This is a genomic window from Salmonella sp. SAL04162, from assembly GCF_046551535.1.
Taxonomy (GTDB): domain Bacteria; phylum Pseudomonadota; class Gammaproteobacteria; order Enterobacterales; family Enterobacteriaceae; genus Salmonella; species Salmonella enterica.
The window spans coordinates 1-57,671 of the sequence record NZ_JBGDVX010000018.1 but is presented as its reverse complement, the minus strand read 5'-3'; the positions used below and the strand labels follow the sequence as shown (position 1 = coordinate 57,671).

Genomic DNA, 57,671 nt, shown 5'->3' with positions numbered 1-57,671 from the left:
TAAGCGAAAGCGCATCGGGCATTTGATTATTAACAGGTAATGACCGTGCTCAACAAACTCTCTCGTCTGCTGGCTGATGCCGGTATTTCTCTTACCGATCACCAGAAAACGCTGCTGGTCGCCTACGTTGATATGCTGCATAAATGGAACAAAGCATACAACCTGACGTCAGTGCGGGATCCCAACGAAATGTTGGTACGCCATATTCTCGACAGCATAGTCGTTGCGCCGTATCTTCAGGGACAGCGTTTTATCGATGTAGGAACAGGACCGGGGCTGCCGGGCATCCCGCTGGCTATTGTTCTCCCTGACGCGCATTTCACCTTACTCGACAGCCTGGGCAAGCGGGTACGTTTTCTGCGTCAGGTCCAGCACGAACTGAAACTGGAAAACCTCACGCCGGTTCAAAGCCGCGTTGAAGCCTATCCTTCCGAACCGCCGTTTGATGGCGTTATCAGCCGCGCTTTCGCATCGTTGAATGATATGGTGAGCTGGTGTCACCATCTGCCGGGAGAGAAAGGGCGTTTTTATGCCTTAAAAGGGCAATTGCCAGGAGATGAAATTGCCTCACTACCTGACAATTTTAGCGTCGAATCTGTTGAAAAATTACGCGTTCCGCAACTGGAAGGCGAGCGGCATCTGGTGATTATTAAGTCAAACAAAGTTTAATTTTTATCAAAAAAAATAGAAAAAAAACGACGCGGCTTGTGTTAAAAATCGACAGGTATAACGCATTTCAGCGTTGTTACATTTAACTCTGGATTTACGGTTTCGTTTCAACATGACAACGTCGCTTCTTTTGTTAAAACAGAGAGTAATCAACTTTGTAAATATCAGTCTGCTAAAAATCGAATCGAAAAATCACTTTTGCTTGTTAAATTTTTATTATAAATGTCAATGGGGCGTTTTTAAGGTGTAAGCTGGTATTTTTAAAACAGTACCTGGTTTTACGCTTAAATATCAAAAAGATGAAAAGGCATGAATTGACACGTAAATGAATTGCGTAAGCATGAATATGTTTAATGTGTGATCTGGTGCACGCTTTATCGCCAGTGTTTTCGCGCTATTTGCAGTTTTGTACGATCGTTCACACTTTGGTTAAAAGTTAAAAATGCGGGCCAGAGAAAAATATTTAAACATTTATTCACCTTTTGGCTACTTATTGTTTGAAATCACGGGGGCGCACCGTATAATTTGACCGCTTTTTGATGCTTGACTCTAAGTCTTAAAGAACGTTTTATACGACACGCGGCATACCTCGAAGTGAGCAGGAGTAAAAACGTGATGTCTGTGTCGCTCGTGAGTCGAAACGTTGCTCGTAAGCTTCTGTTCATTCAGTTTCTGGCGGTAATAGCAAGTGGATTGCTGTTTTGCCTCAAAGACCCCTTCTGGGGCATCTCCGCAGTATGTGGGGGATTGGCAGTGGCACTGCCTAATATGTTGTTTATGATATTTGCCTGGCGTCACCAGGCGCATACACCTGCTAAGGGCCGCGTGTCCTGGACTTTCGCCTTCGGTGAAGCCTTCAAGGTGTTAGCGATGCTGGTTTTACTGGTGGTGGCGTTGGCGGTTTTAAAGGCGGTGTTTTTGCCGCTGATCGTTACGTGGGTTTTGGTGCTGGTGGTTCAGATACTGGCGCCGGCTGTAATTAACAACAAAGGGTAAAAGGCATCATGGCTTCAGAAAATATGACGCCGCAGGAATACATAGGACACCATCTGAATAACCTTCAGCTGGACCTGCGTACTTTCTCGCTGGTGGATCCGCAGAACCCCCCAGCCACCTTCTGGACGCTCAATATTGACTCCATGTTCTTCTCGGTGGTGCTGGGTCTGTTGTTTCTGGTGATGTTCCGTAGCGTTGCTAAAAAAGCGACCAGCGGCGTGCCAGGCAAGTTTCAGACCGCGATTGAGCTGATAGTCGGCTTTGTGCATGGCAGCGTCAAAGACATGTACCATGGCAAAAGCAAGCTGATTGCGCCGCTGGCCCTGACGATTTTCGTCTGGGTATTCCTTATGAACCTGATGGACTTACTGCCTATCGACCTGCTGCCGTATATCGCTGAGCATTGGCTGGGTCTGCCGGCAACGCGCGTGGTGCCGTCTGCTGACGTCAACATCACCCTGTCGATGGCGCTGGGCGTATTCATCCTTATTCTGTTCTACAGCATCAAAATGAAAGGCATCGGCGGCTTCGCTAAAGAGTTGACGCTGCAGCCGTTCAATCACTGGGCGTTCATTCCTGTCAACTTAATCCTTGAAGGGGTAAGTCTGCTGTCCAAACCGGTTTCTCTCGGTCTGCGACTGTTCGGCAACATGTATGCCGGTGAGCTGATTTTCATTCTGATTGCTGGTCTGTTGCCGTGGTGGTCACAGTGGATTCTGAATGTGCCGTGGGCCATTTTCCACATCCTGATTATTACGCTGCAAGCCTTCATTTTCATGGTTCTGACGATTGTCTATCTGTCGATGGCGTCCGAAGAGCATTAATTTACCAACACTACTACGTTTTAACTGAAACAAACTGGAGACTGTCATGGAAAACCTGAATATGGATCTGCTGTACATGGCTGCCGCTGTGATGATGGGTCTGGCGGCAATCGGTGCTGCGATCGGTATCGGCATCCTCGGGGGTAAATTCCTGGAAGGCGCGGCGCGTCAACCTGATCTGATTCCTCTGCTGCGTACTCAGTTCTTTATCGTTATGGGTCTGGTGGATGCTATCCCGATGATCGCTGTAGGTCTGGGTCTGTACGTGATGTTCGCTGTCGCGTAGTAAGCGTTGCTTGAATTAAGAGCAATATCAGAAGGTTAACTAGATAGAGGCATTGTGCTGTGAATCTTAACGCAACAATCCTCGGCCAGGCCATCGCGTTTATTCTCTTTGTCTGGTTTTGCATGAAGTACGTATGGCCGCCGTTAATGGCAGCCATCGAGAAACGTCAGAAAGAAATTGCTGACGGTCTCGCTTCTGCTGAACGAGCACATAAGGATCTTGACCTTGCAAAGGCCAGCGCGACCGACCAGCTGAAAAAAGCGAAAGCGGAAGCTCAGGTAATCATCGAGCAGGCAAACAAACGCCGCGCTCAGATCCTGGACGAAGCCAAAACTGAAGCAGAGCAGGAACGTACTAAAATCGTGGCGCAGGCGCAGGCGGAAATTGAAGCCGAGCGTAAACGCGCCCGTGAAGAGCTGCGTAAGCAAGTTGCTATCCTGGCTGTTGCTGGCGCCGAGAAGATCATCGAACGTTCCGTGGATGAAGCTGCTAACAGCGACATCGTGGATAAACTTGTCGCTGAACTGTAAGGAGGGAGGGGCTGATGTCTGAATTTGTTACGGTAGCTCGCCCCTACGCCAAAGCAGCTTTTGACTTTGCCGTTGAACACCAAAGTGTAGAGCGCTGGCAGGATATGCTGGCGTTTGCCGCCGAGGTAACCAAGAACGAACAAATGGCAGAGCTTCTCTCTGGCGCGCTGGCGCCGGAAACGCTCGCTGAGTCGTTTATCGCAGTCTGCGGTGAGCAGTTAGACGAAAACGGTCAGAACCTGATTCGGGTGATGGCTGAAAATAATCGTCTGAACGCGCTCCCGGATGTTCTGGAGCAGTTTATTCATCTGCGTGCCGCCAGTGAAGCTACCTCCGAGGTAGAAGTTACGTCGGCAACCGCATTGAGTGAAGAGCAGCTTTCGAAAATCAGCGCCGCGATGGAAAAACGTCTGTCACGCAAAGTGAAGCTGAATTGCAAAATCGATAAGTCTGTAATGGCAGGCGTTATCATCCGGGCGGGTGATATGGTCATTGATGGCAGCGTACGCGGCCGTCTTGAGCGCCTTGCAGACGTCTTGCAGTCTTAAGGGGACTGGAGCATGCAACTGAATTCCACCGAAATCAGCGAACTGATCAAGCAGCGCATTGCTCAGTTCAATGTGGTGAGCGAAGCTCACAACGAAGGTACTATTGTTTCTGTCAGTGACGGTGTTATCCGCATTCACGGCCTGGCCGATTGTATGCAGGGTGAAATGATCTCCCTGCCGGGTAACCGTTACGCTATCGCACTGAACCTGGAGCGCGACTCCGTGGGTGCGGTAGTCATGGGTCCATACGCTGACCTTGCCGAAGGCATGAAGGTTAAATGTACGGGCCGTATCCTGGAAGTTCCGGTTGGCCGCGGCCTGCTGGGACGTGTGGTAAACACCCTGGGTGCGCCAATCGACGGTAAAGGTCCGGTTGATAATGACGGCTTCTCTGCCGTTGAAGCGATTGCGCCGGGCGTTATCGATCGTCAGTCTGTCGATCAGCCGGTGCAGACCGGTTATAAAGCCGTTGACTCCATGATCCCAATCGGTCGTGGTCAGCGTGAACTGATCATCGGTGACCGTCAGACCGGTAAAACCGCGCTGGCTATCGACGCCATCATCAACCAGCGCGACTCCGGCATCAAATGTATCTATGTCGCTATCGGCCAGAAAGCGTCTACCATCTCTAACGTGGTACGTAAACTGGAAGAGCACGGCGCGCTGGCTAACACCATTGTTGTGGTGGCAACCGCGTCCGAATCCGCTGCGCTGCAATATCTGGCGCCGTATGCCGGTTGCGCAATGGGCGAATACTTCCGCGACCGCGGCGAAGATGCGCTGATCATTTACGATGACCTGTCTAAACAGGCTGTTGCTTACCGTCAGATCTCCCTGCTGCTCCGTCGTCCGCCAGGACGTGAAGCATTCCCGGGCGACGTATTCTACCTCCACTCTCGTCTGCTGGAGCGTGCTGCGCGTGTTAACGCCGACTACGTCGAAGCCTTCACCAAAGGTGAAGTGAAAGGGAAAACCGGCTCTCTGACCGCGCTGCCGATTATCGAAACGCAGGCAGGTGACGTTTCCGCGTTCGTTCCGACCAACGTAATTTCCATTACCGATGGTCAGATCTTCCTGGAATCTAACCTGTTTAACGCCGGTATTCGTCCTGCGGTTAACCCGGGTATCTCGGTATCCCGTGTAGGTGGCGCAGCCCAGACCAAGATCATGAAAAAACTGTCCGGTGGTATTCGTACCGCGCTGGCGCAGTATCGTGAACTGGCGGCGTTCTCTCAGTTTGCATCCGACCTTGACGATGCCACCCGTAAACAGCTTGACCACGGTCAGAAAGTGACCGAACTGCTGAAACAGAAACAGTATGCGCCGATGTCCGTCGCGCAGCAGTCTCTGGTTCTGTTCGCAGCAGAACGTGGTTATCTGGCGGATGTCGAACTGGCGAAAATCGGTAGCTTCGAAGCCGCACTGCTGGCTTACGTCGACCGTGATCACGCTCCGCTGATGCAAGAGATCAACCAGTCCGGTGGCTATAACGACGAAATCGAAGGCAAGCTGAAAGGCATCCTCGATTCCTTCAAAGCAACCCAGTCCTGGTAACGTCTGGCGGCTTGCCTTAGGGCAGGCCGTAAGGCATTGAGGAGAAGCTCATGGCCGGCGCAAAAGAGATACGTAGTAAGATCGCAAGCGTCCAGAACACGCAGAAGATCACTAAAGCGATGGAGATGGTCGCCGCTTCCAAAATGCGTAAATCGCAGGATCGCATGGCGGCCAGCCGTCCTTATGCAGAGACCATGCGCAAAGTGATTGGTCACCTTGCGAACGGTAATCTGGAATATAAGCACCCCTACCTGGAAGAGCGCGACGTTAAACGCGTGGGCTACCTGGTAGTGTCGACCGACCGTGGTTTGTGCGGTGGCTTGAACATTAACCTGTTCAAAAAGCTGCTGGCGGATATGAAGGCATGGTCCGATAAAGGCGTTCAGTGCGAACTCGCAATGATCGGCTCTAAGGGCGTGTCATTCTTTAATTCCGTAGGCGGCAACGTTGTCGCTCAGGTGACAGGTATGGGGGATAACCCTTCTCTGTCCGAACTGATCGGTCCGGTTAAAGTGATGTTGCAGGCCTACGACGAAGGCCGTCTGGACAAGCTTTACATTGTCAGCAACAAATTTATTAACACCATGTCTCAGGTGCCGACGATCACTCAACTGCTGCCGCTGCCGGCGTCAGAAGATGATGATCTGAAGCGTAAAGCCTGGGATTACCTGTATGAACCAGACCCGAAAGCGCTGCTGGATACTCTCCTGCGTCGTTATGTGGAGTCTCAGGTTTATCAGGGCGTGGTAGAAAACCTGGCCAGCGAGCAGGCCGCGCGAATGGTGGCGATGAAAGCCGCAACCGATAATGGCGGCAGCCTGATTAAAGAGCTGCAGTTGGTATACAACAAAGCTCGTCAGGCCAGCATTACTCAGGAACTCACCGAGATCGTCTCGGGGGCCGCCGCGGTTTAACCAGGTTATTTCGTAGAGGATTTAAGATGGCTACTGGAAAGATTGTCCAGGTAATCGGCGCCGTGGTCGACGTCGAGTTCCCTCAGGATGCCGTACCACGCGTGTACGATGCCCTTGAGGTGCAGAATGGTAATGAGAAGCTGGTGCTGGAAGTTCAGCAGCAGCTTGGCGGCGGTATTGTGCGTACCATCGCGATGGGGTCTTCTGACGGTCTGCGTCGCGGTCTGGATGTAAAAGATCTCGAACACCCGATCGAAGTCCCGGTAGGTAAAGCCACGCTGGGTCGTATCATGAACGTCCTGGGCGAACCGGTCGACATGAAAGGCGAGATCGGCGAAGAAGAGCGTTGGGCGATTCACCGCGCAGCGCCTTCTTACGAAGAGTTGTCAAACTCTCAGGAACTGCTGGAAACCGGTATCAAAGTTATCGACCTGATGTGTCCGTTCGCGAAGGGCGGTAAAGTCGGTCTGTTCGGTGGTGCGGGTGTAGGTAAAACCGTAAACATGATGGAGCTTATCCGTAACATCGCGATCGAGCACTCCGGTTACTCTGTGTTTGCGGGCGTAGGTGAACGTACTCGTGAGGGTAACGACTTCTACCACGAAATGACCGACTCCAACGTTATCGATAAAGTATCCCTGGTGTATGGCCAGATGAACGAACCGCCGGGAAACCGTCTGCGCGTTGCACTGACCGGCCTGACCATGGCGGAGAAATTCCGTGACGAAGGTCGTGACGTACTGCTGTTCGTCGATAACATCTATCGTTACACCCTGGCCGGTACGGAAGTATCCGCACTGCTGGGCCGTATGCCTTCCGCAGTAGGTTATCAGCCGACTCTGGCGGAAGAGATGGGCGTTCTGCAGGAACGTATCACCTCCACCAAAACCGGTTCTATCACCTCCGTACAGGCGGTATACGTACCGGCGGATGACTTGACTGACCCGTCTCCAGCCACCACCTTTGCGCACTTAGATGCAACCGTGGTACTGAGCCGTCAGATCGCATCCCTGGGTATCTACCCGGCCGTTGACCCGCTGGACTCCACCAGCCGTCAGCTGGATCCGCTGGTTGTTGGTCAGGAACACTACGACACCGCGCGTGGCGTTCAGTCCATCCTGCAGCGTTATCAGGAACTGAAAGACATCATCGCCATCCTCGGTATGGATGAACTGTCTGAAGAAGATAAACTGGTGGTAGCTCGCGCGCGTAAAATTCAGCGCTTCCTGTCCCAGCCGTTCTTCGTGGCGGAAGTATTTACCGGTTCTCCGGGCAAATACGTTTCCCTGAAAGACACCATCCGTGGCTTTAAAGGCATTATGGAAGGCGAATACGATCACCTGCCGGAGCAGGCGTTCTACATGGTCGGTTCCATCGACGAAGCCGTGGAAAAAGCCAAAAAACTTTAACGCCTTAATCGGAGGGTGATATGGCAATGACTTACCACCTGGATGTCGTCAGCGCGGAGCAACAAATGTTCTCCGGTCTGGTCGAGAAAATCCAGGTTACGGGTAGCGAAGGCGAACTGGGGATTTACCCGGGGCACGCGCCGCTGCTCACCGCCATTAAGCCTGGTATGATTCGCATCGTTAAGCAGCACGGTCATGAAGAGTTTATCTATCTGTCCGGCGGCATTCTGGAAGTGCAGCCTGGCAGCGTGACCGTTCTGGCGGATACCGCGATTCGCGGTCAGGATCTCGACGAAGCGCGAGCCCTGGAAGCGAAGCGTAAAGCCGAAGAGCACATTAAGAGCTCGCACGGTGACGTGGATTACGCTCAGGCGTCTGCGGAACTGGCCAAAGCGATCGCTAAACTGCGCGTTATCGAGTTGACCAAAAAAGCGATGTAACACCGGCTTGAAAGCATAAAACCAGTCTGATTGCGGACTGGTTTTTTTTTATCCTCTCAATTTTTATTCGATAAACTAGCAACGACAAAAACAAGCGGCTGAAGGCGACGCGTTTTCAGCGACAGCGCTGTTTTCATTAAATCCTTCTTTCTGGCATTGGCATCTGCACATTGTGCGAAGAAGGAAGGAATGGATGCGTTTTTATTGCATAAAATGAGGGATTATTACTATGTCATTTCAGCCATCCTTTGCGGGTCCACAACCCGACTCAAGGATTGATCGTACTACCTTTATTCGTCGCGCTTATCTTCATCTCGCCGTCGCCATCGTCGGTTTTATCGTGTTGAGCGCGGCGTGGAGTTTTATAGGGGTCGGGGAGTATGCGCTTGATGTGCTGCTGGCTGGTGGAAGATATAGCTGGTTGGTTGTTCTCGGCGCTTTTATGCTGGTGGGAATGCTGGCGACCCGTCTGGCGGATAATGCGGGGACTAATCAAACGCAACTTATCGGGCTGGGGATTTATGTGTTAGCAGAATCCCTGATTTTTGCCCCCCTGTTAACGGTGGCGGCGTATATTAACCCGTCGAGCATTGGCGCGGCGGCAATAACGACCCTGTTGCTGGTTGGCGGTCTGACGTTTACCGCTTTTTCCATAAAAAAAGACTTTTCTTTTCTGCGCTCGTTTCTGACTATGGCTGGGTTCATTGCTTTTGGCGCGATTATTGCCAGCGTCATCTGCGGCTTCTCGCTGGGCGTCTGGTTTTCTGCGCTAATGGTACTGCTGTGCGCCGGGTTTATACTTTACGACACTTCTAACATTATTCACCATTACCCTACCGATCGCCCTGCTGGCGCGGCATTACATCTGTTCGCTTCTATCGCGACCATGTTCTGGTATATTTTGCGGATTTTTATGTCGCGTAATTAAGTAAAAAAATACGCGCAACGGAAAACCAGCGGCCTCTGTCGCTGGTTTTTGCTTTTCTGACTCCCCTACGCTTTATTACGTTATCTTCTTTATTTATGGAGTAAAAAAACAGCAAAAACATCGGACTACGTTGCCAATACGCGGGTGTTTTTACTTTTCAGGAGACAAGAGGCGCGGTAATGAACGAAAATGATTCATTAGCAGGCGGGGATGTTATCCCGGTGAGCGTTTTATCCTTCTTCCATTTTACGATGAAAAAAATGTAGTATTTTCAACGTGAAACAGTATAAATTCGTTCTCAAATTACAGTCAGGACGCGTATGTTAAATAGTGCTATGAGCGTAGTGATCCTTGCCGCAGGTAAAGGCACGCGCATGTATTCCGATATTCCTAAAGTGCTGCACACGCTGGCGGGTAAACCCATGGTGCAGCATGTCATTGATGCAGCAACTAAATTAGGGGCCGCACAGGTTCATCTGGTCTATGGCCACGGTGGCGAGTTGTTAAAAAAGACCCTGAAAGATGACAAGCTGAACTGGGTGCTTCAGGCGGAACAGTTGGGAACAGGTCACGCAATGCAGCAGGCCGCGCCCTTCTTTAGCGACGATGAAGATATTTTAATGCTTTACGGCGACGTGCCGCTGATTTCGGTTGAAACCTTACAGCGCCTGTGCGATGCCAAACCGCAGGGTGGTATTGGGTTATTAACCGTGAAGCTGGACGATCCGAGCGGCTATGGCCGTATTACGCGTGAAAACGGTAAAGTGACCGGCATCGTTGAACATAAAGACGCCACTGATGAACAGCGTCAGATCCAGGAAATTAATACCGGTATTCTGATCGCCAACGGCGCGGACCTGAAACGCTGGTTGTCTAAGCTGACTAACAATAATGCGCAGGGTGAATATTACATCACAGATATCATTGCGCTGGCTTATCAGGAAGGACGGGAAATCGCCGCGGTGCATCCGGCTCGCATCAGCGAAACGGACGGCGTGAATAACCGTCTACAGCTTTCTCGTCTGGAGCGTATTTACCAGGCCGAACAGGCGGAGAAACTGCTGTTATCCGGCGTTATGTTGCGCGATCCGGCTCGTTTTGATCTGCGCGGTAATCTGGCTCACGGACGTGATGTGGAAATTGACGCTAACGTTATCATCGAAGGTAACGTGACGTTCGGTCATCGTGTGAAGATCGGCGCGGGCTGCATTATTAAAAACAGCGTCATTGGCGATGACTGTGAAATTAGCCCATACAGCGTGGTGGAAGATGCGCATCTGGAAGCGGCCTGCACCATCGGCCCGTTTGCTCGCCTGCGTCCAGGCGCGGAGCTGTTAGCGGGCGCTCACGTCGGCAATTTTGTTGAGATGAAAAAAGCGCGTCTGGGTAAAGGTTCTAAAGCCGGTCATCTGACCTACCTGGGCGATGCGGAAATTGGCGACAACGTGAATATCGGCGCGGGGACCATCACCTGTAACTATGATGGCGCGAACAAATTCAAAACGGTTATTGGCGACGATGTGTTTGTCGGCTCCGATACCCAACTGGTGGCGCCGGTTACTGTTGGTAAAGGTGCCACCATCGCCGCAGGGACTACCGTCACCCGTAATGTAGCCGACAATGAACTGGTATTAAGCCGCGTGCCGCAGGTACATAAGCAAGGCTGGCAGCGTCCGGTGAAGAAAAAGTGATTTTGTAAGCCGGATAAGCGTCAGCGCCATCCGGCAGACCGGAGATGAGAGGATAAAATAATCCTCCGCTCCATGAGCAGTACTTATAAAAATAACCCCACTCTCTACAAGGCTCGGGGCGCCCGCAACAACGGGCATACAGGTCAGCGACAACGCATGGCGTAATGCCATAATCAGGAAATAAAACTATGTGTGGAATTGTTGGCGCTATCGCGCAGCGTGATGTAGCTGAAATCCTTCTTGAAGGTTTACGTCGTCTGGAATACCGCGGATATGACTCTGCCGGTCTGGCCGTGGTGGATGCAGAAGGTCATATGACCCGCCTGCGTCGCCTCGGTAAAGTCCAGATGCTGGCTCAGGCAGCGGAAGAACATCCTCTGCATGGCGGTACCGGTATTGCTCACACTCGCTGGGCGACGCACGGTGAACCTTCAGAAGCTAACGCGCATCCGCATGTTTCTGAACACATTGTGGTGGTGCATAACGGCATCATCGAAAACCATGAACCGCTGCGTGAAGCGTTAAAAGCGCGTGGCTATACCTTCGTTTCTGAAACCGACACCGAAGTGATTGCACACCTGGTAAACTGGGAACTGAAACAGGGCGGTACTCTGCGTGAGGCTGTTCTGCGTGCTATCCCGCAGCTGCGTGGTGCGTACGGTACAGTGATCATGGATACCCGTCACCCGGATACCCTACTGGCGGCACGTTCTGGTAGCCCGTTGGTGATTGGCTTGGGTATGGGCGAAAACTTTATCGCTTCTGACCAGCTGGCGCTGTTGCCAGTGACTCGTCGCTTTATCTTCCTTGAAGAGGGCGATATCGCTGAAATCACTCGCCGTTCGGTAAATATCTTCGATAACACCGGCGCGGAAGTAAAACGTCAGGATATCGAATCCAATCTGCAATATGACGCGGGCGATAAAGGTATTTACCGCCACTACATGCAGAAAGAGATCTACGAACAGCCGAACGCGATTAAAAACACCCTTACCGGGCGCATCAGCCACGGTCAGGTGGATTTAAGCGAGCTGGGGCCGAACGCCGACGAACTGCTGTCGAAGGTTGAGCATATTCAGATCCTCGCCTGCGGTACGTCTTACAACTCCGGTATGGTTTCCCGTTACTGGTTTGAATCGCTGGCAGGTATTCCGTGCGACGTTGAAATCGCCTCTGAATTCCGCTATCGCAAATCTGCCGTGCGCCGTAATAGCCTGATGATCACACTCTCCCAGTCTGGCGAAACGGCAGATACCTTAGCGGGCCTGCGTTTATCCAAAGAATTGGGCTACCTCGGATCGCTCGCCATTTGTAACGTGCCCGGCTCTTCGCTGGTACGTGAATCCGATCTGGCGCTGATGACCAACGCGGGTACGGAAATTGGCGTAGCATCTACCAAAGCCTTCACCACCCAGTTAACCGTGCTGTTGATGCTGGTGGCGAAACTGTCTCGCCTGAAAGGTCTGGATGCGTCCATTGAGCATGATATCGTGCATGGCCTACAGGCGCTGCCGAGCCGTATTGAGCAGATGCTGTCGCAGGACAAACGCATCGAGCTGCTTGCAGAAGATTTCTCCGACAAGCATCACGCGTTATTCCTCGGTCGTGGCGATCAATATCCGATTGCGCTGGAAGGCGCGCTGAAGCTGAAAGAGATCTCTTACATTCACGCGGAAGCCTATGCTGCAGGCGAGCTGAAACACGGGCCGTTGGCGCTGATTGACGCCGATATGCCGGTGATTGTGGTGGCGCCGAACAACGAACTGCTGGAGAAACTGAAATCCAACATCGAAGAAGTTCGCGCGCGTGGCGGTCAGTTGTACGTCTTCGCCGACCAGGATGCGGGTTTCGTCAGCAGCGACAACATGCACATCATTGAGATGCCGCATGTAGAAGAAGTGATCGCGCCTATCTTCTACACCGTTCCGCTGCAACTGCTGGCGTATCACGTGGCGCTGATTAAAGGCACCGACGTTGACCAGCCGCGTAACCTGGCGAAATCGGTTACCGTAGAGTAAGTCAAATGTAGTACCAGGCAGAAGGCCGTCGATAGACGGCCTTTTTTTGTGCACCGTGACAGGCGCTGTTCTTTCTCTATGGTGGCTGAAGAGCGACTAAGAGGTGCTACGCCGGCCTGCGCTACGGGCACCCGGTCACATTCTCTTCTTTAAGGCCCTGGCTCAATCCAGGTGGATCGGAAATCAAACCACCCCAGGTTATTCAGGTGGATCCCCCTGGCCCGGTCGGGGCCTTTGAGTCGCATCCAGTGGTGAAAAAGCGGTTGTAGCCAGCCTGAACGGGTGGTTTCCCTGACCAGTTGTTCCGCGCTGATTGTTTCGGCATGCCACTGGGTTTCCCATTGGGCCAGCAGCGCATCATCCCCACCGCTGATGGCGTGGCGCAGTAAAGGGGAGCCCAGCAGCCATGTACCGACGTTCCACTCTTCGGGAATGGGGAAATTAACTGTCCCCAGCCAGAGATCAACCTCGGCCTTGCCGCTTGCCCAGTCATCATAATTCAGTGCAACGCCCTCAAGTAAAATGCCCTGCTGGCGCATGATCTTTTGCATGATATCCAGAAGCATTGGAAATTCAGGGTGCTGATCGTGATAGGCCAGACGCAGTTTCGCGTAGGGCGACGACGAGATAAAAGGTGAACAGGCCGGGCCCGCCTCAATAGTATGAAACCAGGAGGACAGCAGGCTGCCGCCCGGTACCCAGAAGGGGCGAATTGCCTCACTCAGATGCTGGAGTATGGCGTAAGGGCTGAGTGTTTCCCGCAGCCAGCGGCGATGTTCGGCGGTATGCCAGTGCGGGGAGCGGCTGTCGCATAATAAAAAATAGCCTCCACGCTCAAGAAACATCTCGCGCAGGTTGTCAGAAGGTTTGCCCGCTACCTGGCTAAGCCGTCCGGAAACGTAATCCTCATCGCTCAGGCTGGAGCTGAGCCAGGCTGCCGTGTCGTTATCCGACAGCGATTCCGCCAGGTTGTCTGTCTCCGTTAAATTCGGCCAGATAAAGACCTCCACTTCATCCAGCAGCCCGCGCAGACCGAAATAGTGGTCAAAGGCCTTCATTTGCAGATGAAAGCCATTGTTTTCCACCACCTCATAAGGGCCAGTCCCCACAGGATGTGCCGGGAAATCAGCGCGTTGTGTATGGTTAGGCGGTAGGATCATGGCATCAATATGGCTGAGCAGCAGCGGCAGTCGGTTATCCGGGTGCGCCAGCGTAATTTCAAGGCTCAGCGGCCCGGTGGCCTGAATGGTCTGCAAGTGCGAGAACAACGGCAGCTTAGCGCTGCGGGTCAGTGAAGCGATAACCGCGTCGATCGTCAGCTCCTGACCATCATGCCAGAGGACGGCGGGGCGCAGATAAAAACGCCAGCGCAGTGGATCAATCTGCCGCCAGTGGTGGGCAAGATCGGCTTCGACTTCACCTTTTTCCTCATTTATGCGCGTCAGGCCGCTAAAAATCTGCCTGACCAGATGCTGTTCAGAGCGACGCAGCGGCGTGCCGGGGCACAGCGACGGCATTGTCCGGTAATAGGGGATGCACAGCCGCTGATAGTCTGCCCGCACGCTATAGCCCAGTTTTGAGCGCAGCAGTTGCGCCACCTGGTGCTTATTTTTACCCAGCAGTTGAATGGCCTGATCAACATGACCAGACTCCAGTAACTGCTCCGCCTTTTCGCTTAACAGCTGTTCTGGTTTATAGCGCAGGTGAAGCCGGGCGCGATGCCCACGTCCGGCCTGTGATTGCCAGATGAGCCACTTTGCCTCCTGCATCTGAAGCAACAGATTACGCATATGCCGCCGGGTGCAGAACAACACATCCGCCAGCTCCTGTAGCGTCACGCTAACGGGCTTGTCGCCATAGTGCTGGAGTAGCTTTAAGTATTTTTGTTCAGTGTGCCGGGTTGCCATAAAAGGTGAAATTTCCCGAACGGGAATGAGCAATTTTTAATATCCCCTTTTTAGCCGATGATTTTCTCTATCGCAACTTCTATGAGGATTCATCATGACAAAGCGCATTAATAAAGACACTCAGGTCTGCATGTCCCTGGCGGCACGCCCAAGTAACTTCGGTACACGCTTTCACAACTATCTGTACGAAGCGCTGGATCTCAATTATCTCTACAAAGCCTTTTCGCCGACCAATCTTACGCAGGCCATTAGCGGCGTGCGCGGTCTGGGGATCCGTGGGTGCGCGATCTCTATGCCGTTTAAAGAAGCCTGCATTCCGCTGGTGGATGAACTGGATGCTTCTGCTCAGGCCATTCACTCAGTTAATACCATTGTGAATACCAATGGCCATCTGAAGGCGTACAACACCGATTACATTGCAATAGCTCGCTTGCTGGCGAATTACAAGGTCTCTCCCGACCTGGTATTTGCTTTGCGTGGCAGCGGTGGTATGGCAAAGGCGGTGGCCTGCGCGCTGAAGGATGCGGGGTTTACCCGTGGTTATATTGTCGCGATTGATGAAGCGTCAGGTAAACAACTGGCCGAACTCTATGGCTATGAATGGCGCCCGGATACCGACGGTATTGAAGCCGATTTGTTAATTAACGCCACGCCTATCGGAATGGCTGGCGGTAATGATGCCGACAAACTCTCTTATTCCGAACAGGAAGTGGATAAGGCGAGCGTTATCTTTGATGTGGTGGCGCTACCGCCCGTCACGCCGCTAATCCGCTACGCCCGTGAACGCGGTAAAACCGTGATTACCGGTTCCGAAGTGTTTGCTATTCAGGCCGTGGAGCAATTTGTCCTTTATACCGGGATTCGCCCGGATGACGCGCTGTTCCAGAAAGCCGCGGCCTGGTCACGTCTGTAACATTTTTTCCCGCTTTTTCTTTAAATTAAAAGAACAGGGTACCCTACTATGACTAAAAAAATTGTTGCTGTGACGGCCTGTCCGACGGGCGTCGCCCATACCTTTATGGCGGCAGAAGCGTTGGAAATTGAAGCCCGCAAGCGTGGTGACTGGATCAAGGTTGAAACCCGCGGTTCCGTCGGGGCGAAGAACACGCTGACCGCGGAAGAGATAGCGCAGGCGGATGTGGTGATTATCGCGGCGGATATTGAACTGGATCTGTCAGGCTTTGTTGGCAAAAGACTCTATCGCACCAGTACCGGCGCGGCGTTAAAAAAGAGTGCGCAGGAAATGGATAATGCTTTCAATAGCGCCGAGGTCTATCAGGGGAGTGCCGGGCGCTCTTCTTCAGCTGGTAAAACAGAGCTACCCGGCGTTTATAAGCATTTAATGACCGGCGTATCCCATATGCTTCCTTTGGTGGTGGCGGGAGGGTTGTGTATCGCGCTCTCTTTTGTCTTCGGTATCCAGGCTTTCAATGAGCCGGGCACGCTGGCGGCTGCGTTATTTCAAATCGGCGGTAAGGCGGCCTTTGCGCTGATGGTGCCGGTACTGGCTGGGTTTATTGCCTTCTCAATTGCCGATCGTCCGGGTCTGGCCCCGGGGCTTATTGGCGGGATGTTGGCCAGCCTGTGCGGCGCTGGTTTCCTGGGTGGGATTGTGGCCGGTTTTCTGGCCGGTTACAGCGTACGGTTTCTTGCGCAAAATATTAAGCTGCCGGCGTCAATGGAAGCGCTTAAGCCTGTGCTGGTTTTGCCGCTACTGTCTACGCTGGTTACCGGCCTTATCATGATTTACGTGGTGGGTGGCCCCGTTTCTGCGGTGATGGAAGGGCTGACGACGTTCCTGGGGAGTATGACCTCTACGAATGCTATCTTGCTGGGAATGTTGCTGGGCGCAATGCAAGGTTTTGACCTTGGCGGGCCGGTGAATAAAGCTGCGTATACCTTCGGCGTTGGTTTACTGGCTTCTCATTCTTATATGCCAATGGCGGCTATTATGGCGGCAGGGATGGTACCGGCATTAGGAATGGGCGTCGCAACCTGGGCGGCCAGAGCGAAATTCAATGCCGCTGAGCATGAAGCGGGTAATGCATCTTTTATCCTGGGGCTGTGCTTTATCTCTGAAGGGGCGATTCCCTTCGCCGCGCGAGACCCGATGCGCGTCATCCCTTCCACGATGGTCGGTGGCGCAATCGCCGGGGGTCTGTCCATGTATTTCGGTTGTACACTGATGGCGCCACACGGCGGCCTCTTTGTCCTGGCGATCCCGCATGCGGTGGAACATGTGATGCAGTACCTGCTCTCGATTGCCCTGGGCACGATTGTCTGCGGCCTGATGTACGCGCTATTGAAACCGTCTGTGGTTGCGCAAACAGTTTAATTCATCTCCCCCTGCAGGCTGGTCTGGTGTCTCCCCGGGCCAGCTTTTTTATTTCCATTGTCATCAAACCGTCATAATCAAGACATATAACTGTCATCAATTTGTCCTATTTTGCTCATCGTAGCAACTCAAACAATGATTTACCGAAACCGTGCAGGAGACATTATGAAAGTTATGCGTACCACTGTCGCAACTGTTGTCGCCGCGACCTTATCGATGAGCGCGTTCTCTGCCTTTGCAGCAGCAAGCCTGACAGGTGCCGGTGCAACGTTTCCTGCACCGGTGTATGCCAAATGGGCGGATACCTACCAGAAAGAAACCGGTAACAAAGTCAATTACCAGGGGATAGGCTCTTCCGGCGGCGTGAAACAAATCACCGCGAATACCGTTGATTTTGGCGCTTCCGATGCGCCGCTGTCTGACGAAAAACTGAATCAGGAAGGCCTGTTCCAGTTTCCGACTGTGATCGGCGGCGTGGTGCTGGCGGTGAATATTCCAGGCCTCAAATCCGGCGAACTGGTGCTGGATGGTAAAACGCTGGGTGACATCTACCTCGGTAAAATCAAGAAGTGGGATGATGAAGCCATCACCAAATTGAACCCAGGCGTGAAGCTGCCTTCTCAGAATATCGCTGTGGTGCGTCGCGCTGACGGTTCCGGTACCTCCTTCGTGTTCACCAGTTACCTGGCGAAAGTCAACGAAGAGTGGAAATCCAAAATTGGTGCGGGCTCTACCGTAAACTGGCCGACTGGTCTGGGCGGTAAAGGTAACGACGGTATCGCGGCATTTGTACAGCGTCTGCCAGGCGCTATTGGCTACGTTGAGTATGCGTATGCCAAGCAGAACAACCTGGCCTACACCAAACTGGTTTCTGCCGACGGCAAACCGGTAAGCCCGACGGAAGAGAGCTTCTCTAATGCGGCGAAAGGCGCAGACTGGAGCAAAACCTTCGCGCAGGATCTGACCAACCAGAAAGGTGACGATGTGTGGCCAATCACCTCCACCACCTTTATCCTGGTCCACAAAGCGCAGAAGAAACCTGAGCAGGGTGCTGAAGTGTTGAAGTTCTTCGACTGGGCCTACAAAAATGGCGCTAAGCAGGCGAATGATCTGGACTACGCCAGCCTGCCGGATAACGTTGTTGAGCAGGTTCGTACCGCCTGGAAGACCAGTATAAAAGACAGCAACGGTAAGGCGCTGTATTAATTAACGAATTGGCGGATGGCGCTACGCTTATCCGCCCTACGGTTTCGACCGCAGGCCCACGTTGTAGGCCGGATAAGCGTAGCGCCATCCGGCAGGGGCAACGTCGTAAAACGCGTTTAATGGAAAGAGTAATTTATGGCTGCAACCAAGCCTGCTTTTAACCCGCCGGGTAAAAAAGGCGACATGATTTTCAGCGCGCTGGTAAAACTGGCTGCGCTGATTGTGCTATTGATGTTGGGCGGTATTATCGTCTCATTGATCATCTCCTCCTGGCCAAGTATTCAGAAATTTGGTTTCTCATTTCTTTGGACTAAGGAATGGGACGCGCCAAACGATATCTACGGCGCACTGGTGCCCATTTACGGCACGCTGGTGACCTCCTTTATCGCACTGCTGATCGCCGTTCCGGTCAGTTTCGGCATTGCCCTGTTTTTAACCGAGCTGGCGCCAGGCTGGCTAAAGCGTCCGCTCGGCATCGCCATTGAACTGCTGGCGGCAATTCCCAGTATCGTGTACGGCATGTGGGGGCTGTTTATCTTCGCGCCGCTGTTTGCGACGTACTTCCAGGAGCCGGTCGGCAATATTCTTTCCAACATTCCTTTTGTCGGCGCGCTGTTCTCCGGCCCGGCGTTTGGTATCGGCATTCTGGCGGCGGGCGTCATCCTCGCCATCATGATCATCCCCTACATTGCGGCGGTTATGCGCGACGTCTTCGAGCAAACGCCGGTAATGATGAAAGAGTCCGCTTACGGTATCGGCTGCACTACCTGGGAAGTTATCTGGCGCATCGTGCTACCGTTCACCAAAAATGGCGTGATCGGCGGCATTATGCTGGGACTGGGCCGTGCTCTGGGTGAAACGATGGCGGTCACTTTTATCATCGGCAACACCTACCAGCTCGACAGCGCGTCGCTGTATATGCCGGGCAACAGCATCACTTCCGCACTGGCGAACGAATTCGCTGAGGCGGAATCGGGTCTGCACGTGGCAGCGTTGATGGAACTGGGGCTGATTCTGTTTGTGATCACCTTTATCGTCCTGGCGGCGTCTAAGTTCATGATTATGCGTCTGGCGAAGAACGAGGGAGCACGTTAATGGCTACGCTTGATATGCAGAACACCGCGCAGCTCGCGGAATCCCGTCGCAAGATGCAGGCGCGTCGCCGCATGAAGAACCGTATCGCACTAACGCTCTCAATGGCGACGATGGCATTTGGCCTGTTCTGGCTGATCTGGATTTTGATGTCCACCATCACGCGCGGCATTGATGGTATGTCGCTGGCGCTGTTTACCGAAATGACACCGCCGCCGAACACCGCGGGCGGCGGGCTGGCGAACGCCCTGGCAGGGAGTGGATTATTGATTCTCTGGGCTACCGTATTGGGTACCCCGCTGGGGATTATGGCCGGGATCTATCTGGCGGAATATGGCCGTAAATCCTGGCTGGCGGAAATCATTCGTTTTATTAACGACATTCTGCTTTCCGCGCCGTCAATTGTTGTGGGGCTGTTTGTTTACACCATCGTGGTGGCGCAGATGCAGCACTTCTCCGGTTGGGCAGGGGTGATTGCGCTGGCGCTGTTGCAGGTACCGATCGTTATCCGTACCACTGAAAACATGCTCAAGCTGGTGCCGGATAGCCTGCGTGAAGCCGCTTATGCGCTGGGTACGCCGAAGTGGAAGATGATCTCCGCGATTACGCTGAAAGCCTCTATCTCCGGCATTATGACCGGTATTCTGCTGGCCATTGCCCGTATCGCCGGGGAAACGGCGCCATTGTTGTTTACCGCGCTCTCGAACCAGTTCTGGAGCACCGACATGATGCAGCCGATCGCCAACCTGCCGGTGACCATCTTTAAATTCGCGATGAGCCCGTTTGCCGAATGGCAACAATTAGCCTGGGCGGGCGTGCTGATTATTACCCTGTGCGTACTGCTGCTGAATATTCTGGCGCGTGTTGTTTTCGCGAAGAAAAAACACGGTTAAAGACATTGTAGGCCTGATAAGCGTAGCGCCATCAGGCATTATTTTACGGCGTGGCGGATGCGGCGCTGGATGAGGAAAAGAGTGAAATGAGTATGGTTGAAACTGCCCCGAGTAAGATTCAGGTTCGTGATTTGAACTTCTACTACGGCAAATTCCATGCCCTGAAGAACATTAATCTGGATATCGCGAAGAATCAGGTAACGGCATTTATCGGGCCATCCGGCTGCGGTAAATCAACGCTACTGCGTACCTTCAATAAAATGTATTCGCTTTATCCGGAGCAGCGCGCGGAAGGTGAAATTCTGCTGGATGGCGACAATATTCTCACCAACACCCAGGATATCGCGCTGCTGCGCGCAAAAGTGGGGATGGTATTCCAGAAGCCGACGCCGTTCCCGATGTCCATCTATGACAATATCGCCTTTGGCGTGCGTCTGTTTGAGAAGCTGTCTCGCGCCGATATGGACGAGCGCGTGCAGTGGGCGTTGACCAAAGCCGCATTATGGAACGAAACCAAAGATAAATTGCACCAGAGCGGGTACTCTCTCTCCGGTGGTCAGCAGCAGCGCCTGTGCATTGCGCGTGGTATCGCTATTCGCCCGGAAGTGTTGCTGCTGGATGAGCCATGTTCAGCTCTGGACCCGATATCCACCGGGCGTATTGAAGAGCTGATCACCGAGCTGAAACAGGATTACACCGTGGTGATCGTGACCCACAACATGCAGCAGGCGGCACGTTGCTCCGATCATACGGCGTTTATGTACCTGGGCGAGTTGATTGAGTTCAGCAACACGGACGATCTGTTCACCAAGCCCGCGAAGAAACAAACAGAAGACTATATCACCGGTCGTTACGGTTAATTCAGGAGTGCGTAATGGACAGTCTGAACCTTAATAAACATATTTCCGGCCAGTTCAACGCAGAACTGGAAAGCATCCGCACTCAGGTAATGACCATGGGCGGCATGGTGGAGCAGCAGCTTTCTGACGCTATCACCGCCATGCACAACCAGGACAGCGAGCTGGCGAAGCGCGTGGTAGAAGGCGATCATCAGGTTAATATGATGGAAGTCGCCATCGATGAAGCCTGCGTGCGTATTATCGCCAAGCGCCAGCCGACGGCGAGTGACCTGCGTCTGGTAATGGCGATTATCAAAACCATCGCCGAACTGGAGCGCATTGGCGACGTGGCGGATAAAATCTGCCGTACCGCGCTGGAGAAATTCTCCCAGCAGCACCAGCCGCTGCTGGTCAGCCTGGAGTCGCTGGGTCGCCACACCGTGCAGATGCTACACGACGTTCTGGATGCGTTCGCGCGGATGGATCTCGATGAAGCGGTGCGCATTTATCGTGAAGATAAGAAGGTTGACCAGGAGTACGAAGGCATCGTGCGTCAGCTGATGACCTACATGATGGAAGACTCGCGCACGATTCCCAGCGTGCTGACCGCGTTATTCTGCGCGCGCTCTATCGAGCGTATCGGTGACCGTTGCCAGAATATTTGCGAATACATCTTCTACTTCGTGAAGGGGCAGGATTTCCGTCACGTGGGCGGAGATGAGCTGGATAAGCTGCTGGCGGGGAAAGATCCGAAAGAGTAAATCTCATTCTTTTGCCCGGTGGCGCTGCGCTTACCGGGCCTACAGGTACAGATGCTGTAGGCCGGATAAGCGTCAGCGCCATCCGGCATTTCAGTTAACGCGTAATCTCCCACCCGCGCGCTTTCCACAATCCCGGCAACTGCGCCAAATCGGTAAACGTCGTCACGTTAGGGTGATCGATCGGCTTGTTATGCGGATCGGCGCAGAAATAAAACACTTCCATTCCCGCTGCAATTCCTGACTGCGCGCCTGCGCTGGAATCATCCACCAGAATACACTTCTCAACATTGACCTTCATGGCGTTCGCCGCATGGAGCATCAGCGCCGGATCGGGCTTCCAGCGTTGAATATCGTAACCGCTAAACAGCAAATCGGGAAAATGATGCAACATGCCCAGTTTACCCAGCGAATGCTGCATCTTACTGACCGGCCCGTTGGATACCACGCACATCGGCGTCTTAATGCTCTCCAGCAGGGTATTTGCGCCCGCGATCGCTTCCAGTTCGGTATCGAACAGGCGCGCAACCTCGGCGCGATACACGGGCTCCAGCTCCGCCTTTGCCAGCGCAACGCCATGCTCTTTACTGATGGTATCGATAATTTCGTAGAGCTTTACGCCTTTAAAGCGTCTGAATACTTCCGTGAGCTTAAGCGTAATGCCGAACTGCCGGAACATAGTGACATAGGCGCGCGAGCAAATCACTTCACTGTCGACCAGCGTGCCGTCACAGTCAAAAAACACCGCTTCGATTTGGGACATGTCATTTCCATTTTAACAAGTTTAACGTTTACGTAATGCTGAATGAGGGGACGCAATCGTTGCCGTACTAACAAATTGAGTGAAAAAAATTACCACACAACTGCGCCAGGTGTCGCATTTTGGTATAGGATAACGGCGAATTTTCCCTCCTTTCTCCGGAAATTGATAATGAGTCAACAACACACCACCCAGGCTTCTGGTCAGGGTATGCTGGAACGCGTGTTTAAACTGCGCGAACATGGCACGACGGCACGAACCGAAGTGATCGCCGGTTTTACCACTTTCCTGACGATGGTTTATATCGTTTTTGTTAACCCGCAAATTCTGGGCGTAGCTGGCATGGACACTAGCGCCGTCTTTGTGACCACCTGTCTGATTGCGGCCTTTGGCAGTATTCTGATGGGCCTGTTCGCTAACCTGCCGGTGGCGCTGGCGCCCGCGATGGGGCTGAATGCGTTCTTTGCCTTCGTGGTTGTGCAGGCAATGGGACTGCCGTGGCAGGTAGGCATGGGCGCCATTTTCTGGGGCGCTGTTGGTCTTTTATTGCTGACTATCTTCCGCGTGCGTTACTGGATGATCGCCAACATTCCGGTCAGCCTGCGCGTGGGCATCACCAGCGGCATCGGCCTGTTTATCGGCATGATGGGGCTAAAAAACGCCGGCGTGATCGTCGCTAACCCGGAAACGCTGGTCAGCATCGGCAACCTGACCTCGCACAGCGTGCTGCTGGGGGTTCTCGGATTCTTTATTATTGCGATTCTCGCTTCGCGCAACATTCATGCGGCGGTGCTGGTGTCCATCATCGTCACGACGCTGCTTGGCTGGATGATGGGCGATGTACACTACAACGGCATTGTCTCCGCGCCGCCAAGCGTCACCAGCGTGGTAGGGCATGTCGATTTGGCAGGCTCGTTCAATCTTGGCCTGGCGGGGGTTATTTTCTCCTTCATGCTGGTAAACCTGTTTGACTCCTCCGGTACGCTGATTGGCGTGACCGATAAAGCCGGCCTGGCGGATGAGAAAGGCAAATTCCCGCGCATGAAGCAGGCGCTGTTTGTTGATAGTATCTCTTCCGTCACTGGCGCATTTGTCGGAACCTCTTCTGTGACCGCTTATATTGAGTCCTCTTCCGGCGTTTCGGTGGGCGGTCGCACCGGTTTGACGGCAGTAGTGGTCGGTATTTTGTTCCTGCTGGTTATCTTCCTGTCGCCGCTGGCGGGCATGGTGCCGCCTTACGCGGCGGCGGGCGCGCTGATTTACGTCGGCGTGCTGATGACCTCCAGCCTGGCGCGGGTAAACTGGCAGGATTTAACCGAATCGGTCCCGGCGTTTATTACGGCGGTAATGATGCCGTTTAGCTTCTCGATCACCGAAGGTATCGCGCTGGGCTTTATCTCTTACTGCGTGATGAAAATCGGTACCGGTCGCCTGCGCGACCTTAGCCCGTGCGTAGTGATTGTCGCGCTGTTATTCGTGCTGAAGATTGTGTTTATTGACGCACACTAATGAAATGAACCCTCGCCCCATCGGGGGGAGGGTTTTTAAATAACTTACGCTTTAACGCGCTGAATATACTCGCCAAATGCGGTCAACTGACCGGTCAAATGATCTAACGTTCCCTGCTCAATCACTTCGCCCAGTTGCGGGTCGACTTTATTCTGAATCACGCCGCCCATAAATTCCGGTTTATTCATCACCATCGCATCAAGGAACACCAGAATCTGGCGCAGATGATACTGGCAGCGCGCGCCGCCAATCGCCCCCATTGAACTGGTCTGGATAAGAACGGGCTTACCCGCCAGCGGCTGCTCAGGCAGACGGGATAGCCAGTCGATGGCATTCTTCAGGCCGCCGGGAACGGAATAGTTATATTCCGGCGTCACAATGACGACGCCGTCAGCGTTGCGAATCTGCTCCGCCAGCGCCTCTACGCTGGCTGGAAATCCCTCTTCCTGCTGGATATCGGCGTCATACAGCGGAATATCCCCGATTGAAGGCAGCGGCGATACCGTCATTCCTGCCGGCGCGACTTTAGGCAGCGTACGCGCCACCATCCCGTTAAAGGAACCTTTGCGTAAACTTCCCAGCAATGTAACCACATTCAGCGTTTCAGACATACGTGCCCCTTTTTTCATTATGAACGATTAAGCGTATACGATTTGGCGGCGGGGAGTTGGGCGAAGCGCATCAGACGACCGGTTGGCTCATTGGCGCGCGTCTGGATATCGGGCAGGCTTTTCCAGCCCAGTTTACCATCGAACTCCCACACTTTTAATTTTTCTATCGCTGGCGTAACGGTTACGGACCATACCAGCACATCTTCCGCATCGCATACGGCTTCAAGCTGTGTGACATGCGCGCACTTCAGGCGTCCGGCAACGGGTAAAAGTTGCAGCTCCCGCGGATCGTCATTCATGACATCGCCGGTGAGTTTTAACACGCTCTGGCGCAATGTGATGAGTTGCGCTCGCGCTTCGTTGGGATCGTTTTGATTGGCTACCCATAAGTTTTCATTACGGGAGAAAGGGTGGCGTTCGAGCGAATGCGGATGGTGAAAGCCGCGGGAGGTGCGCTGTAATTCCATATCCAGCCCGCACTCTCCTTCGGTGGTCAACGCCACGCCAACCATATTTCCGGCGTAGGAGATAGAAAAACCTGGCAGATTTTTGTCACGAAACGCGGGTTTACCTTTCGCCTGAATAATGATTTCCGGCAGCTCGCTAATTCCGTACAGCATAAACATCAGTTCGGCAAGAAGGCCTCTGGAGGCGAGAAAACGCGTTCGTCGGTGAGCAGGCAGGTTTCTGGCTTCAATATGGCAAGACGAAGAGAGACGAATTGAAACCAACTGTCCCTCCGTAAGTATCCCTCTGGCAAAGTGAGTCGCCATTTTTCGCTCCGTGATTAATGGGCCGTGATAATGACGAGAGTAACATTAACGTAAATTATGGACAGGTTTTACGCGCTAAAAATTCAATTTCAGAACGTTCTTTAATCAGACGGTGACATTTCTGGTAAGAGGAAGGTTAATTTATCAACGCAGGTGGTCAGATAAGGCGACGGCAGAGCGTGTTGATAGCCTGTCGTAGCCACACAATCTTGGGATTATGACTATTACGTTTGTGCCATAATAGGGTAAACGGCACCATCAGCTTTTCCCGCTGTTGCGCATCAAAAGGCAGGGGGCGCGCCACTAACGGTAGCTGGTGGAGCTGATTGTAGTGCTGGCAATAGCGCGGCGCGGTTGCTATCAGGGTGTGATCCGGCTGGGCGGCCATAAAGAGCGACTGCTCGAACCCCGGCAGGCTCAACGCGATATGACGTTTGCGTCCCATTTCTTGCAGGACATCATCCAGCGCCCAGGTATCGCTTTGCTCCCAGCAAATACTGATATGCGGGTAGCGCAGAAATGTGTCCAGATCCCACGCTTCGCGCAGCGCCGGATGATCTTCCCGCAGCCAGACCCACGGCAAATCGCTAAACAACACCTCAAAATCAATCGCGAGCGGCAACAGGCTGAGCAATTCTCGCGAGCGGGGATGGCTTTCGCGTCCGGTAAATCCGATATCGACTTCCCCACGCGTAATCGCCTCCAGCGAGTCATAATCCCAGTTGCGAACCTTAATGGTAGCCTGCGGATAGCGCTGATAAATCTGCTGCGACAGTGAATTAAACATAATCATCATCAGCGGCGACTCTGCCGCCAACTCAAATTTTAAACCGCGCGGCGTTTGATGATGCGGCTTATCAAGCAGTTGGTTCCCCATCTGCATCCAGTCCGCCAGACTTTGCTCCATACTGACCATCAGCGGCGTCGGCGCCAGGCCCAGCGGCGTATTGACGAACAGCGGATCGTCAAACCATGCCCGGAGTTTCGCCAGCGATTTGCTGACCGCAGAGGGCGTTACGTTCATCCGTTTTGCAGCTTTAGTGACGCTGCGCTCCTGCATGAGTAACTGTAGGCATAACAGCAGATTAAGATCGAGATTGGTAAGGGATTTCTTCATGCTCGGCTACGGACCTGTTGGGCGTGACGGAGAAGATCAGCAGAATACTCACTATGCTACAACCAATCAGAATCCCGATCAGCATATTCATCGCGCTGATACCGAGTATTGCCGCCAGCCAAATCCACAGTGATGAACCGCAAACCTGCGCGATACCCAGCGTGGAACTGGCCACTCCGGCGCGCAGCGAAAACGGCCCCAGCGCCTGGCTCATCGCGACGCCAAAACCAACCGAGAATCCGGCGCAGATAAGCGTCAGGCCAAAGAGCGTGACGGTATTGGTATGAGCAAGGCTTAACGTCACGCCAGCCGTCAAAAACAGCCCCTGTGAGACGAGCATTAAGGTTCGCGGCTTAAATAACCCAAGCGCAAAAGGGGTAGAAAAAGAGACGACCATGCTGACGCCTGCGGTGAGCGCCATGGTAATGGCATAGTCGCCACGGCTAAATCCCATCACCTCCATCAGCAGCACTGGAGAGGCATTGACGAAGGTCAGGATCACCGACACGCTAAGGGTGGTGATCGCCAGTCGACTGACGAAAAAACGGTTAACCAGCGACTCGGCGGCGGGCGACGATCGTGATAAATCGCGTGGAGCCAGCCTTGCCGGGCGCGTCTCGCGCAGGATAAACAGTGATAACAGGCCCACAATAATGCCCATCGCGGACATCGTATAGAACAGACTTTGCCAGGGGAAACGAAGCATAATCAAATGCCCCATCACCGGGGCGAGTACCGGCACAATACAGGTAATCCCATTCAATAATGACAGCACTTTCGCCCGACGATGCTCGTCGAGCGTGTCGCGCAGAATGGCGAACGCCACCACATAGCAGCCGCCTGCTCCTACCCCCTGAAGAAAACGCCCACTCAGAAATAGCGAGCCTTCCGACGCCCGTGAACAAAGCAGTGAGGCTATCATAAAGACGAGCGCGCCGACGATCGCGACCGGCTTGCGGCCTGACTGGTCGGCTATCTTCCCGGCAAACAGCATGGCCGTCGCCATTCCGGCCAGGTAAACGGAGAAGGCGATATGCAACTGCGCCTCGCTGGCGTTCAGATCGGCGGCTATACGCGGTAAACCGACCAGATACATATCAATACCGGCAGGATAGAGTAAAACCAGGGCAAAACTACACAGTAGAAAACGTTTCATAGCGGCCTCACGAAAAGTGTGGCGCTAAGAATACGGGGCGACGTTGCGCGAGACGAGTTGCCATTTGGACAACAGTGATTTCCTCATGGGAAATTATTGTTGCCGGATAGCGGCGTAAACGCCTTATCCGGCCTACGGGTTCTGTAGGCCCGGTAAGCATCGTGCCACCGGGCAACACAACGTTATTTGCCGATACAGAAGCTGGAGAAAATCCGTCCCAGCAGGTCGTCGGAGGTAAACTCGCCGGTAATCTCGCTTAAGCTTTGCTGCGCCAGGCGCAATTCTTCCGCCAGCAGTTCCCCCGCCCACGCGCCTAATAGCTGTGCTTTGCCCTGCTCAAGATGTTCAGCGGCTTCCGCCAGCGCCTGCAGGTGACGGCGGCGGGCCAGGAAGCCGCCTTCCATATTGGTATCAAAACCCATGCTCTGCTTGAGGTGGTTACGCAGCACGTCGACGCCTTCGCCGGTACGCGCCGAGAGGCGAACCAGTGAGTGACCATTTACTTCACTAATACCCAGCGTTTCGCCGGTGATATCCGCCTTGTTACGTACCACGGTAATCGGTAGATTTTTGGGCAGACGGGCGATAAAGTCCGGCCAGATGTCGGCAGGGTCAACGGCGTCCGTCGTGGTGCCATCCACCATAAACAGCACGCGATCGGCCTGTTCAATCTCCTGCCAGGCACGTTCGATGCCGATACGCTCAACTTCGTCGCTGGCGTCGCGCAGTCCGGCGGTATCGATGATATGCAGCGGCATCCCGTCGATGTGAATATGCTCGCGCAACACGTCGCGCGTGGTACCGGCGATATCGGTGACAATGGCCGCTTCACGGCCTGCCAGCGCATTCAGCAGGCTGGATTTCCCGGCATTCGGGCGTCCGGCAATCACTACCTTCATCCCTTCGCGCAGCAGGCTGCCCTGGCGCGCTTCGGTGCGCACGGCGTCAAGATCGGCGATGACGCCATTGAGCTGCGCTTCGATTTTGCCGTCAGAGAGAAAGTCGATCTCCTCATCCGGAAAATCAATAGCCGCTTCGACGTAGATTCGCAGGTGAGTAAGTGCTTCCACAAGGTGGTTAACGCGGGCGGAAAATGCCCCCTGTAACGAGTTTAGCGCCGAACGCGCCGCCTGTTCGGAACTGGCATCGATCAGGTCGGCAATGGCTTCTGCCTGGGCTAAATCGAGCTTATCGTTGAGGAACGCTCGCTCGGAGAACTCGCCCGGTCGGGCAATGCGCACGCCTGGAAGCGTCAGGATACGTTTTAACAGCAGGTCCAGGATCACCGGACCGCCGTGCCCTTGTAGCTCCAGCACATCTTCACCGGTGAAGGAGTTTGGGCCGGGGAACCACAGCGCAATACCCTGATCCAGCGCGCTGCCGTCAACGTCTTTAAACGGCAGGTAGTCGGCATAGCGCGGCTTCGGCAGCTTGCCCAGCACCTCTTGCGCAACGTCGCGCGCCTTCAGACCAGAGATACGCAGGATACCCACGCCACCGCGTCCCGGTGGGGTTGCCTGGGCGACGATAGTGTCGTTATGGCTCATGGTTAGTCTCAACTTTGTTGCAATAAAAAAAGGCGGTCATATGACCGCCTTTTGATTGTAGGCCTGATAAGCGTTAGCGCCATCAGGCTGACCGGCGCGCCTTGCCGGATGGCGGCTTCGCCTTATCCGGCCTACACCGAATCAGGATTTTTTCTTCTCGCGGCTATGCAGGCCACGCTTCTCCAGACCACGGTAAATCAGCTGCTGCTGAATGATGGTGACCAGGTTGCTGACGATATAGTACAGCACCAGACCTGACGGGAACCACAGGAAGAACACCGTAAAGATGACCGGCATAAAGGTCATGATCTTCTGCTGCATCGGGTCGGTCACGGTGGTCGGCGACATCTTCTGAATGAAGAACATCGTTACGCCCATCAGGATCGGCAGAATGTAGTACGGGTCCTGTGCGGACAGGTCATGAATCCACAGCGCGAACGGCGCATGACGCAGTTCAATGGAACCCATCAGCATGTAGTACAACGCCAGGAAGATAGGCATCTGGATGATCAGCGGGAAGCAGCCGCCCAGTGGGTTAACCTTCTCCGCTTTGTACAGGGCCATCATCTCCTGGCTTTGGCGCTGTTTATCATCGCCAAGACGTTCGCGCATCGCCTGAATTTTCGGCTGCAGCATACGCATCTTCGCCATTGATGTGTACTGCGCTTTGGTCAGCGGGTACATGATACCGCGAACGATAAAGGTAATGATGATAATGGAGAAGCCCCAGTTGCCCACAAAGCTGTGGATCCACTTCAGCAACTTGAACAGTGGCTGAGAGATGAACCACAACCAGCCGTAGTCCACGGTCAAATCCAGGTGCGGTGCAACAGCCGCCATTTTATCCTGAATTTCCGGGCCGACCCACAGGGTGCTGGTCATCGCGCCAGTCTGGCCTGGCTGTACCAGTACCGGCTGCGCTTTATAGCCGATAGCGACAATGCCGTTACCCAGATTGGCGGTGTAGAAATTGTTGGTGCCGTCGTTACGCGGAATCCATGCGGTAGCGAAATACTGCTGCAACATTGCCACCCAACCGCCTTTGGAGCTGACGTTGAGGTTTTCGTTATCGGCAATAGTGTCGAATTTGTATTTCTCATACTTCTCATCCGGCGTGGAGTACGCTGCGCCGCGGAACGTATGCAGCGCAAAGTTGCTGCTGCCGGTGTCGCGATGAGGAGGCAGGTTGACGGATTGTTTTAACTGACCAAAGGTGGAAACTTCCAGCGGTTTTTCGCCGATGTTCTGCACGCTATAGTTCACGTTAACCGCATAATCGCCACGCTTAAAGACAAACGTTTTGGTAAACGTGTTGCCTGCGGCGTCAGTATAAGTCATCGGAACCTGCAGTTCGTTCTGACCGTCGGCCAGTACAAACGCCTCTTTCTCGACGTTGTACAGCGGACGCGGGCCGTTCGCCGGGTTATCCGGGCCGTCGCGGCCTGTCAGGCCGCTTTGCGCCTGATAGATAAACTGCGGGGTGGTTTCCAGCAGCTGGAACGGTTCGTTGGAACCCAGTTCTTTCGGGTAAGCCGGGAGCAAGGCCTGCTCGACATCACCACCACGGGTGTTGATAGTCAAATCAAGCACATCGGTTTTCACCGTAATCATTTTCCCCTGGCCACTGGCTGGTACGCCCTGGTCGGCGGCGCTACCCGCTGCGGTGGTCGTTGTCTGCGTGGTCTGTTGAGTCTGAGGTTGCGGATTTTTATCCTGCTCCCAGGCTTGCCAGATCATGAAAGACACGAACAGCAAAGCGATGACTAAAAGATTGCGTTGCGAATCCATCGTTAGTGTTCTCTGGTATCAAATGGTCCGGGCGGGACGGGATCGTCACCACCAGGGTGTAAAGGGTGGCATTTTAATACGCGTTTCACCGTCAACCAACTGCCTTTTATCACTCCAAACCTGCGCAATGCCTCAATTCCGTAGCTTGAGCACGTTGGCGTGAAACGACAATGCGGCCCAAGCAGCGGACTGATCAGGCGTTGATAGACCCGAATAAGGGCTATCAGGACCCGCGAGCCAGGCGACAGTGGCGGCGCCATAATTTTTCCAACGCTTCCGAGAGAGCACGGTTATCGAGGTCGGCAACCCCTTTTTTCGCCACCACCACGAAATCCATTGCAGGAAGTTCATGCTGGCGCAGACGGAAGCTTTCACGCGTCAGACGTTTAATCCGGTTGCGTTCATGCGCACGTCGAACGTTTTTCTTGGCGACGGTAAGACCGATACGGGGATGCCCCAGCGAATTCAGGCGGCCGAGGATGGTGATTTGCGGCGTGCCAGCCCGTTGAGGTTGCTGGAAGACGAATGTGAAATGAGCGGGAGTTAACAAACGTAACTCCCTGGGAAATGCGAGCTTAACCACTCAGGGGTTAGCTTTATTACTTGGAAACGGTCAGACGAGCGCGGCCTTTAGCACGACGACGTGCCAGAACCTGACGACCATTTTTAGTAGCCATACGAGCACGGAAGCCGTGAGAACGGTTGCGCTTCAGTACAGACGGTTGAAAAGTGCGTTTCATGGCGATTTCTACCTAAACTTGAATAAATTCACTGACTTTTGCGTATACCCGAACAAACTTTGAACGACTTACGCCACAGTGTGGGTGATTAAAGAGGCCGGATTGTAATAATTGTACACTCCGGAGTCAATTCTCTTTCCTTATTTTCCCGCGATTTTCCACGCCTTTTTGTGCGGAAAATAAGCAGCGTTGACGCCATATGACGGGCATTGCGCGACGGGTGGAGAATTATACGGACTGCCAGGTAAAGCGCAAGGATCGCCCTGGATCTTTATGCGATCTTTTAGGCGTCTGCTCACCTTTACCTATTAATTTTTTCAATATGCGCGCGAAAGCGTACAGGAGTTCCCCAGGATCGATTACACTTATCTTTTCCTGGAAAGTCCTGTGGATAAATCGGGAAGAATCTGTGAGAAACAGAAGATCTCTTGCTCAGTTTAGGCTATGATCCGCGGTCCTGATCGTTTCAAACGATCCTGGTCAGGCATGAACACGAAATCTTTCAGACTGCGTGAAGTCGCGATCGTTTGAAAGATCCGTGAAAACCGCAGACAGCGGTTCGTGCGTCACCCTTCATGCAGGGTCTTATCGACGTGCGCCAACAATCATTAATGTATCAGCCTTTGTCATTTATCGACTTTTGTTCGAGTGGAGTCCGCCGTGTCACTTTCGCTTTGGCAGCAGTGTCTTGCCCGATTGCAGGATGAGTTACCAGCCACAGAATTCAGTATGTGGATACGCCCGTTGCAGGCGGAACTGAGCGATAACACGCTGGCTTTGTATGCGCCAAACCGTTTTGTGCTCGATTGGGTAAGAGATAAGTACCTCAACAATATCAATGGATTACTCAACACATTCTGCGGCGCGGATGCCCCACAACTGCGTTTTGAAGTGGGAACAAAGCCCGTTACGCAAACGCTAAAAACGCCTGTGCATAACGTTGTCGCGCCTGCGCAGACAACGACGGCGCAGCCGCAGCGCGTAGCGCCTGCGGCCCGTTCGGGCTGGGACAACGTACCAGCGCCGGCGGAGCCGACCTACCGCTCCAACGTCAATGTTAAACATACATTTGATAACTTCGTCGAAGGTAAATCCAACCAACTGGCGCGCGCGGCGGCACGTCAGGTGGCGGATAATCCTGGCGGCGCCTATAACCCGTTATTCCTCTATGGCGGCACCGGTCTGGGTAAAACTCACCTGCTGCACGCGGTGGGTAACGGCATTATGGCGCGCAAACCCAATGCGAAAGTCGTGTATATGCACTCCGAGCGCTTTGTGCAGGACATGGTAAAAGCCCTGCAAAATAACGCCATCGAAGAGTTTAAACGCTACTACCGCTCCGTTGACGCATTGCTGATCGACGATATTCAATTCTTCGCCAATAAAGAACGATCCCAGGAAGAGTTTTTCCATACCTTTAACGCTCTGCTGGAAGGCAATCAGCAGATCATTTTGACGTCGGATCGCTATCCGAAAGAGATCAACGGCGTTGAGGATCGTCTCAAGTCCCGCTTTGGTTGGGGGCTAACAGTGGCGATCGAACCGCCAGAACTGGAAACCCGCGTGGCGATCCTGATGAAAAAAGCGGACGAAAATGATATTCGTCTGCCAGGCGAGGTAGCGTTCTTTATCGCCAAGCGTCTACGCTCTAACGTACGTGAACTGGAAGGCGCGCTGAACCGGGTAATCGCCAATGCCAACTTTACCGGCCGGGCGATTACTATCGACTTTGTGCGCGAAGCGCTGCGCGATTTACTGGCGTTGCAGGAAAAACTGGTCACCATCGACAATATTCAGAAGACGGTGGCGGAGTATTACAAAATCAAAATTGCGGATCTGCTTTCTAAGCGTCGATCTCGCTCGGTAGCACGTCCGCGCCAGATGGCTATGGCGCTGGCAAAAGAGCTCACCAACCACAGTCTGCCGGAAATCGGCGATGCGTTTGGCGGGCGCGACCACACTACCGTACTTCATGCCTGTCGTAAAATTGAGCAACTGCGTGAAGAAAGCCACGATATCAAAGAAGATTTTTCGAATTTAATCAGAACACTATCGTCGTGATCCTATGAAATTTACCGTTGAACGTGAACATTTATTAAAACCGCTTCAGCAGGTCAGCGGCCCGCTGGGCGGTCGTCCTACGCTGCCGATTCTCGGTAACCTGCTCCTCCAGGTAGCGGACGGTACGCTTTCTCTGACCGGCACCGATCTTGAAATGGAGATGGTCGCGCGCGTTACGCTTTCTCAGCCGCATGAGCCAGGCGCCACTACCGTGCCGGCGCGGAAATTCTTTGATATCTGCCGCGGCCTGCCGGAGGGCGCGGAGATTGCCGTTCAGTTGGAAGGCGATCGGATGCTGGTGCGTTCTGGCCGTAGCCGCTTCTCGCTGTCTACACTGCCTGCCGCCGATTTCCCGAATCTTGACGACTGGCAAAGCGAAGTTGAATTTACGCTGCCGCAGGCCACGATGAAGCGCCTGATTGAAGCGACCCAGTTTTCGATGGCCCATCAGGATGTGCGCTACTACTTAAACGGTATGCTGTTTGAAACGGAAGGTAGCGAACTGCGCACTGTCGCGACCGACGGCCACCGTCTGGCGGTGTGCTCAATGCCGCTGGAAGCGTCTTTACCCAGCCACTCGGTGATTGTGCCGCGTAAAGGCGTGATTGAACTGATGCGTATGCTCGACGGCGGCGAAAACCCGCTGCGCGTGCAGATTGGCAGTAATAATATCCGCGCGCACGTCGGCGACTTTATCTTTACCTCGAAGCTGGTGGATGGTCGCTTCCCGGATTACCGTCGCGTTCTGCCGAAGAATCCGGATAAACATCTGGAAGCGGGCTGCGATATCCTCAAGCAGGCGTTTGCCCGCGCGGCAATCCTCTCGAATGAGAAATTCCGCGGCGTGCGTCTGTACGTCAGTGAGAATCAGCTCAAAATCACCGCCAATAACCCGGAGCAGGAAGAAGCGGAAGAGATTCTGGACGTGAGCTACGGCGGGACGGAGATGGAAATCGGCTTTAACGTCAGTTACGTGCTGGACGTGCTCAATGCGCTGAAGTGCGAAACCGTGCGCATTATGCTGACGGATTCCGTATCCAGCGTACAGATTGAGGATGCGGCGTCACAGTCGGCTGCCTATGTTGTTATGCCAATGCGCTTGTAAAGAATATCGGGCTATCTTACTTGTTATTCTGGCTCCGGGCAGTGCTCGCACAAAATACGAAGTATTTTGGACGTCTTATGGACGGCCCGAAGGGCGAGCGCAGCGAGCAATCCTCACGTACTCCAGTACGCTCCGGTTGCTGTGCGCTGGCCGTAACCAGACTAACTGCGCCGATAACGCCCTGGTTATGAGTTGATATGTCGCTATCCAGACTGCTAATCAAAGACTTCCGCAACATAGAAAATGCGGATCTCGCTTTATCCCCCGGCTTTAACTTCCTGGTTGGCGCCAACGGCAGCGGCAAAACCAGCGTGCTGGAAGCTATCTATACGCTTGGCCACGGTCGGGCGTTTCGCAGTTTGCAGCCTGGCCGCGTGATTCGTCATGAGCAGGAAGCGTTTGTTCTCCACGGGCGATTACAGGGCGAAGAGCGTGAGACGTCGATTGGCTTAACTAAAGATAAGCAGGGCGACAGCAAAGTCCGTATCGATGGTACCGACGGTCACAAGATCGCGGAGCTGGCGCATTTAATGCCGATGCAGTTGATTACGCCGGAGGGGTTTACTTTACTCAACGGCGGCCCCAAATACAGAAGAGCGTTCCTTGACTGGGGATGCTTTCACAACGAAGCCGGATTCTTCACCGCCTGGAGCAACCTGAAACGATTGCTGAAACAGCGTAATGCTGCGCTGCGCCAGGTGAGTCGTTATGAGCAATTGCGCCCGTGGGATAAGGAGCTGATTCCGCTGGCGGAACAAATTAGTACCTGGCGGGCGGAGTACAGTAGCGCTATCGCACAGGACATGGCGGATACCTGTCAGCAGTTTTTACCTGAATTTTCCCTGACGTTCTCTTTCCAGCGCGGCTGGGAGAAAGAGACAGACTATGCGGACGTGCTGGAGCGAAGCTTTGAGCGTGACCGTATGTTGACCTACACCGCGCACGGGCCGCATAAAGCGGACTTTCGCATTCGCGCTGACGGCGCGCCGGTGGAAGATACCCTGTCGCGCGGGCAGCTAAAGTTATTGATGTGCGCCTTACGTCTGGCGCAGGGCGAGTTCCTCACCCGCGAAAGCGGGCGGCGCTGCCTGTACCTGATAGATGATTTTGCCTCTGAACTTGACGATGCGCGTCGCGGACTGCTGGCCAGCCGCTTAAAAGCCACGCAATCGCAGGTCTTTGTCAGCGCAATTAGCGCTGAACACGTTATAGACATGTCGGATGAAAATTCGAAGATGTTTACCGTGGAAAAGGGTAAAATAACGGATTAACCCAAGATTAAATGAGCGAGAAACGTTGATGTCGAATTCTTATGACTCCTCCAGTATCAAAGTCCTGAAAGGGCTGGATGCGGTGCGTAAGCGCCCGGGTATGTATATCGGCGACACGGATGACGGCACCGGTCTGCACCACATGGTATTCGAGGTGGTAGATAACGCTATCGACGAAGCGCTCGCAGGTCACTGTAAAGATATCGTCGTGACTATTCACGCCGATAACTCCGTGTCCGTAACGGATGATGGCCGTGGCATTCCGACCGGGATTCACCCGGAAGAAGGCGTCTCGGCGGCGGAAGTGATCATGACCGTTCTGCACGCGGGCGGTAAATTTGACGATAACTCCTATAAAGTCTCCGGCGGTCTGCACGGCGTGGGCGTCTCGGTAGTCAACGCTCTGTCGCAAAAACTGGAACTGGTTATCCAGCGAGATGGCAAAATTCACCGTCAGATCTACGAGCACGGCGTGCCGCAGGCACCCCTGGCCGTCACTGGCGATACCGATAAAACCGGCACGATGGTACGTTTCTGGCCGAGCCACGAAACCTTCACCAACGTCACTGAATTTGAATATGAGATCCTGGCGAAACGCCTGCGTGAACTGTCATTCCTGAACTCAGGCGTCTCCATCCGCCTGCGCGACAAGCGCGATGGCAAAGAAGATCATTTCCACTACGAAGGCGGCATCAAGGCGTTTGTTGAATATCTGAACAAGAATAAAACGCCGATCCACCCGAATATCTTCTACTTCTCCACCGAAAAAGACGGTATCGGCGTGGAAGTAGCGCTGCAGTGGAACGATGGTTTCCAGGAAAATATCTACTGCTTTACCAACAACATTCCGCAGCGCGACGGCGGTACTCACCTGGCAGGCTTCCGTGCGGCGATGACCCGCACGCTGAACGCCTACATGGACAAAGAAGGCTACAGCAAAAAAGCTAAAGTCAGCGCCACCGGCGATGATGCCCGTGAAGGTCTGATTGCGGTGGTTTCCGTAAAAGTGCCGGACCCGAAATTCTCCTCACAGACCAAAGATAAGCTGGTCTCTTCCGAGGTGAAATCGGCGGTAGAACAGCAGATGAACGAATTGCTGAGCGAATACCTGCTGGAAAACCCATCTGACGCGAAAATTGTCGTCGGCAAAATTATCGATGCCGCGCGTGCGCGTGAAGCGGCGCGTCGCGCCCGTGAAATGACCCGTCGTAAAGGCGCGCTCGATTTAGCCGGTCTGCCGGGCAAACTGGCGGACTGCCAGGAACGCGACCCGGCGCTGTCCGAACTGTACCTGGTGGAAGGGGACTCCGCGGGCGGCTCTGCGAAGCAGGGGCGTAACCGCAAGAACCAGGCGATTCTGCCGCTGAAGGGTAAAATCCTTAACGTCGAGAAAGCGCGCTTCGACAAGATGCTCTCCTCTCAGGAAGTGGCGACGCTGATTACCGCGCTGGGCTGCGGTATCGGTCGTGACGAGTACAACCCGGACAAGCTGCGCTATCACAGCATCATCATCATGACCGATGCGGACGTCGACGGCTCGCACATCCGTACGCTGCTGTTGACCTTCTTCTATCGTCAGATGCCGGAAATCGTTGAACGCGGCCACGTCTACATTGCGCAGCCGCCGCTGTACAAAGTGAAGAAAGGCAAGCAGGAACAGTACATTAAAGACGACGAAGCGATGGATCAGTACCAGATTTCCATCGCGCTTGACGGTGCGACTCTGCACGCGAACGCTCATGCGCCGGCGCTATCCGGCGAAGCGTTAGAAAAACTGGTCTCTGAATATAACGCCACGCAGAAAATGATTGGTCGTATGGAGCGTCGCTTCCCGAAAGCGCTGCTCAAAGAGCTGGTGTATCAGCCAACTCTGACCGAAGCCGATCTTTCTGATGAGCAGACTGTAACGCGCTGGGTGAATGCGCTGATTACCGAGCTGAACGAGAAAGAGCAGCACGGCAGCCAGTGGAAGTTCGATGTTCATACTAATACGGAACAGAATCTGTTCGAGCCGATCGTTCGCGTGCGTACGCATGGCGTGGATACCGACTATCCGTTGGATCACGAGTTTGTGACCGGCGCGGAATATCGTCGTATCTGCACGCTGGGCGAGAAGCTGCGCGGTCTGATTGAAGAGGATGCGTTTATTGAACGCGGCGAGCGTCGCCAGCCGGTAACCAGCTTCGAGCAGGCGCTGGAGTGGCTGGTGAAAGAATCACGTCGCGGTCTGGCTATCCAGCGTTATAAAGGTCTGGGTGAAATGAACCCGGATCAGCTGTGGGAAACCACCATGGACCCGGAAAGCCGCCGTATGCTGCGTGTGACCGTCAAAGATGCGATTGCTGCCGACCAGCTGTTCACCACGCTGATGGGTGATGCCGTTGAGCCGCGTCGTGCCTTTATCGAAGAGAACGCCCTGAAAGCGGCGAATATCGATATTTAACCTACCTTAATCCCCGGCCTACCGCTGGTTGGCCGGGGCATCATGATGTTCATCGACATAGCTGAATAAAAAATCTCTAAAGCGCTGCGTGGCGGGCGTTTGTGCGCGCTACGCATGAAAATAAAGGTTCATATTGCGCCGCAGCGGCGGCGTGAGCGAACAGGTCGCTAATTGGTAGCTTTTGGCGTAATGGCGGGAAAAGGTTCCGGCGATCACCACGCCTTCACACTGCGCCGCCAGCGACATGGCGGTCGCCATATGCTCCACCGTCATTTTGGGCTTAATGCGCACGCCAGCGGTCGCGGAGATCATCGGAATGGATTCGTTGCCGACGGCAATCAGCTCTTCGCTTTGAATCTCTTCCCAGCGAACCGTTTTTTTATGCAGCCGATAGTCCGGATGGCAGTACAGGGCGATTTCCGTTGTGAACAGCGTTTGTTTGTCGATTTCCGGTTCCAGCGGCCGCTCCGGGCCGATACCAAAATCGGCTTCTCCCAACATAATGCTTTTTTGTAATTGCGACATGGGCTTATCAATAAGCTGTACGTGGGTATGCGGATGCTGCCGCTTAAAGGCATGGATGATTTGCGGCAGAAAAGCACAGGCGATCAGCGGCGCGCCAACAACCCGCACCAGGGATTTTTTGATCTCTTTCAGGTCGCGGGCATAATTTTCGGCCCGTTGAAACTCTTCAACCACCCGCATAGCGGCGGGTAAAAACTTTTCGCCGTCGGGCGATAGCTTCACCACGCGCGAAGTGCGGTCGAAAAGGGAAACCTCCATCTGGCTTTCCATTTCGTTGATTAAACCGCTAACGGCGCCCTGCGTGATGCACAGATATTTGCTGGCGGCGGTAAAACTACGCAAATCCGCGACGGCCAGAAACGCGCGAAATTGCCGGATAGTTAAATTCATTTGCCACCTGTGTTACCCCTTTACTGAGAGGATTTTATCTCAGTTTGGATAAGGTCGCGTTGATACGACTCGCAAATACAGGGTGTCTGCCTGCGGCGCAGGCAGACAGTTGGCTTATTTTACGGTGATGGTTGGTGATTTTTTCATGGTTTCTTCGGTCAGTTCCTGGCCGATGCCGGGAAGCTCCGGGACTTCGTACATGCCGTTCTTCGGCAGGTAGTTGTATTTACAGGTCTGTGTATTCGGCTCCAGCAGCGCATACCGGTGCAGTTCGTGGATGACGAAGTTAGGGATTGCGGTTTCCATATGCAGCGCCACCGCCGTGGAAATCGGCCCGCCGCAAACGTGGATTTGCACCGTTTTGTCGTAAACGTGCGCCATATCGCAGATTTTCTTCACTTCGGTGATGCCGCCGCAGGTGCAGATATCAGGCTGGATCACGCTCAGGCTGCCGTTTTCCAGGAAAGGACGGTATCCCCAGCGCCAGTAAATACGTTCGCCAGCCGCCAGCGGAATATTAACTTTATCAGCCACTTGTTTCATTTGTCCGGGGTTTAACGGCATGACCGGCTCTTCGTAGTAGAAAATACCCAGTTCTTCTATCATGCGGCCAAACTGAATTGCCGATGTAGTATCCGTAAAGGCATGCATTTCGGCGATGATATCCACGTCCGGGCCGACCGCATCACGAATGGCGGCCATACGGTCGTAGCCCAGGCGCAGGATTTTGTCGGTGAGCGGCCCGTTGAGGTTTTGCTGGTTCCAGTTGCCGTGGCGATCCATTGCGACGGTATCCACTTTTATCGCGTCATAGCCTTCGCTGACGGCGGTCAGTGCCGCCTGCGCATACTGTTCCGGCTCGGTCAGCATATCTTTATCGCTGCCGTCCCCCCAGCCAAACTGTAGCTGGCTGGCATAGGTTCTGATTTTCTCGCGGCTTTTACCACCGAGCATCTTATACAGCGGTACGCCCCACGCTTTACCTTTGATATCCCACAGCGCGATATCAATACCGCTCATCGCAGCGGAAAAGATGCCGCCGCCGCCCTGCCCCCAGAAGGTTTTTTTGAGCATCTTTTCCCAGATAGCTTCGTTATTCATCGGGTCCATGCCGATGATAATGGCGGCTAAATCTTTCGCCATGCCGATGCCCGCGGAGGCACCGACGCCGTAAGCCAGCCCGACTTCGCCAAAACCGGTAATGCCCTCGTCGGTATTAATTTTTACCACCACCGGACGCCATTTGCTGGTGGCGGACGCAAAATCGTTCGCCACATCAATAATATCAACGCTGGTAATTTTCATCATTTACTCCTCGTAATTAATATTTTTTAATCGTTAAGATTAATGCCGATACCACGGCGATAGCGCTGATAAAAACCAGGCATAGTAAGCCGCCGGTATAAGTTCCAGTGATAGAAATAAATAAGCCGATAAATACGGGAGATAATGAAGAGAGTCCATTGGCGACGCCGTTCATTACGCCGCTGGCGGCGGAAATAGATTTTCCGGGTATCATTCCCTGTAATAACGTCCAGGCAACGGGCGTACCCATCGTACAGAAAGCAACAGCAAAGGAGAGGAGTACCGCTGACATATATTTATGTTCGGTTATGGTACCGAAATAGATACTGACGCCAGCGAAAAACATTAATACCATTAATATGGGGGCGCTGCGTCCTATTTTATCGACGAAGATCCCCGCAGCGGCTTTAGAAAATATTGACAGGACAAAGGGAAGCGACGCCAGCCAGCCCATTTCCGCCCAGCTAAATCCTCTGGCTGATTTAAGATAGGTCGGCAGCCAGGTAATCATCCCCCAGTACAGGCATTGCAGGCACAGGTACCACAGCACCAGCAACCAGTAGCAATAGTTGGTGATCACCGGTTTGACCCGCAACATAAAACTTTCGCTGTTGCCTGCGCTTTCCGTTTCCTGTCCGGCTTTGATATAAGCCAGTTCCTGTTCGCTGATACTTTTATGTTGTTCTGGTTTATCAGCAACATATCGCCAGAGTAGCCAGAGTGGGATTAACCCGAGAGCGGCGCATAAAAAGAAGTTGGAACGCCAGCCGTGGGTGCCTATCCACCAGGTGAAAAAAGGCATCGCAATGGCGGGTGCCACCGACTGGCCGACGATCCACGCCGCGTTTGCTCTGCCGCGCTCCTGCTTCGGGAACCAGTTTTTAATAAATACGCTTTGCAGTGGATAATAAAATCCCTCTCCGATGCCCAGTAATATACGGCAAATAATAATTAGAGCGAATGATGTTGCTACGCCGCCAACCATTAAAGCGATAGTCCAGATCAGAATACAAAGCATCATTGCTTTTCTGGGGCCGAGATAATCGCCAAGCGGTGATAATACAACGTTAGCGATACCATAAGCGGCCAGAAAGACGGTCATCATCATGCCGATTTGCAATGGCATACCTTCAATACCCATATAGGCTAAGAAGGGTTCATTCGCGGCTAATACCGAAACATTAACGCGATCGAGATAAGCAATAAATATTCCAATAAACAGACAGGCAACGATTAAAAATCTTTTCCTGGTTGGGGGGGCGGTAAGGGCCATCGACATTAGCGATCTCCTTCTCATCGGATAAGGTTATTTTAAAATATAAGTTTTTGTTGATTTTTACTGATTAAGAACCAATCCCATTAGGCTCTAAGTGATGATGTCCAAAGTAGCAATACACATTCTTTTAGAAAAACGGTATTTTCTGTTTGATTAATGAGGTTATCTAATACATCAGGAGGGAGAATACGGCCTGAAAAGGGGAATCCCGTTTGTGAATCTTATCCCCCTTTCTCTCGGATTCTTTACTGTTTTTTGAGCGGAATCGCGTTAGCATGAGTCAGGACTCATTTAATGCGGGGATTTCATGGCTATTAAACTCATTGCTATCGACATGGATGGCACCCTTCTGCTGCCCGATCACACCATTTCTCCGGCGGTTAAAAACGCGATTGCCGCTGCGCGTGAAAAAGGGGTAAATGTGGTGCTGACCACAGGCCGTCCGTATGCGGGTGTGCACAGTTACCTGAAAGAACTTCACATGGAACAGCCCGGCGATTATTGCATCACCTATAACGGGGCGCTGGTGCAGAAAGCAGGGGACGGCAGTACGGTTGCGCAAACGGCGCTCAGCTATGATGACTACCGTTACCTGGAAAAACTGTCCCGTGAGGTGGGTTCTCACTTCCACGCATTAGACCGAAATACGCTTTATACCGCTAACCGCGATATCAGCTACTACACGGTGCATGAGTCGTATGTGGCGACCATTCCGCTGGTATTTTGTGAAGCGGAGAAGATGGACCCGAACACCCAGTTCCTGAAAGTTATGATGATCGATGAGCCTGCCGTTCTCGACCGGGCGATTGCGCGTATACCGGCAGAGGTGAAGGAAAAGTATACCGTGCTGAAAAGTGCGCCGTACTTCCTTGAAATCCTCGATAAACGGGTTAATAAAGGCACCGGCGTAAAATCACTGGCCGAGGCGCTGGGTATTAAGCCAGAGGAGGTGATGGCGATTGGCGATCAGGAAAACGACATTGCGATGATCGAATACGCCGGTATGGGCGTGGCAATGGACAACGCCATTCCGTCGGTCAAAGAGGTGGCTAACTTTGTGACTAAATCGAACCTTGAAGATGGTGTTGCCTGGGCGATTGAACAACATGTTCTGTCCTGATTCACTCCGGCCCGATCGCCGTCGGGCCGATAGTTCCACCCATGAAGCTAATGTGTTGCAACAAAGACGTTGTAGAAAATAGTTTTTTATTTCAAAAGATTAATTCGCACAGAAATCCCGCCCACCAGGCGACGATTACTATATTCTCCCTCCTCCTTTCGATCCGGCGGCGCTTCTCGCCAGAATAAACGCTTCATCATTATGAAAAAACGCTCCCTTTTGCTGTTGGCGCTGCCCGCTATGGCTTTTTCTACCTGGGCGGCTACCAGCCCCCCGGCGAACCTGTCGCCTGTTTATAGCTATCAGGATGACGTCCCATCTGCTGCCACACCGCCAGTCGCGACAACGCCGGTGGCAAAGCCTGCCAGTACATCAGTGTTGCCTTTTCTGGGTGATGACGCCCGAAAGCGTGGCTATGAGCTTCCCGAGCCATTTGGCCTCAATATTAACTACATGAATATTGGGCAGAATATTAACGTTGATAGCATCAACTTTAATGGCCTGGCTTTAGGTCCCAACGGGGGAATTCCATTAGATAACGCATTTAAAATTAACGTCGGTCATACCCGTGAAAAGAGCAAGACCGAAACGGTCAAGCTGGATGCCTGGCTGCTGCCATTTATGAATGTGTACGGCCTGGTGGGCTATACCGATGGTCATTCCGTTTCGCAAATTGGTGTTGGGTTGATGACGAAAAATGGCCACGTTTTTCATCCCGCCGATCTGCAAAACCTCAAATTTAAACTCGACTTTAAAGGCACTACCTATGGCATCGGCACCACGCTGGTCGGCGGCGTAGGTAACTGGTTTACCGCTGTTGATGCTAACTACACCCAGACACAGTTCGATATTCTTGATGGCAGCATCGACGCCTTTACCGTCTCACCTCGCGTTGGTTACCGTTTTACCACCCCGGGTATAGATAAGATGCATCTGCCGTCGGGCAAGCTAAACGTCTGGGTCGGCAGCATGTATCAGGATGTGCAGCAGGAGTTTAAAGGCAGCCTCGACGACCTGACCATGCCGTCAGCGACGCTACAAAGGCTGGTGAGTATGGCTAACTATAACAATAACGGCCGCTTTGACGTCAAACAGCATCTACAATCACCGTGGAACATGCTGCTGGGCGCTCAGTATGAAATAACCCGCCATTTCAACGTTACCACCGAGTTTGGCTTTGCCGAGCGCAATAGCTTCTTTGTGGCCGGTGAGTACCGCTTTTGAATCGCTGCCATTACCGACTGTTGCTTTGCGTCGCCGGTGTGCTGTCCGGCGTGGCGCAGGCGTCGCTGCCCAGCCGCAGTCAGGTGGACGGCTGGCTACAACAAATGGGGGATAGCGATACTTACGATGCCGCCAAAGGCGTCAACTGGGGAGTAATGCCCGGGCCATTTTATACCCCTGAACTGGGGCTGGGCATCGGCACCGCTATCGTCGGTATGTATCGCCCCGATCCTGCCGATAAGGTTAGCCAGGTATCCACGCTGTCGCTGAGCAGCTATTTCAGCTCCACAGGCGCTTTTGGCGTAAGCCTGCAAAATTACGCTTTTTTCGCGCAAGATCGCTGGCGTTTCTTCCTCACTGGCGCATTGAGCGACACGCCCACTTACTATTGGGGACAGGGTTTTGCCGCTGGTGATAAAGACAGCCATAAGCAGGCCTATACTGCGCAGGTGCTGGATCTGCAACCCATGCTGTATCGTCGGCTTGTTAACAATATCTATCTTGGCGTTGGCTGGACGCTGGATGTACAGCACGCCGCGCAAATTGATGAGACCGATCCGCCCAAAATTCAAAGTACAGCGCAGGGCTGTTCTTCACTGAGTAACGGCGGTAGCGTTGAGATTAGCTGGGATGATCGTGATTTTATACCTAACCCACGCAAAGGGCAGTATGCCACCCTTCGCTATACCCACTTCGCACCGGACGTCGGTAGCGATACGCGGTTTGATGAATACCAACTGCACTATAGTCGTTACCATGCCGTCAATGATAAAGACGTGCTGGCCTGGGAAGCTGACGGCGCCTTTACCCAAGGCGACGTGCCGTGGAATATGCTGCCGCTGCTGGGCAGTAACCATCGTATGCGCGGCTATTATGAAGGGCGCTATCGCGATAAAAATGCTATCAGCGGTCAGCTGGAATATCGCCATAAGCTGAGCTGGCGGCATGGCGTTGTCGGTTGGGTGGGCGCGGGCACCATGGGATCGTCTTTGCACCATCTGGATGACGGGCGATGGCTGCCTTCTGCGGGCGTGGGCTATCGCTTTGAGTTCAAGCCGCGCGTCAACGTGCGGCTGGATTACGGCGTGGGCAAAGCTAGCAGCGGTTTTTATTTTCAGGTAGGAGAAGCATTTTGAGGTCCGTCGTTCGGGTTATCTTTCTGGCGCTGCTGTTTCTGGCGGGGAGCGCCCGCGCCGCCTTACCACTGACGCTCTATCTGTCCACTCACCCAACGCCTGCTGCCAGTGAAGCCTGGCCGACGATGCCGCCGCAGCCGCTGCCAAAGGGGTTGCGGCCGTGTTGTGCTTTTGGTTACGACCTGCATGCCGAGCTGCTGGGACTGCCGGTTCCGTTCTATCAGTTAAATAACGTCGTGACGGTGGACTCGCTGGGGCATCATCAGTACAACGACCATCTGTACTCGGGCGTGGCAAACCTGATTGGCCTTAGCGGTGAGAATAACGGTATTGTGTATACCTTGCGTGGCGGATTCATCGACACCGCACATGTGCGGGATACCGCTGATATGACAGTGTATATCTTCAGCCAACTACTACCAAAGCTGGGGCAGGCTTTTACGCTGAATCTGGGCGAGGAGCTGGCCGAACGGCGTCTGGTTTTTACTGCTTTTACCCCTCCGGTCGATGCACGCGAGCGTTACACGCTGGCCGCCTGGCTGTCGGCGCATCTGGCGTTCCAGGTGGCGGAGTGGCACGAAATCGCCCAATGGTACGGTTTCGAGTCTGTTCGCGGATTTTCTGAGGGAGTATCGGCCTTTTCGCCGGAAGATCTCTATTCTAACCTCGCGGGTGCCCGTCTGGCGGCGTCTTTAATTGTCGGCGGCCAGACGAAAACGCAAGAGATGTACAACACGGCGATGGAAACCGCGCTGCGGCAAGCGCTGACGCAGCTGGCAGCGCAGCCGGCGCAGATCACCCGTTTTCAGTTTGATATGCTTGATGGCCGTTGGTGGAACAGCCAGCGGCGGGTACCGGAAAAATATCTGGTGCTGCATCGTAATTATCAGATGGGCGATGACCGCCTGCCGACCGCCATTCCTGGCGAGATAATGCCGCTATTGCCGCTGAGCTTGCCCCATTGCTGGCGCGGTATCCAGCTTAGCACGCTGGCGCAACTACAATTGTGGCCCAGCGAGGATATGGCGCAGCTACCGCCTCCCGCGCACTATTACAGCGAAAAAGATTTTGCCGCCCTGGCGGAGCAGGCACGGCTACAGGACGAAAAAACACAGAATCATTAAACAGGCAGTAGCCGTAGGCTATTTCCCTCTTATACCCTCGGCGTACTGTTTTATGTCCTGATAACTGGCGATGTGAAACGCGTCGTTTGGCGAGCCGGAAGCTATTATGGCGAAGGATGACCGGCTATCCATGCGTCGAGCGCCGTCACTCCCTGCGTCACGATAGTTTTAATATCTATATCGCTAAGCGGTTGCAATTCCAGCTCCCGACAGGCTTCGGTTGCCTGCGTCATCCCCAGGCTGGCGCAGCCGCTTTTTAATTTATGCGCCAGCCGCTTAATGTTAACGTCGTCATTCATGGCGCGCGCCGCCTCGATCTCCTCGACTAAAGGCAGCGCGCTGTCTTTGAATAACGCGACCCATTGCCGGAGCTTTTCCGGGCCGACAGACGCCATATCGCCGGCAAGCTGATGTTCATTCAGCATCGCCCGCGCATTGTGAGATTTGCCCTGTAAATAGTGCGCTATCATGCGGTAAAGCTCCTCGCGGGGAACGGGCTTTTGAATAATCCCGCAGAAAAGACCGGCGGTACGCTGACGAAGATTATCGTCTATCACATGCGCGCTAAAACCAATGCGTTTCATGGCGGGATACTGACTCATCAACTGCTGCGCCAGGGTTAAGCCGTCATAATCCGGTAAATCAAAATCCACCAGCGCCACATCAAAGGACTCGCCTTCAGCTAAAGAGCGTAGCGCGTCATTCGCGCTTTCAGCTACTGAGACCTTCACCCCTTTACCCGTGAGCATTTCAGCGGTAATACGCTGCGTCAGCATATTATCTTCAATCAGCAACAGGCGTAGTCCGTTAAGATTTATCGGTTCCCTGAACGCATTTTTGCTTGCGGGTTTGGGGTGGCGAACCGGCAGTTGTAAGCGAAAACAACTGCCAACATGAAGCGTACTGGTGACGGTTAGCGTCCCGCCCATCGCCTCTGCCAGGCTGGCGCTGATAGCCAGCCCCAGGCCCGTCCCGCCCCGGCGTCCTGTCGCCTGCACAAACGGTTTGAAAATAGCCGTCAGCTTCGCTTCAGGAATACCGCATCCGGTATCTTCAACCTCAATAAACCAGCTCTGATCGTCGCAAAACGTGCGCAGCACTATGCTGCCGCGATCGGTAAATTTCGCCGCATTACTTAAAAGATTAATCACAATTTGACGTATCCGGCGCGGATCGCCTTGTAGCGTGGAGGGGAGTTGCTCGCTAAAGTCGGCGATGAGCGCAACCTGCACGCGGCTGTGCATTAAATGCAGCGCGCTATTCAACAATTGTCGCGGTTCAAACGGTTCCTCGCTAATAGAAACGTTGGTGCCGCCTACTTCAATCGCCGAGTAATCAAGAATATCGTTAAGAATCGCCAGTAGCGATTCGCCTGAATCATTAATGGCCTGTAAATCGTCGTGGTAGTTTGCCATGAGCGGTTTATCGGCCAGCAATTGTACCGTACCGAGAATGCCGTAAAGCGGCGTGCGAATTTCATGGCTCATGGCGGCAAGGAACGTCGATTTCGCCTCGTTGGCCTTTTCCGCTTCGGCGCGCGCCTGCCGGTGTTCCAGCACCAGCGCATGAAGCTCCGCCGTTTGCGATCGCACCTGTTCCGCCAAATCCTCACGATGGCGGTTTAATTTGCGCACGTTGGCGCGAAACGCTTCCATCAGACGGCTGATGGTATCCAGTTCGCTGACGCCAGCCGCCTCCGGAAACGGTGAGTCAATATCGCCCTCCAGTAGCCGCTGTAAGGCCTGCGTTTGTTGCGCCAGCGGGCGGGATACGGAACGGTAAACCACTCGCCAAAGGATAAAACTTAATGAGCACAGCGCCAGGATACCTAAGATCACTAACCCTATTTGCCCACGCTGACTGGCGTGTGTAAGGCGCGCTAACCCAGCCTCGTTTCGTTTTTCGATGGCGTTCACCAACTGCGACACTTCCGTACTGAAGCGGGTAAACTGAAAGAGGTTATTGGCCATAAGCGTTTGAAGCTGGTCGCGGATGGCATTTTCCTTACGAAACAGGGTAACTAGTGTGGTGTACTGGTTTATTTTCTCCAGCGCGTCGGCGATTTGGGCGCGAACGGTAGGATCTTCTATACGCTGCTGGCGGCGGGATAAAATTTTAACCAACTGATTAAGTTTTTCATCGGTGTCCTCGGCATCGCTCAGCCCTTGCGCGTCTTTTAAGGTCACAATGAGCTGCTTAAACCGCAGGGCATTGACCCGCAACTCATTCATCTGATTCACATACTCAAGGTCGATATCAATTAGTCGGTCAAGCGCGCGTTCAGCCTGGTCCCCTTTACCGCTTTCGATAAGATCGTAAATACCGGCCTGGGTGGCGCCCGCAGATGTCGCGGCATTATTGGCCTGACCGTGAGCCTGGGCGGCAATGCTTTCCGCCGCCTCCGCAATCTGGCGGCTTAACTGCTGTTGCTGTGCGCGCAGCGTGAGAATTTCACCGACCAGCGTTCCCTGCTGCCCAAGCGTTTGCGCAATCTCTTTTTCTTGCCGGGCGATGGCCGAGGTATTAAATCCCTGCTCGCTTAATGCCTGCAAAAGATGGTTAATTTTAAGGCTTTGCGCTTTCAGCATCTTCCCCTGCGCCAGCCAAACGCCCTCACTGTCGGCATTGGTCAGATTTTGCGCGGAAAAGAGCTCGTAAGCGCTGGCTTCGCTTAACTGCCTGGCCATATTCATCGTAGGAAGCAGCGCTTGCGTATTGGTTTGTTCCACCTGACTAATGACGCGCAGGCTTATCCAGCCGATCACGGTGCTGAGCAGGGTGAGTGCCGCCATCAGGGCGAAGGCCAGCCATAATCTGCGGGTCAGTGAAGGCGTTGACATTTATGCGCCGCGGGTGAAATGGGTTGAGTTGCCGCCGGAAAAACCATTAGGATAAAACCTTGTTGCTGGTGGGGCTATCATGCGTGCGCTTATTTCGTTCTTTTTTTTGATAATCATCGTCTCGAATGTAGAAACGGCGTTAGCCGAAACCGGGCTGCTACACTGGACGCGCGCCGATCGGGCGATTCCCTGGCGGCAAACGTCAGTCAATGCGAGTAAACCCTGGAAACTGTGCGCATTATACCCCAGCCTGAAAGATTCTTACTGGTTGTCCGTCAACTACGGGATGCAAAAAGCGGCCAAATTGTATGGCGTTGATTTAAAAGTGCTGGAAGCGAATGGCTATCGGCAACTGGCGACGCAACAACAGCAAATGATGCAGTGCCGGGAGTGGGGCGCCGACGCTATTCTGCTTGGCAGCAGTACCGATTGTTTCCCGGAACTGGAACGGTATGCCGGTAATGTGCCGGTTATTGAACTGGTGAACATGATTCACGATGCCAGCGTCGCAACCCGCGTTGGTCTGCCGTGGTTTCAGATGGGGTATCTGCCGGGACGTTTCCTGGTGCAGTGGAACAAAGGAAAAGCGCTTAACGTTTTACTCTTCCCGGGGCCGGAAGAAGCTGGCGGCAGTCAGGAGATGGTGGCGGGTTTTCGTCAGGCAATTAAAGGCAGCGCCATCAACATTGTGGATATCGCCTGGGGCGATAACGACATTGAAGTGCAGCGAAACTTACTCCAGGAAATGCTGGAGCGTCATCCGGACGCCAATGTGGTCGCCGGGTCGGCGATAGCGGCGGAGGCGGCGATGGGCGAAGGGCGAAATTTGACGACTCCGCTCACGATCGTCTCATTTTATCTGACGCATCAGGTTTATCGCGGTTTAAAACGCGGCCATATCCTGATGGCGCTCAGCGATCAGATGGCCTGGCAGGGAGAATTAGCGATAACGCAGTCGATTAAGGTCTTACAGGGGCAACCGGTGCCTGAAAATATCAGCCCGCCGGTGCTTATTTTGACGCATAACAACGCCGACAGCGCGCGCGTTCGCCGTTCGCTATCGCCTCCGGGATTTCGGCCCGTCTATCTGTATCAATACACCTCCGAGGCTAAAAAGTAGCCTTCGCCATGCTGTGTGACCAGCAGCTCCGGCGTAATTTTATGGCGTAAGCGGCGAACCAGGACATCAATCGTGCGGAGATCCGGAGTCTCTACGCGGCGGGCGGAAAGCATTCGCAGCAGGCGTTCGCGATGCAGCACTTTGCCTGGGTTGGTCACAAAGGCCAGCAGTAGCTCGTACTCCGCGCGCGTAAGCTTAATGGCTTCACCATTGTGCTCCAGCGTATGATTCATCACGTTCAGGCAGTAACCGGAAAACATATAGCAGTTTTCACTGGCATTTTGCGGCGAGGGGCGGGCCAGATCGATGCGCCACAAAAGATTTTTCACCCGCACTACCAGCTCGCGCAGTTCCAGCGGCTTGGTGACGTAGTCGTCCGCGCCCATCTCCAGCCCGACGATGCGGTCGATTTGGTCGCAACGCCCCGTCACCAGAATAATGCCCACCGTGGAACGTTCGCGTAGCGCCCTGGTCAGCATCAACCCGTTTTCATCGGGGAGGTTGATATCCAGCAGGATCAGCGAAACGTGCTCATGCTCCATAATGTCGCGCAGGCCCGCGCCGCTGTCGGTCACCGAAACGCGATATCCCTCCTGCTCAAAATAGGCCTGTAATCTGGCCTGAGTAACAGGTTCATCCTCAACAATAACAATGTGATGTGACATCCTGCGCGCGGTCTCTTTCTGTTCATATCTGTTCATATATTGCCGTATCCCGTTCATCCTGACCAGTGACGCTGTTCATATTTGCGGAATAAGATCTGCGCATTAAACCATATAATTACAGGGGCTATTATGCGAAAACTCTGGAGAGCGCTACTCAGGCCAAGCGCCCGTTGGTCGATACTGGCGCTGGTCATTGTCGGGATTGTGATCGGCGTTGCGCTGATCGTGTTACCTCACGTCGGTATCAAACTGACCAGTACGACAGAGTTTTGCGTCAGCTGCCATAGTATGCAGCCGGTGTATCAGGAATATAAACAGTCCGTACATTTCCAGAATGCTTCCGGCGTACGCGCGGAATGCCACGATTGCCATATCCCCCCTGATATTCCAGGCATGGTGAAACGTAAGCTGGAAGCCAGCAACGATCTTTACCAGACATTTATCGCCCACTCGATTGATACCCCGGAAAAATTTGAAGCCAAACGTGCCGAGCTTGCCGAGCGTGAATGGGCGCGCATGAAAGAGAATAACTCCGCGACCTGTCGTTCCTGCCATAACTACGATGCGATGGATCACGCGAAACAGAACCCGGAAGCGGCGCGGCAAATGAAAATCGCCGCGAAAGAAAATCAGTCCTGCATCGACTGCCATAAAGGGATTGCCCACCAGCTACCGGATATGAGCAGCGGTTTCCGTAAACAGTTTGATGAACTGCGCGCCAGCGCCAGCACGCATAATGACGGCGATACGCTCTATTCGCTGGATATCAAGCCGATTTACGCCGCTAAAGGCGATAAAGAACCGGCAGGTTCGCTGTTACCTGCTTCTGAAGTGAAAGTCCTTAAACGGGACGGTGACTGGCTGCAAGTGCAAATCGAAGGCTGGACGGAGACGGACGGTCGCCAGCGCGTGCTGACGCAGTTGCCCGGTAAACGTATTTTTGTCGCCTCGATTCGCGGCGATGTGCAACAGCATGTGAAAACGCTGGAAGAGACCACCGTCGCGGCGACCAATACTCAGTGGAGCAAATTACAGGCAACCGCGTGGATGCAAAAAGGCGACATGGTAAATGACATTAAACCGATTTGGGCCTATGCCGACTCCCTCTATAACGGCACCTGTAATCAGTGTCACGGCGCGCCGGACAAAGCGCACTTTGACGCTAACGGCTGGATCGGCACGCTCAACGGTATGATCGGTTTCACCAGTCTGGATAAGCGTGAAGAACGTACCTTGTTGAAATATCTCCAGATGAATGCGTCTGATACCACCAACACGCCGCACAGCGATAAGGGAGAACACAATGAAAAATAAGGACACGCTACACGTCTCTCGTCGACGTTTTCTGGCGCAGCTTGGCGGTTTGACGGTGGCAGGAATGCTGGGGCCGTCACTGCTGACGCCCCGTAGCGCCCGCGCGGCGGATGCCGCTGCGCCAGGCGCCGCGACGAAAGAGGGTATCCTTACCGGTTCTCACTGGGGGGCTATTCGCGCCACGGTGGTTGACGGTCGATTTGTGGCGGCAAAACCGTTTGAACAGGATAAATACCCGTCCAAAATGATCGCTGGTCTGCCCGATCACGTCCACAACGCGGCGCGTATTCGCTATCCGATGGTGCGCGTCGACTGGATGCGCAAAGGTCATCAAAGCGACACCTCGCAGCGCGGCGATAATCGTTTTGTGCGCGTCTCCTGGGATGAAGCGCTGGATCTGTTCTATCAGGAACTGGAGCGGGTGCAAAAAACCTACGGGCCGAGCGCGCTACTGACGGCGAGCGGCTGGCAATCTACCGGCATGTTCCATAACGCCTCCGGGATGCTGGCGCGCGCGATTGCGCTACATGGCAATAGCGTCAGCACGGGAGGGGACTATTCGACCGGCGCGGCGCAGGTGATTCTGCCGCGCGTGGTGGGTTCAATGGAAGTGTACGAGCAGCAAACGTCATGGCCTCTGGTTTTACAGAACAGTAAAACGATTGTGCTATGGGGTTCTGATATGGTGAAAAACCAGCAGGCAAACTGGTGGTGCCCGGATCACGATGTCTATCAGTACTATGAACAATTAAAAGAGAAGGTTGCCAGCGGCGCTATCTCGGTCATCAGCATCGACCCGGTCGTCACCTCCACGCACGATTATCTGGGGCGCGATAAGGTCAAACATATCGCCATTAACCCGCAGACGGATGTCCCGTTACAACTGGCGCTGGCACATACGCTGTACAGCGAGAAACTGTACGATAAAAATTTCCTCGATAACTACTGCGTCGGTTTTGACCAGTTCCTCCCCTATTTGCTGGGCGAAAAAGATGGACAGCCCAAAGATGCCGCCTGGGCGGAAAAACTGTGCGGTATTGACGCCGACACCATCCGCGCGTTGGCGCGGCAGATGGCGGGCGACAGAACGCAAATCATCGCTGGCTGGTGCGTACAACGTATGCAGCATGGCGAACAGTGGTCATGGATGGTCGTCGTGCTGGCGGCAATGCTGGGACAGATTGGTTTACCGGGCGGCGGCTTTGGTTTTGGCTGGCACTACAACGGCGCCGGGACGCCTGGCCGTAAAGGGATCATTTTAAGCGGCTTTTCCGGTTCGACGACCGTTCCGCCAGTACACGACAGCACGGATTACAAAGGCTACAGCAGCACCATTCCTATTGCACGTTTTATGGATGCCATTCTTGAACCGGGCAAGGTCATTAACTGGAACGGCAAATCGGTTAAATTACCGCCGCTGAAGATGTGCGTGTTCGCCGGGACCAACCCGTTCCACCGACACCAACAAATTAACCGCATAATTGAAGGCTGGCGCAAGCTGGAAACGGTCATCGCTATTGATAACCAGTGGACGTCGACCTGCCGTTTTGCGGATATCGTTTTGCCGGCTACCACCCAATTTGAGCGTAACGACCTCGATCAGTTCGGCAACCACTCTAACCGCGGCATTATCGCCATGAAACAGGTGGTGTCGCCGCAGTTTGAAGCGCGTAACGACTTTGATATTTTCCGCGATCTCTGCCGACGCTTTAACCGTGAAGCGGCATTCACGGAAGGTCTCGATGAAATGGGCTGGCTGAAACGCATCTGGCAGGAAGGGAGCCAGCAGGGAAAAGGTCGCGGTATCCACTTACCGACTTTCGAGGTGTTCTGGAATCAACAGGAGTACATCGAGTTTGATCATCCGCAGATGTTTGTGCGCCATCAGGCTTTCCGTGAAGATCCGGACCTGGAGCCGTTGGGCACGCCAAGCGGTTTGATCGAGATTTACTCCAAAACGATCGCCGACATGCAATACGACGATTGTCAGGGCCATCCCATGTGGTTCGAAAAAATCGAACGCTCGCATGGCGGGCCGGGATCGCAGCGCTGGCCGCTGCACTTACAATCCGTCCACCCTGATTTCCGTCTGCATTCCCAACTGTGCGAGTCGGAAGCGCTGCGTCAGCAATATGCCGTTGGCGGCAAGGAGCCGGTCTTTATTAACCCACAGGATGCCAGCGCGCGCGGGATCCGCAACGGTGACATCGTGCGGGTATTCAATGCACGCGGGCAGGTACTGGCGGGGGCGGTAGTTTCCGATCGCTATGCGCCGGGCGTGGCGCGAATTCATGAAGGCGCCTGGTACGATCCTGATAAAGGCGGCGACATCAATGCGTTGTGTAAGTACGGCAACCCTAACGTATTAACGCTGGATATCGGTACATCACAGCTCGCGCAGGCGACCAGCGCGCATACGACGCTGGTGGAAATTGAAAAATATACCGGCCCTATTAATAACGTCACGGCGTTTAACGGTCCGGTCGAGATGGTCGCGCAGTGTGAATATGTACCCGCATCGCAGGGGAATCCGCATGATTAAGCAGCCAGCGCTTGCTCAGGAACAGTACGCCTGCGTATATGCATGGCTGGCGTTACTCTTTTTCCGGGAAGTGGATGATGAAGGGTTAATACAATTACAGTCCGCGGAGATCGCGGACTGGCTGGCGCTGTTAAAGCGTCAGCCTGCGCTGGCGGCGTCGGTGGCGTTACTCGAACAAAAAATTGCCGCGCTTAGCCTGCGCCAGGATGCGCAGCTGGAGCTGGCCGCAGATTTTTGCGGATTGTTCCTGATGACGGATAAAAAATCGGCGTTGCCCTACGCCTCGCAATACCCGCAGCAGGAACCCGGCATGATTAAACATTTATTGCTTGAAGCCGGGATGGAAGTCAACGACGATTTTAAAGAGCCGACCGACCACCTGGCGATTTATCTGGAATTACTCAGCCATTTACATTTTTCATTGGGTGAATCGTTCCAACAACGGAGAATGAATAAATTACGCCAGAAAACATTGTCGTCATTACTGGAATGGCTTCCGGAATTTACAAATAATTGCCTTAAGCATGATCCCTATGGTTTTTATGCTGCGTTAAGTCAATTATTGTTGGCTATCGTTCGTTTTGATGACGGAAAAGAGGATTTATCCATTGTTGCGGCTGAATAAACCCTGTGACGGGCATCGCAAAATAAATATTACGATAGTCGGGGGTTATCATATCTATAGGTTTAGCCAATTGTAATTATTGATACCAATCAATATCCATGATGGGTTTGTATTTAGTATTGACGGGCCTCATGAGTAAAAAAATAAAATTTAATTAATCATGCCGCAATACCCCATAAGGATAGTGATATGAAAAAAATTACCCTCTATGCGACAACGGTTATCACCGTTGGGCTGTTATGTTATTTAGGTTTGTCCGGGTATGTATGGTATTACGACAAACAGCGCAGTAAAAAAAGCGATGTGCAGGCCTCGGTTGTGGGTGAAAATAATAAAATACTGGGTTATTTCAGGGAGAAAGGATGTGATTATTGTCATACGCCTTCCGCTGAATTACCTTTTTATTCCTCTTTTCCGGTGGCAAAGCAGCTAATGGATTACGATATCCAGCTCGGCTACAAATCGTTTAACCTGGAGGCGGTACGGGCCGCCCTGATTGCGGATACGCCGGTGCCGCAAAGCGAACTGAATAAAATTGAATGGGTTATGCAACATCAGACTATGCCGCCAACCCGCTATGTCGCGCTGCACTGGGCGGGGGGCGTCAGCGATAAAGAGCGTACTGACATCCTGAACTGGATAGCCGATCAACGTGAACGCAACTATGCCAGCGCCGATACCGACGCCGCGCACCGGAATGAACCCGTTCAGCCTATTCCGCGCAATATTCCCGTCGATGCGAAAAAAGTCGACTTAGGTTTCCGTCTTTATCATGATGAACGTTTATCCGGCGACAGCACAATATCCTGTGCGCATTGTCACGCGTTAAATGCGGGCGGTGTCGATGGCAGAAAAACCTCAATTGGCGTTGGCGGTGCGGTAGGACCAATAAATGCGCCGACGGTATTCAACTCCGTATTTAATATCGAACAATTTTGGGATGGTCGTGCTGCAACTCTGCAGGAGCAAGCAGGCGGACCGCCGTTAAATCCTATTGAAATGGCTTCTAAATCCTGGGATGAAATTATTAGCAAGCTTGATAAAGATCCTGTCCTGAAAAAAGATTTCCAGGCGGTTTATCCGCAAGGATTTACCGGGGAAAATATTACTGATGCGATCGCCGAATTCGAAAAAACGTTGATAACGCCGGATTCCGCCTTTGATAAATGGCTACGTGGAGATGAAAATGCGCTGACCGCGCAACAGAAACACGGTTATCAATTATTTAAAGAGAATAAATGTGCAACCTGTCACGGCGGTATCATTTTAGGCGGGCGCTCTTTTGAACCATTGGGATTAAAGCGAGACTTTAATTTTGGCGAAATTACCGCAGCGGATATTGGTCGTATGAACGTCACCAAAGAGGTTCGCGATAAATTACGGCAAAAAGTCCCGGGCTTACGCAACGTCGCGTTAACGGCGCCTTATTTCCATCGGGGCGACGTACCGACGCTGGATGGCGCGGTAAAACTGATGCTGCGTTACCAGGTTGGCACCGATCTGCCGCAAAACGATATTGACGATATCGTCGCCTTCCTGGAAAGCCTGACCGGTGTTTATACGCCATATCAACCTGAATATGCGCAATGACAATGATGCTTGAAGCCAGAGATCTGTACTGCGAGCGGGACGAGAGGACGCTGTTTCGCGGGCTGTCGTTCACCGTGGACGCCGGGGAGTGGGTGCAGGTCACCGGCGGCAACGGCGCCGGAAAAACCACCCTGCTGCGCCTGCTGACCGGGCTGGC

At 53.4% G+C, this 57,671-nt stretch carries 50 protein-coding genes and 1 pseudogene; 35 read left to right on the top strand and 16 right to left on the bottom strand.

The window, feature by feature from the left end:
* Window positions 1–45 precede the first annotated feature (45 nt).
* The 13 genes from rsmG to glmS all read left to right on the top strand — a co-directional run bounded on the left by rsmG (window position 46) and on the right by glmS (window position 12,807).
* Window positions 46–669, top strand: coding sequence for a 16S rRNA (guanine(527)-N(7))-methyltransferase RsmG (gene rsmG, locus ACLJRH_RS24200; protein WP_023136905.1), 624 nt, complete (start codon window positions 46–48; stop codon window positions 667–669).
* Window positions 670–1,284: 615 nt separating this feature from the next.
* The gene (gene atpI / locus ACLJRH_RS24195; RefSeq protein WP_000116685.1) at window positions 1,285–1,665 is read left to right on the top strand and encodes a F0F1 ATP synthase subunit I; all 381 of its coding nucleotides are present in this window, start codon (window positions 1,285–1,287) and stop codon (window positions 1,663–1,665) included.
* Window positions 1,666–1,673: 8 nt separating this feature from the next.
* A complete protein-coding gene (gene atpB / locus ACLJRH_RS24190; RefSeq protein WP_000135632.1) occupies window positions 1,674–2,489 on the top strand; it encodes a F0F1 ATP synthase subunit A in 816 nt (271 codons plus the stop codon).
* Between the two features lie 46 nt (window positions 2,490–2,535).
* On the top strand, window positions 2,536–2,775 hold the full coding sequence (gene atpE, locus ACLJRH_RS24185) for a F0F1 ATP synthase subunit C (RefSeq protein ID WP_000429386.1): 240 nt from the start codon (window positions 2,536–2,538) through the stop codon (window positions 2,773–2,775).
* A gap of 59 nt (window positions 2,776–2,834) precedes the next feature.
* Window positions 2,835–3,305, top strand: coding sequence for a F0F1 ATP synthase subunit B (gene atpF, locus ACLJRH_RS24180; RefSeq protein WP_001052212.1), 471 nt, complete (start codon window positions 2,835–2,837; stop codon window positions 3,303–3,305).
* Window positions 3,306–3,319: 14 nt separating this feature from the next.
* A complete protein-coding gene (gene atpH, locus ACLJRH_RS24175) occupies window positions 3,320–3,853 on the top strand; it encodes a F0F1 ATP synthase subunit delta (protein WP_001288957.1) in 534 nt (177 codons plus the stop codon).
* Window positions 3,854–3,865: 12 nt separating this feature from the next.
* Complete coding sequence (gene atpA / locus ACLJRH_RS24170) at window positions 3,866–5,407, top strand: F0F1 ATP synthase subunit alpha (protein WP_001176751.1); 1,542 nt, start codon at window positions 3,866–3,868, stop codon at window positions 5,405–5,407.
* 50 nt (window positions 5,408–5,457) lie between these two features.
* Complete coding sequence (gene atpG / locus ACLJRH_RS24165) at window positions 5,458–6,321, top strand: F0F1 ATP synthase subunit gamma (protein WP_000896506.1); 864 nt, start codon at window positions 5,458–5,460, stop codon at window positions 6,319–6,321.
* Window positions 6,322–6,347: 26 nt separating this feature from the next.
* Window positions 6,348–7,730: a F0F1 ATP synthase subunit beta gene (gene atpD / locus ACLJRH_RS24160; RefSeq protein WP_000190499.1), complete on the top strand. Its 1,383-nt coding sequence runs from the start codon at window positions 6,348–6,350 to the stop codon at window positions 7,728–7,730.
* Between the two features lie 20 nt (window positions 7,731–7,750).
* The gene (locus tag ACLJRH_RS24155; RefSeq protein WP_001251971.1) at window positions 7,751–8,170 is read left to right on the top strand and encodes a F0F1 ATP synthase subunit epsilon; all 420 of its coding nucleotides are present in this window, start codon (window positions 7,751–7,753) and stop codon (window positions 8,168–8,170) included.
* 229 nt (window positions 8,171–8,399) lie between these two features.
* Window positions 8,400–9,098, top strand: a complete 699-nt coding sequence (locus ACLJRH_RS24150; RefSeq protein WP_000009908.1) for a Bax inhibitor-1 family protein — start codon at window positions 8,400–8,402, stop codon at window positions 9,096–9,098.
* A gap of 320 nt (window positions 9,099–9,418) precedes the next feature.
* Complete coding sequence (gene glmU / locus ACLJRH_RS24145; protein ID WP_023136904.1) at window positions 9,419–10,789, top strand: bifunctional UDP-N-acetylglucosamine diphosphorylase/glucosamine-1-phosphate N-acetyltransferase GlmU; 1,371 nt, start codon at window positions 9,419–9,421, stop codon at window positions 10,787–10,789.
* A 188-nt stretch (window positions 10,790–10,977) separates the two neighbouring features.
* Window positions 10,978–12,807 (top strand): glutamine--fructose-6-phosphate transaminase (isomerizing), encoded by a 1,830-nt coding sequence (glmS, locus tag ACLJRH_RS24140; RefSeq protein WP_000334067.1) that lies wholly within the window; start codon window positions 10,978–10,980, stop codon window positions 12,805–12,807.
* Window positions 12,808–12,956: 149 nt separating this feature from the next.
* Here the strand turns inward: glmS and ACLJRH_RS24135 are convergent, their stop codons facing one another.
* Window positions 12,957–14,714, bottom strand: coding sequence for an SgrR family transcriptional regulator (locus ACLJRH_RS24135; protein WP_023136903.1), 1,758 nt, complete (start codon window positions 14,712–14,714; stop codon window positions 12,957–12,959).
* Between the two features lie 94 nt (window positions 14,715–14,808).
* Between ACLJRH_RS24135 and ACLJRH_RS24130 the strand changes: the two genes are divergently transcribed.
* From ACLJRH_RS24130 to phoU, 7 genes are all read left to right on the top strand, one after another.
* Window positions 14,809–15,627 (top strand): shikimate 5-dehydrogenase, encoded by an 819-nt coding sequence (locus ACLJRH_RS24130; RefSeq protein WP_001646865.1) that lies wholly within the window; start codon window positions 14,809–14,811, stop codon window positions 15,625–15,627.
* A gap of 48 nt (window positions 15,628–15,675) precedes the next feature.
* On the top strand, window positions 15,676–17,049 hold the full coding sequence (locus tag ACLJRH_RS24125; protein WP_023136902.1) for a fructose-specific PTS transporter subunit EIIC: 1,374 nt from the start codon (window positions 15,676–15,678) through the stop codon (window positions 17,047–17,049).
* A 165-nt stretch (window positions 17,050–17,214) separates the two neighbouring features.
* Window positions 17,215–18,255, top strand: coding sequence for a phosphate ABC transporter substrate-binding protein PstS (gene pstS / locus ACLJRH_RS24120; RefSeq protein ID WP_000867132.1), 1,041 nt, complete (start codon window positions 17,215–17,217; stop codon window positions 18,253–18,255).
* Between the two features lie 135 nt (window positions 18,256–18,390).
* Window positions 18,391–19,350, top strand: coding sequence for a phosphate ABC transporter permease PstC (gene pstC / locus ACLJRH_RS24115; protein ID WP_000741630.1), 960 nt, complete (start codon window positions 18,391–18,393; stop codon window positions 19,348–19,350).
* Window positions 19,350–20,240: a phosphate ABC transporter permease PstA gene (gene pstA / locus ACLJRH_RS24110; RefSeq protein WP_000212197.1), complete on the top strand. Its 891-nt coding sequence runs from the start codon at window positions 19,350–19,352 to the stop codon at window positions 20,238–20,240. The genes pstC and pstA overlap by 1 nt, the downstream gene beginning before the upstream one ends.
* 86 nt (window positions 20,241–20,326) lie before the next feature.
* Window positions 20,327–21,100: a phosphate ABC transporter ATP-binding protein PstB gene (gene pstB, locus ACLJRH_RS24105; RefSeq protein ID WP_000063118.1), complete on the top strand. Its 774-nt coding sequence runs from the start codon at window positions 20,327–20,329 to the stop codon at window positions 21,098–21,100.
* Between the two features lie 14 nt (window positions 21,101–21,114).
* The gene (phoU, locus tag ACLJRH_RS24100; protein WP_000377800.1) at window positions 21,115–21,840 is read left to right on the top strand and encodes a phosphate signaling complex protein PhoU; all 726 of its coding nucleotides are present in this window, start codon (window positions 21,115–21,117) and stop codon (window positions 21,838–21,840) included.
* Between the two features lie 94 nt (window positions 21,841–21,934).
* Here phoU and yieH read toward each other — a convergent pair whose 3' ends face one another.
* Complete coding sequence (yieH, locus tag ACLJRH_RS24095; RefSeq protein ID WP_001528219.1) at window positions 21,935–22,600, bottom strand: 6-phosphogluconate phosphatase; 666 nt, start codon at window positions 22,598–22,600, stop codon at window positions 21,935–21,937.
* Window positions 22,601–22,768: 168 nt separating this feature from the next.
* Here yieH and adeP point away from each other — a divergent pair, with 168 nt between their 5' ends.
* A complete protein-coding gene (gene adeP, locus ACLJRH_RS24090; protein ID WP_001519317.1) occupies window positions 22,769–24,106 on the top strand; it encodes an adenine permease AdeP in 1,338 nt (445 codons plus the stop codon).
* A 44-nt stretch (window positions 24,107–24,150) separates the two neighbouring features.
* Here adeP and ACLJRH_RS24085 read toward each other — a convergent pair whose 3' ends face one another.
* The 9 genes from ACLJRH_RS24085 to rpmH all read right to left on the bottom strand — a co-directional run bounded on the left by ACLJRH_RS24085 (window position 24,151) and on the right by rpmH (window position 31,838).
* The gene (locus ACLJRH_RS24085; protein WP_001608976.1) at window positions 24,151–24,735 is read right to left on the bottom strand and encodes an NADPH-dependent FMN reductase; all 585 of its coding nucleotides are present in this window, start codon (window positions 24,733–24,735) and stop codon (window positions 24,151–24,153) included.
* Window positions 24,735–25,490, bottom strand: coding sequence for a 4'-phosphopantetheinyl transferase family protein (locus ACLJRH_RS24080; RefSeq protein WP_000190678.1), 756 nt, complete (start codon window positions 25,488–25,490; stop codon window positions 24,735–24,737). Before ACLJRH_RS24080 ends, ACLJRH_RS24085 begins: the two co-directional genes overlap by 1 nt.
* Window positions 25,491–25,647: 157 nt before the next feature.
* A complete protein-coding gene (gene yidZ, locus ACLJRH_RS24075) occupies window positions 25,648–26,607 on the bottom strand; it encodes an HTH-type transcriptional regulator YidZ (protein ID WP_000749365.1) in 960 nt (319 codons plus the stop codon).
* On the bottom strand, window positions 26,576–27,763 hold the full coding sequence (locus tag ACLJRH_RS24070) for an MFS transporter (RefSeq protein ID WP_000819610.1): 1,188 nt from the start codon (window positions 27,761–27,763) through the stop codon (window positions 26,576–26,578). The genes yidZ and ACLJRH_RS24070 overlap by 32 nt, the downstream gene beginning before the upstream one ends.
* Before the next feature lie 182 nt (window positions 27,764–27,945).
* Window positions 27,946–29,310 (bottom strand): tRNA uridine-5-carboxymethylaminomethyl(34) synthesis GTPase MnmE, encoded by a 1,365-nt coding sequence (gene mnmE, locus ACLJRH_RS24065; protein ID WP_000019081.1) that lies wholly within the window; start codon window positions 29,308–29,310, stop codon window positions 27,946–27,948.
* Between the two features lie 141 nt (window positions 29,311–29,451).
* Window positions 29,452–31,098 (bottom strand): membrane protein insertase YidC, encoded by a 1,647-nt coding sequence (yidC, locus tag ACLJRH_RS24060; protein WP_023136900.1) that lies wholly within the window; start codon window positions 31,096–31,098, stop codon window positions 29,452–29,454.
* Window positions 31,099–31,100: 2 nt separating this feature from the next.
* Window positions 31,101–31,358, bottom strand: a complete 258-nt coding sequence (gene yidD, locus ACLJRH_RS24055; protein ID WP_001307474.1) for a membrane protein insertion efficiency factor YidD — start codon at window positions 31,356–31,358, stop codon at window positions 31,101–31,103.
* Window positions 31,322–31,681 carry a ribonuclease P protein component gene (gene rnpA, locus ACLJRH_RS24050; RefSeq protein ID WP_000239725.1) on the bottom strand — a complete coding sequence of 120 codons (360 nt, stop codon included), beginning with the start codon at window positions 31,679–31,681 and terminating at the stop codon, window positions 31,322–31,324. The genes yidD and rnpA overlap by 37 nt, the downstream gene beginning before the upstream one ends.
* A gap of 16 nt (window positions 31,682–31,697) precedes the next feature.
* Window positions 31,698–31,838, bottom strand: a complete 141-nt coding sequence (rpmH, locus tag ACLJRH_RS24045; protein WP_000831330.1) for a 50S ribosomal protein L34 — start codon at window positions 31,836–31,838, stop codon at window positions 31,698–31,700.
* Window positions 31,839–32,498: 660 nt separating this feature from the next.
* On the opposite strand from rpmH, the gene dnaA reads away from it, so the two are divergent.
* From dnaA to gyrB, 4 genes are all read left to right on the top strand, one after another.
* On the top strand, window positions 32,499–33,899 hold the full coding sequence (gene dnaA / locus ACLJRH_RS24040) for a chromosomal replication initiator protein DnaA (RefSeq protein WP_000059093.1): 1,401 nt from the start codon (window positions 32,499–32,501) through the stop codon (window positions 33,897–33,899).
* 4 nt (window positions 33,900–33,903) lie between these two features.
* The gene (gene dnaN, locus ACLJRH_RS24035) at window positions 33,904–35,004 is read left to right on the top strand and encodes a DNA polymerase III subunit beta (RefSeq protein WP_000673474.1); all 1,101 of its coding nucleotides are present in this window, start codon (window positions 33,904–33,906) and stop codon (window positions 35,002–35,004) included.
* Window positions 35,005–35,201: 197 nt separating this feature from the next.
* Window positions 35,202–36,275: a DNA replication/repair protein RecF gene (gene recF / locus ACLJRH_RS24030; RefSeq protein ID WP_000059373.1), complete on the top strand. Its 1,074-nt coding sequence runs from the start codon at window positions 35,202–35,204 to the stop codon at window positions 36,273–36,275.
* A gap of 28 nt (window positions 36,276–36,303) precedes the next feature.
* Window positions 36,304–38,718, top strand: a complete 2,415-nt coding sequence (gene gyrB, locus ACLJRH_RS24025) for a DNA topoisomerase (ATP-hydrolyzing) subunit B (RefSeq protein WP_000072047.1) — start codon at window positions 36,304–36,306, stop codon at window positions 38,716–38,718.
* A gap of 18 nt (window positions 38,719–38,736) precedes the next feature.
* Here the strand turns inward: gyrB and ACLJRH_RS24020 are convergent.
* From ACLJRH_RS24020 to ACLJRH_RS24010, 3 genes and pseudogenes are all read right to left on the bottom strand, one after another.
* Window positions 38,737–39,633: pseudogene (locus tag ACLJRH_RS24020) on the bottom strand (LysR family transcriptional regulator).
* A gap of 114 nt (window positions 39,634–39,747) precedes the next feature.
* Complete coding sequence (locus ACLJRH_RS24015; RefSeq protein ID WP_023136820.1) at window positions 39,748–40,941, bottom strand: mandelate racemase/muconate lactonizing enzyme family protein; 1,194 nt, start codon at window positions 40,939–40,941, stop codon at window positions 39,748–39,750.
* Window positions 40,942–40,954: 13 nt separating this feature from the next.
* Window positions 40,955–42,217, bottom strand: a complete 1,263-nt coding sequence (locus ACLJRH_RS24010; RefSeq protein ID WP_000061262.1) for an MFS transporter — start codon at window positions 42,215–42,217, stop codon at window positions 40,955–40,957.
* 304 nt (window positions 42,218–42,521) lie between these two features.
* Here ACLJRH_RS24010 and yidA point away from each other — a divergent pair, with 304 nt between their 5' ends.
* The 4 genes from yidA to ACLJRH_RS23990 all read left to right on the top strand — a co-directional run bounded on the left by yidA (window position 42,522) and on the right by ACLJRH_RS23990 (window position 46,818).
* The gene (gene yidA, locus ACLJRH_RS24005; RefSeq protein ID WP_000985571.1) at window positions 42,522–43,334 is read left to right on the top strand and encodes a sugar-phosphatase; all 813 of its coding nucleotides are present in this window, start codon (window positions 42,522–42,524) and stop codon (window positions 43,332–43,334) included.
* A gap of 201 nt (window positions 43,335–43,535) precedes the next feature.
* The gene (locus tag ACLJRH_RS24000; protein ID WP_023136819.1) at window positions 43,536–44,558 is read left to right on the top strand and encodes a hypothetical protein; all 1,023 of its coding nucleotides are present in this window, start codon (window positions 43,536–43,538) and stop codon (window positions 44,556–44,558) included.
* Window positions 44,555–45,694 carry a BamA/TamA family outer membrane protein gene (locus ACLJRH_RS23995; protein WP_023136818.1) on the top strand — a complete coding sequence of 380 codons (1,140 nt, stop codon included), beginning with the start codon at window positions 44,555–44,557 and terminating at the stop codon, window positions 45,692–45,694. Before ACLJRH_RS24000 ends, ACLJRH_RS23995 begins: the two co-directional genes overlap by 4 nt.
* Window positions 45,691–46,818, top strand: coding sequence for a DUF4056 domain-containing protein (locus ACLJRH_RS23990; RefSeq protein WP_001258176.1), 1,128 nt, complete (start codon window positions 45,691–45,693; stop codon window positions 46,816–46,818). The genes ACLJRH_RS23995 and ACLJRH_RS23990 overlap by 4 nt, the downstream gene beginning before the upstream one ends.
* Before the next feature lie 104 nt (window positions 46,819–46,922).
* On the opposite strand, the gene torS is transcribed toward ACLJRH_RS23990, so the two are convergent.
* Window positions 46,923–49,658, bottom strand: coding sequence for a TMAO reductase system sensor histidine kinase/response regulator TorS (torS, locus tag ACLJRH_RS23985; protein ID WP_023136817.1), 2,736 nt, complete (start codon window positions 49,656–49,658; stop codon window positions 46,923–46,925).
* A 79-nt stretch (window positions 49,659–49,737) separates the two neighbouring features.
* On the opposite strand from torS, the gene torT reads away from it, so the two are divergent.
* Window positions 49,738–50,778 (top strand): TMAO reductase system periplasmic protein TorT, encoded by a 1,041-nt coding sequence (gene torT / locus ACLJRH_RS23980; protein WP_023136816.1) that lies wholly within the window; start codon window positions 49,738–49,740, stop codon window positions 50,776–50,778.
* Here the strand turns inward: torT and torR are convergent.
* The gene (torR, locus tag ACLJRH_RS23975; protein ID WP_023136815.1) at window positions 50,751–51,443 is read right to left on the bottom strand and encodes a two-component system response regulator TorR; all 693 of its coding nucleotides are present in this window, start codon (window positions 51,441–51,443) and stop codon (window positions 50,751–50,753) included. The two genes, torT and torR, sit on opposite strands and share 28 nt — an antisense overlap.
* 129 nt (window positions 51,444–51,572) lie before the next feature.
* Here torR and torC point away from each other — a divergent pair, with 129 nt between their 5' ends.
* From torC to ACLJRH_RS23950, 5 genes are all read left to right on the top strand, one after another.
* The gene (gene torC, locus ACLJRH_RS23970; RefSeq protein ID WP_001230254.1) at window positions 51,573–52,757 is read left to right on the top strand and encodes a pentaheme c-type cytochrome TorC; all 1,185 of its coding nucleotides are present in this window, start codon (window positions 51,573–51,575) and stop codon (window positions 52,755–52,757) included.
* Window positions 52,747–55,299 (top strand): trimethylamine-N-oxide reductase TorA, encoded by a 2,553-nt coding sequence (gene torA, locus ACLJRH_RS23965; protein WP_023136814.1) that lies wholly within the window; start codon window positions 52,747–52,749, stop codon window positions 55,297–55,299. The genes torC and torA overlap by 11 nt, the downstream gene beginning before the upstream one ends.
* The gene (gene torD, locus ACLJRH_RS23960; RefSeq protein ID WP_000595421.1) at window positions 55,292–55,924 is read left to right on the top strand and encodes a molecular chaperone TorD; all 633 of its coding nucleotides are present in this window, start codon (window positions 55,292–55,294) and stop codon (window positions 55,922–55,924) included. The genes torA and torD overlap by 8 nt, the downstream gene beginning before the upstream one ends.
* Before the next feature lie 189 nt (window positions 55,925–56,113).
* Window positions 56,114–57,514: a cytochrome-c peroxidase gene (locus tag ACLJRH_RS23955; protein WP_000724469.1), complete on the top strand. Its 1,401-nt coding sequence runs from the start codon at window positions 56,114–56,116 to the stop codon at window positions 57,512–57,514.
* 5 nt (window positions 57,515–57,519) lie between these two features.
* Window positions 57,520–57,671 (top strand): ATP-binding cassette domain-containing protein (locus ACLJRH_RS23950; protein ID WP_128271277.1); only part of this gene is annotated, 152 nt, incomplete at its 3' end.

Bases quoted from the DNA above. Each gene is read 5' to 3' on its own strand.
- atpI (WP_000116685.1), top strand. From the start codon at position 1,285: ATGTCTGTGTCGCTCGTGAGTCGAAACGTTGCTCGTAAGCTTCTGTTC.
- atpB (WP_000135632.1), top strand. From the start codon at position 1,674: ATGGCTTCAGAAAATATGACGCCGCAGGAATACATAGGACACCATCTG.
- atpE (WP_000429386.1), top strand. From the start codon at position 2,536: ATGGAAAACCTGAATATGGATCTGCTGTACATGGCTGCCGCTGTGATG.
- atpH (WP_001288957.1), top strand. From the start codon at position 3,320: ATGTCTGAATTTGTTACGGTAGCTCGCCCCTACGCCAAAGCAGCTTTT.
- atpA (WP_001176751.1), top strand. From the start codon at position 3,866: ATGCAACTGAATTCCACCGAAATCAGCGAACTGATCAAGCAGCGCATT.
- atpG (WP_000896506.1), top strand. From the start codon at position 5,458: ATGGCCGGCGCAAAAGAGATACGTAGTAAGATCGCAAGCGTCCAGAAC.
- atpD (WP_000190499.1), top strand. From the start codon at position 6,348: ATGGCTACTGGAAAGATTGTCCAGGTAATCGGCGCCGTGGTCGACGTC.
- ACLJRH_RS24155 (WP_001251971.1), top strand. From the start codon at position 7,751: ATGGCAATGACTTACCACCTGGATGTCGTCAGCGCGGAGCAACAAATG.
- ACLJRH_RS24150 (WP_000009908.1), top strand. From the start codon at position 8,400: ATGTCATTTCAGCCATCCTTTGCGGGTCCACAACCCGACTCAAGGATT.
- glmU (WP_023136904.1), top strand. From the start codon at position 9,419: ATGTTAAATAGTGCTATGAGCGTAGTGATCCTTGCCGCAGGTAAAGGC.
- glmS (WP_000334067.1), top strand. From the start codon at position 10,978: ATGTGTGGAATTGTTGGCGCTATCGCGCAGCGTGATGTAGCTGAAATC.
- ACLJRH_RS24135 (WP_023136903.1), bottom strand. From the start codon at position 14,714: ATGGCAACCCGGCACACTGAACAAAAATACTTAAAGCTACTCCAGCAC.
- ACLJRH_RS24130 (WP_001646865.1), top strand. From the start codon at position 14,809: ATGACAAAGCGCATTAATAAAGACACTCAGGTCTGCATGTCCCTGGCG.
- ACLJRH_RS24125 (WP_023136902.1), top strand. From the start codon at position 15,676: ATGACTAAAAAAATTGTTGCTGTGACGGCCTGTCCGACGGGCGTCGCC.
- pstS (WP_000867132.1), top strand. From the start codon at position 17,215: ATGAAAGTTATGCGTACCACTGTCGCAACTGTTGTCGCCGCGACCTTA.
- pstC (WP_000741630.1), top strand. From the start codon at position 18,391: ATGGCTGCAACCAAGCCTGCTTTTAACCCGCCGGGTAAAAAAGGCGAC.
- pstA (WP_000212197.1), top strand. From the start codon at position 19,350: ATGGCTACGCTTGATATGCAGAACACCGCGCAGCTCGCGGAATCCCGT.
- pstB (WP_000063118.1), top strand. From the start codon at position 20,327: ATGAGTATGGTTGAAACTGCCCCGAGTAAGATTCAGGTTCGTGATTTG.
- phoU (WP_000377800.1), top strand. From the start codon at position 21,115: ATGGACAGTCTGAACCTTAATAAACATATTTCCGGCCAGTTCAACGCA.
- yieH (WP_001528219.1), bottom strand. From the start codon at position 22,600: ATGTCCCAAATCGAAGCGGTGTTTTTTGACTGTGACGGCACGCTGGTC.
- adeP (WP_001519317.1), top strand. From the start codon at position 22,769: ATGAGTCAACAACACACCACCCAGGCTTCTGGTCAGGGTATGCTGGAA.
- ACLJRH_RS24085 (WP_001608976.1), bottom strand. From the start codon at position 24,735: ATGAAAAAAGGGGCACGTATGTCTGAAACGCTGAATGTGGTTACATTG.
- ACLJRH_RS24080 (WP_000190678.1), bottom strand. From the start codon at position 25,490: ATGGCGACTCACTTTGCCAGAGGGATACTTACGGAGGGACAGTTGGTT.
- yidZ (WP_000749365.1), bottom strand. From the start codon at position 26,607: ATGAAGAAATCCCTTACCAATCTCGATCTTAATCTGCTGTTATGCCTA.
- ACLJRH_RS24070 (WP_000819610.1), bottom strand. From the start codon at position 27,763: ATGAAACGTTTTCTACTGTGTAGTTTTGCCCTGGTTTTACTCTATCCT.
- mnmE (WP_000019081.1), bottom strand. From the start codon at position 29,310: ATGAGCCATAACGACACTATCGTCGCCCAGGCAACCCCACCGGGACGC.
- yidC (WP_023136900.1), bottom strand. From the start codon at position 31,098: ATGGATTCGCAACGCAATCTTTTAGTCATCGCTTTGCTGTTCGTGTCT.
- yidD (WP_001307474.1), bottom strand. From the start codon at position 31,358: ATGGCGCCGCCACTGTCGCCTGGCTCGCGGGTCCTGATAGCCCTTATT.
- rpmH (WP_000831330.1), bottom strand. From the start codon at position 31,838: ATGAAACGCACTTTTCAACCGTCTGTACTGAAGCGCAACCGTTCTCAC.
- dnaN (WP_000673474.1), top strand. From the start codon at position 33,904: ATGAAATTTACCGTTGAACGTGAACATTTATTAAAACCGCTTCAGCAG.
- recF (WP_000059373.1), top strand. From the start codon at position 35,202: ATGTCGCTATCCAGACTGCTAATCAAAGACTTCCGCAACATAGAAAAT.
- gyrB (WP_000072047.1), top strand. From the start codon at position 36,304: ATGTCGAATTCTTATGACTCCTCCAGTATCAAAGTCCTGAAAGGGCTG.
- ACLJRH_RS24015 (WP_023136820.1), bottom strand. From the start codon at position 40,941: ATGATGAAAATTACCAGCGTTGATATTATTGATGTGGCGAACGATTTT.
- ACLJRH_RS24010 (WP_000061262.1), bottom strand. From the start codon at position 42,217: ATGTCGATGGCCCTTACCGCCCCCCCAACCAGGAAAAGATTTTTAATC.
- yidA (WP_000985571.1), top strand. From the start codon at position 42,522: ATGGCTATTAAACTCATTGCTATCGACATGGATGGCACCCTTCTGCTG.
- ACLJRH_RS24000 (WP_023136819.1), top strand. From the start codon at position 43,536: ATGAAAAAACGCTCCCTTTTGCTGTTGGCGCTGCCCGCTATGGCTTTT.
- torS (WP_023136817.1), bottom strand. From the start codon at position 49,658: ATGTCAACGCCTTCACTGACCCGCAGATTATGGCTGGCCTTCGCCCTG.
- torT (WP_023136816.1), top strand. From the start codon at position 49,738: ATGCGTGCGCTTATTTCGTTCTTTTTTTTGATAATCATCGTCTCGAAT.
- torR (WP_023136815.1), bottom strand. From the start codon at position 51,443: ATGTCACATCACATTGTTATTGTTGAGGATGAACCTGTTACTCAGGCC.
- torC (WP_001230254.1), top strand. From the start codon at position 51,573: ATGCGAAAACTCTGGAGAGCGCTACTCAGGCCAAGCGCCCGTTGGTCG.
- torA (WP_023136814.1), top strand. From the start codon at position 52,747: ATGAAAAATAAGGACACGCTACACGTCTCTCGTCGACGTTTTCTGGCG.
- torD (WP_000595421.1), top strand. From the start codon at position 55,292: ATGATTAAGCAGCCAGCGCTTGCTCAGGAACAGTACGCCTGCGTATAT.
- ACLJRH_RS23955 (WP_000724469.1), top strand. From the start codon at position 56,114: ATGAAAAAAATTACCCTCTATGCGACAACGGTTATCACCGTTGGGCTG.